The sequence below is a fragment of the Sideroxyarcus emersonii genome (assembly GCF_021654335.1).
GTDB lineage: Bacteria > Pseudomonadota > Gammaproteobacteria > Burkholderiales > Gallionellaceae > Sideroxyarcus > Sideroxyarcus emersonii.
This window is the reverse complement of the sequence record NZ_AP023423.1, coordinates 228,396-275,000: the sequence shown is the minus strand read 5'-3', so window position 1 is coordinate 275,000 and position 46,605 is coordinate 228,396. Positions and strand designations below refer to the sequence as shown.

Sequence of the window (46,605 nt, the reverse complement as noted above, 5' to 3'; positions counted from 1 at the left end):
CGCCTGCAGCAGCAAGCCGCGCAACGCGACTACCGCTTCAACGTGAAACCGCGCTGGGACTTGCGCGATCTGAATTACGCCGACTGAGAATCGGCCTTCTTGCTGCCGATCCTGCTTTCCTTGCCCGTCATCAGATTCTGGATGTTGCCTTTATGGCGCCAGATCAGCAGCATCGACATGATCGCCGTCGTCATCACCAGTTCGGGACGCAACTGGATCAGCATGGCAAACACCGGCGCGGCGATCGCCGCCACCAGGGCTGCCAGCGAGGAATAACGGAACACCACCGCAACCAGCAGCCAGGTACCCAGCACAGCCAATCCCAGCCAGCCGTTCAACGCCAGCAACACCCCCAGCGCCGTCGCCACCCCCTTGCCGCCCTTGAACTTCAGGAAGATCGGGAACACGTGGCCGAGAAACACCGCCAGGGCGACCAGCGCCACCAGCATCAGGCCATCCGCATCATGCGGCGCGAACCGGATCGCCAGGAATACCGCCAGCCAGCCCTTTGCGGCGTCGCCGATCAGGGTCAGCGCCGCCGCCGCCTTCTTGCCGCTGCGCAGCACATTGGTCGCACCGGGATTGCCGGAACCGTAAGTGCGCGGGTCGGCGAGGCCGAACGCCCTGCTCATCAGGACGGCAAAGGAAACCGAACCGATCAGGTAAGCGCCTGCAACAAAGATTAGGGTGGTCATCTGGGAATACCTTAAAATGCGAGGCGGCGGATTTTACTCGAATGCGCCATTGCCACCAAACGAACAACCCCACACCTTATGGACATCATCTTTCTGCGCGAACTCAAAGTCGTCACCCTCATCGGCATCTACGAATGGGAGAAGCGCGTCCCGCAGACACTGCAGCTGGATCTGGAGATCGCCCTGCCCAACAGCCGCGCCTGCCAAAGCGACGACATCGGCGACGCGCTGGACTACGCCCAGGTCGCGCAACATATCCAGACCGTCTTGAGCGACGGCCATTTTTCCCTGCTCGAAACCCTGGCCGAGCACATCGCCCAGATCATCCTCAAGGACTTCAACGCCCCCTGGGTCCGGGTCAGCGTCGCCAAACTGCAGGCCATCCGCAACTGCAAGCAGGTCGGCATCAGCATCGAACGCGGCCAGGTCCGCTAGCGCCCGCGCAAGAAGGATTTGCCCAACCCCCTCTTTTTATGGATAATGCGCCCCCCTTAAACGGAATCCGTGCGCGTACACCTGCCGCGCCCAACTTTAGCAAGGAAGACAAAATGAAAGCCGCCATTCACCCTGAATACAACGAGATCGCCGTGACCTGCAGCTGCGGCAACAAGTTCAAGACCCGCTCCACCATCGGCAAGCCGGAGTTGCATGTCGAAGTGTGTTCCGAGTGCCACCCGTTCTATACCGGCACCCAGAAGATCGTGGACACCGCCGGCCGCATCGAGAAGTTCCGCAACAAATACGGTGCCGGCGCCAAGACTGCCGCATAAGGAACTGCGTCGTCAGCACGAATCAAAAAGGCAGCTTTCGCTGCCTTTTTTGTTTCCCGTCGCCCCCTGCGCAAACCCGCAGCCAACGCCCCATCCGCAAAGGCGGCGCCATGCCTGGCTGGCGCAAAGCCGGCCATTAGGTAAGAATGCGCACAGTTTCCTGCGCCCCTTTGGCGCGCGACAGCCGCACGGACCGACACTCAAGCTCATCGCATAGAACCAGATGTACGCCTACTACACCAAGCTGAAAGAGCCCGAGATCACCCCGCTCAAGGCAAGTTTCCTGTTCCTGCTGTGCGCAGCCTGGTTGCTCACCGGCCTGTTCGGGCACGATCCGTGGAAACCGGACGAAGCCTACAGCTTCGGCCTCATCTACCACATCATCCAGAACCACGACTGGATCGTCCCCACGCTGGCGGGCGAACCTTACCTGGACAAGCCGCCGCTGTATTACTGGACGGCCGCGCTGTTCGCCAAGACGCTCGCCCCGCTGCTGCCGCTGCATGACGGCGCACGCCTGGCGACCGGTTTCTATACCGCGCTCACCTTGCTGTTCGTCGGCCTGGGCGGACGCGAACTGTTCGGCAACAACCGCGGCTGGCCAGCCGCCATCATCCTCATCGGCTGCCTTGGCATGCTGGTGCGCGCGCACGAGATCCTCACCGACAACGCCCTGCTCACCGGCTGCGCCATGATGTTGTACGGCTATGCGCTCAGCCTGCGCCGCGCCAAATTGGGAGGAGTGCTCATCGGCATCGGCCTGGGCATCGGCTTCATGAGCAAGGGCTTCATCGCACCGATGCTGTTCCTGCTGATCAGCCTCGGCCTGCTGCTGTTCCGCAACTGGCGCACGCGCGGATACTTCACCACGCTGGCCATCGCACTGCTCTGTGCACTGCCGTGGTTCGTCGTCTGGCCCTGGCTGCTGTTCCAGCATTCGCCGCAACTGTTCACCGAGTGGATCTGGACGCGCAACATCGGCCGCTGGTTCGGCTATGCCCGCAGCGGCGATTTCCGCGAGTCGCTGTACTACCTGAAATCCCTGCCCTGGCTGGCTTGGCCGGCCGCACCGCTGGCGACCTGGACGGTATGGGAGGCGCGCAAACGCATACGCCAGCAGCCGGAGTTCCAGCTGCTGCTGACCAGCTTCATCGTCATGCTGCTGCTGTTGAGTTTCGTGCCCGACATCAACGACCAGAACGGCCTGCCCATGCTGCTGCCGATCGCACTGCTGGCCACCGCCGCGCTGGCCACCGTACGGCGCGGCGCCGCGAATGCGCTGGACTGGTTCGGCATCATGACCTTCGCGCTGCTCGCCATCGCACTGTGGTGGGGCTGGGCCGGCCTGCTGCTCGACAACAACGCCAAGATCACCCATTGGCTGAAGAACTATCAACCGGGCTTCGAGCCCGATTTCCAGGCACTCCCGTTCTGGATCGCCGTCACCGTCACCGTCATGTGGATCGTGCTGGTATGGCGGGTCGGCCGCTCGGTGCGCCGTTCCCTCATCAACTGGGCGGCCGGCATCACCCTGCTATGGATACTCGCCATGACCTTGTGGCTGCCCTGGCTGGATAGCGGCAAGAGTTACCGCCATATGGTCGAAGACCTCAAGGCGACCCTGCCGCAGAAATACAATTGCATCGCCGGGGTGCGCCTCGGCGACAGCCAGCGCGCAATGCTGCAATATTTCGGCGCCATCAGTACTCGCCGCAATGCCTCGCATGTGTGCGACCTCCTGCTGGTGCAGGGCGATCGCCTCTCGAAACCAATCGAAGACGAGATCGGCTGGGACAAGATCTGGGAAGGCGAACGCAAGGGCGACCAGAACGAACGCTTCCGGCTGTATCGGCGCATCAGGCAATAACGCCGGGCGCACCCGTCCTCACTGGGCGCCGACAACCAGCACGATGCGGATATCCTCCAGCAGCTCGGCGCCTTTGGCCAGCCGCAGGAAGCGCGGGAAGGTGCCGGTCTTGTGCACCACCCAGCGGCCCTGCCCCACCTGTGCGATGTTGCCCAGCCGCCCTGCCAGCTGCGCCATATCGCCGGCGCCAACCAGCAGGTAATATCGTCCCGATTGCGGCAACTGTGCCGCATCGTCCACCGCATGGCAGGGCAGGCGGCTATACAACCCCAGTTCGCGCGCCACGATGTCCATGCGGTACACATAGACCGGCGCTTCCGGTTTGCCCGCCAGCTGCATGCTGGCATTGTGCGCGACGCCGACGGCAACGAAGGTCAGCGCATTCGTCAGCACCAGGAACGCATACAGCATCGCGATGCCGAACACCGGATACGCCAGCACCGCACCGGCACGCAGCTGCCTGCGCGTGGCATAGGCATAGCCCAGCAAGACAGCCAGCATCGCCAGCACCACGGCCAGTATCACTGGCCTGTTCACATACGCGCCCAACCCCAGCGCCAGACCAACCAGCAGGATCGTCAGCGCCAGCTGCACGGCAACAAGCGCGCGACCACCCTGCATCGCCAGCCAGTCTTGCAGGAACTTGCCGCACAGGATGGCGGCGAACGGAAACAGGATCACCGTGTAGTGATCGAGCTGGAAGCTGGTGGCACTGAACAACCCGAAGGTGATGAAGAACGAGCCGCACAGGAACACGAAGCTGGCACGCTCGTCGGCGCTGCGCACCGCGAACTTGCGCACGCCGGAAACCATGGACGCCACGAACACCGCCACCCACGGCAGGAACGCCCACAGGAACACCAGCACGAAATAGAACGGATTGCCGTTGGTGTTCTTGATCGGTCCGGTATTGAAGAAGCGCCCGAACTGGCTGTCCCACAGGAAGAACTTGATGCCGGAGACATTCGTCTGTCCGAACACCACCTTTTCCGGGTGCATATCGAACTGCCGGTACAGCGCAATCACCTCCGGCGCGGTGAACAGCAGCGTCAGCGCAAGCGCCAGCAGCCACTTGCCGCGCCACAATTTGCTCCACTGCTGCCGGTACATCCACATGCACACCAGCCCGCTGGTGATGGTGATCAGCGTGAACACGCCCTTGGTCATCACCGCACAGGCGCTGAACAGCGCGCCAAGCAGCAGGTATTTCAATTTGGCCTGGGCGTCGTAACGCAGCCAGTAATAGCAAGCGCCCATGATGAACCCGGTCAGGTAGGTCTCCGCCTTCACCTCGATGGAAGAATCCATCAGGTGATACACCGACACATAGACCAGCACCGACAGCCATGCCGTTTCACGTCCGTAGAACAGGCGCGCGATGCGGTAAGTGTAGTAGCCGCCGATCAGGTGGAACAGGAAGCCCGGCAGGATGTAAGTGAACGCGCTGACGCCGCCAAGCTTGAACGACAGCGCCGTGATCCAGAACGGCATGTGCGGCTTGTCCAGCCAGTCCTTGCCGTCCAGCACCAGGTTGGCCCAGTCGTTATTCAGCGCGATGTGCTGGGACAGGGCGGCATAGGTGATGGAATCGCCGCCGTTGATGATGGGGGAAAGCATGGCGGCGGCGTTGATGAGCAACGTGAAGAGGGTGAGGCTTTTGATGTGAGTGAGGTTCATGGGTGCAATGCTACCTTTATATTTGTTTTCGCCAAACTCCCCATTCGCGGTGAGCATGCCGAGTTCCCGCTCCCTCTGAGAGATAACCAGCGACTTGGCTGACGTCGTTTGGCAGCTTAGTCGAATGGCTAGTAGTTCCATCAGGGCCAGGGGGAGGGAAGAGTCGTTGTATTTCCTCTTCCTTTCAAACCCAAAACCGTCGGGGGTAGCCCGACAGCTAGTCACTTTCTTTTGCTTCGCCAAAAGAAAGTAACCCAAGAAAAGGCGACCCCAATCCGCCATCCCTTCGGGATTCCCTGCGTTGCTCGGCAGGTCAGGCGGCTGCGCAACTCGCACGATCCGCTGCGCGGCCACGTGCTCAAACAGTGCTCGCCGACATCCCCTGACCAGCCTGTGCTACTCGGTGGCGAATGAGGGGAAGGTAAAGCGAAAACCCAAAATCAAAACCAACCCCATAGATGGGCGCAAAGCGCCCATCTACTCACAAACAAAAGCGTGGGCTATGCCCACACAAAACCGCTTTTGACTTTCTTTCCCCTGTGCGCCGCCGAGTAGCGCAGGACGGCCGGGGGCAGTCCGACGAATATGTTTGAGCACGTGACCGCGAGCGGGTCGTGCGAGTTTATGAGGAGGCCCGGACGTTCGAGCAACGCAGGGAACCCACGAAGTGGGCGGCGCACCGGGGGCGACTTCTTTTGGTTACTTTTCTTGGCAAGACAAGAAAAGTGACTAGCTGTCGGGCTACCCCCGACGGTTTTCGATGGGTATCGCTTTACTCTCCATCCTATGCTTGCTACCTTTTTTGAGTATCGGCAAGTTCACGAATGAGTTTCATTGTTGCCTCAATTAGGCGCTCGTCACGAGGTATCCCAATTTGCCCAACATCAGGTGTCATTTGCGTCGGATTAAGTTCTTCAACAAATCGACAGGTGTCGTAGATGATTTCGCGTATCTCGTTCCAAGTTATGCTCAACGGTGCGAACACATCCTTTTCTGTCAGTTTCGCATCAATATGCGCTACCGTTTTATGACGCACTTCAACCAGAGGCCTAGCCCTTTTCGCAAGCACCTCAAAACGAGCTTCTAGTGCTTGCAGAGTAGTGGGGGCAATTGTAGGGCGCACAGCGGTAAAGAATGTGGGGATAGATGACGAATCGGTGCGTCTGTCAAACAGATGTGCAAGACATACAAAAAAAGATGTGTAATGGGCATGATATGAGGCACGAAAAAAATCGCTATGCCTATTCATCACGCCCACATACTCGGGCCGGGCTCTGCTGGCTTGAGCCCACCAGACTTCGTAATGGGTTTTTGCTCCACTTGCCGAGTTTATGAGGTCGCCGTAAACCTTGTTTGGGTTCATCGTTAAATTAACGCAACTTCGGCGTCTCACAAACCACATCCCCATTCTGCCCCCGATGCCTCAACGCATGGTCGATCAGCACCAGCGCCAGCATCGCCTCCGCGATCGGCGTGGCGCGAATGCCGACGCAGGGATCATGCCGCCCCTCGGTGGAAACTTTCACCGCATTGCCATCCTTGTCGATGGAATTACGTTCGAGCCGGATGCTGGAGGTCGGCTTGATGGCGTAGTGCGCCACCACGTCCTGCCCGGTGGAAATGCCGCCGAGGATGCCGCCCGCGTTGTTGGACAGGAAACCGTCCGGGGTGAATTCGTCGCCGTGTTCGCTGCCGCGCTGCGTGACGCACGCGAATCCCGCGCCGATCTCCACGCCCTTCACCGCGTTGATGCTCATCAGCGCATGCGCGATGTCGGCATCCAGGCGGTCGAACACCGGCTCGCCCCAGCCCACCGGCACGTTATGCGCCACCACCGCGAGCCTCGCGCCGATGGAGTCGCCCGATTTGCGCAGCGCATCCATGTATTCTTCCAGGCGCGGGACATAGCTGGCATCGGCGACGAAGAAGCTGTTGCCGGATGCGTTCACGTCGCTCCAGTCCTTGAACGGAACCTTGATCTCGCCGAGTTGCGCCAGGTAGCCGCGCACCACGACGCCGTAGCGCTGGTTCAGCCATTTCCTGGCAATGGCGCCGGCAGCCACCCGCGCCGCCGTCTCGCGCGCCGAAGCGCGGCCGCCACCGCGGTGGTCGCGGATGCCGAATTTCTGCCAGTAGGTGTAATCGGCGTGGCCGGGGCGGAAGGTGTCGGCGATGTTGCCGTAATCCTTGCTGCGCTGGTCTTCGTTGCGGATGATCATTGCAATGGGGGTACCGGTGGTCTTGCCTTCGAACACGCCGGAGAGGATCTCCACCGTGTCGGTCTCGCGGCGCTGCGTGACATGGCGCGAGGTGCCGGGGCGGCGGCGGTCCAGGTCGGGCTGAACGTCGGCTTCGCTCAGTTCCAGTCCGGGCGGGCATCCGTCCACGATGCAGCCGATCGCCTTGCCGTGCGATTCGCCGAAAGTGGTGACGCTGAAGAGGGTACCGAAAGTGTTTCCAGACATGGCGTCGTCTCGCTTAATTGATGGGGCAAGTTTAACATAGCGCCCCCGACAGAACGGAGAGGCGATTCATGCGTTTCGACCAGCCCAACTCAAACGGCGCCGCATCTTCATCATGGCCGAGCCGGTAAAGTGTACATAGACACCCACTGCCACCTGGACGCCGCCGAATTCGGCGGCGCGCAAGACGCACTGGTGCAAGCCGCATACGCGGCGGGCGTACAGCGCATCGTCGTGCCGTCGGTGGCGCGCGGCAATTTCGATACGGTGCGTGCACTGTGCGAACGATACCCTGGCTGCGCGCCGGCCTACGGCATCCACCCGATGTACACGGACGATGCCGGCCCCGGCGACCTGGCAACCTTGCGCGCCTGCCTGCAGCGCCATGCGGCCGTCGCCGTCGGCGAGATCGGCCTGGACTTCTTCATCGACCACTACGACCGCGAACGGCAGGAATATTTTTTCGTCGAACAACTGAGGCTGGCGAAAGAATTCGACCTGCCCGTGCTGCTGCACATCCGCCGTGCACAGGACAGCATCCTCAAGCACCTGCGCCAGATCAGGGTGCGCGGCGGCATCGCCCACGCCTTCAACGGCAGCCGCCAGCAGGCGGACGAATTCATCAAGCTCGGCTTCAAGCTCGGCTTCGGCGGCGCGATGACCTATTCGCGCGCCACCCGGCTGCGCGAACTCGCCGCCACCCTGCCGCTGGACAGCATCGTGCTGGAGACCGATGCGCCGGACATCCCGCCGGATTTCCTCGAACGCGGACAGCCGAACAAGCCGGAATACCTGCCGCGCATCGCCGCGACGCTGGCGCAATTGCGCGGGATGCAGGCGGAGGAGATTGCGCGCATCACCACGGAGAATGTATCGTCCGTACTTCCGCAACTCGCCCCGCCCACATCCGCAACATGAACCAGCATCCGCTCGACGACAGCCATGACCGCCGCTTCGGCGGCCTCGACCGCCTCTACGGCGAAGGTGCGCGCATGGCGCTGCACCGCAGCCGCGTGGCGGTGGTGGGCGTCGGCGGAGTGGGTTCGTGGGCGGTCGAAGCGCTGGCGCGCAGCGGCATCGGCAACATCACGCTGATCGATTTCGACCAGATCGCGGTGTCGAACGTGAACCGCCAGATCCAGGCGCTGGACAGCACGCTGGGCGAAGCGAAGGTGCTGGCGCTGCAATCGCGCATCCGCGACATCAATCCCGATTGCCGGGTGACGGCCATCGAGGAATTCCTGAGCGGGGAGAATCTGTCGCAGCTGATCCCGGCCGGGGGATTCGATGCGGTGATCGATGCCTGCGACGAGGCCAGGGTCAAGGCGGCACTGATCGCCCATGCGCGCTTCAACAAGATCAGGCTGGTGGTGTGCGGCGCCGCCGGCGGCAAGTGCGACCCGCTCAAGCTGCGGCGGGATGACCTGGCACATGCCACCCACGATGCCCTGCTGGCGCGCATCCGCAACCTGCTGAAGAAATCGCTCGACATCCAGCCGCGCAAGAACGGCAAGTTCGGCGTGACCTGCATCTACCTGGAAGAGCCGTCCCGGCGCAATGCGTCCTGTTCGACCAGCGACCTGAGCTGCTCCGGCTACGGCTCGGCGGTCACCGTCACCGCGGCCATGGGCCTTGCGGCGGCGGCATGGTGCCTGGACAGGTTGCTGGCGCAGCACGCCGCATCGCCGGGTTGATCACACCACCTCCCACGCCTCGATCCCGCCGGGAACCACCCTGAACGACGGGTGGACCAGTGCGGCTTCAGGCTGCGGCAACCTTGCGCAGGCTGCCGGGTCGCGCACATCGAGCTTGGCTTTCAGGTGCGCCAGCTCATAGGCGAGCTGCCCCGTCGTCACCTTGATTTGTTTCGCCGCACCGTGCGGCGCGATCTTGCCGGCATCGAAGCGGTAACCGCGCCGCGCCGCTTCGCGCTGCACCTCGGCCAGATACGCGGCGATCGCCGCCGCAGGATCGCCGCAAGCCTTGAAGCGGTGCAGCTGCGGATGGTTGCGGTACCCCCGGGTGTTGCCTGCCAGCACCTTTTGCGCCAGCAGGCCCTCGCGCCACAGGGCGACCAGCCCCTTGGCATCGAGATACTGCGGATGCAGCGACCACAGACGCATGTTTATTCTCCTGTCGATCTTCGGCCGAACCTGGCCAGCACCTCGTAATGCGCGCCCTGCGCACCGGACAGCGACTGCACCAGCACGAAATCGTGCACCGGCCAGCGCACGGCGGGCATGGGCGGCAGATCGGCGTCGCTCCGTTTCGCATTGCGCAACAGGGTGACGTGCGGCTTGTATGGCCGTTGCTCGAAATGGAAGCCATGCCTGCGCAGGCCATGCTCCAGCCCTCCCGCCAATGCGGCCAGCGCTGCAGGGACTGCCGCCGGCGTCGCATAGACGATATGGTTATGCCCCCAGTAATGCGCCGTCGCCAGCTGCAGGTCGAACCTGCGGAAGTCCGCTTCCTGCGCCGCGAGGCACGCTGCCTGCAGGCGGTGTTCCGCCACTTCGCCGAGGAATACCAGGGTGAGGTGCAGGGTATCCGGGCGCATGATCCGGCCGCCGCACAATTCGCGCAGCGGCGGCTGCCACGCAGCGAGCGCGGCACGCTCCGCGGCGCCCGGCCAGAGCGCAAAGAACAGCCGCCGTTTTTGTTGCTGGATCGCAGACATGCGGGAATGCTAACTCCATACCCCGTTCGGGGTCGAGCAATGCCGCATGATGCGGTAGAATGCATCCCTTGCTGAACTGCGAAACATCATGACCGCACGCTTGCGCGAAATCCCTTACAACTACACCTCTTTCTCCGACCGCGAGATCGTGCTGCGCCTCTTGGGCAGCGAGGCATGGGACATCATCAACACCTTGCGCAAGGAGCGCCGCACCGGGCGCTCGGCACAGATGCTGTACGAAGTGCTCGGCGACATCTGGGTGATCATCCGCAACCCGTATCTGGAAGACGACCTGCTCGCCAACCGCAAGCGGCGCGAAGCCCTGATCGGCGCATTGCGCCATCGCCTGGGCGCCATCGAGGCCCGGCGCCAGGACATCGACCACGCCGCCGCTGAAACGGAAAGCGGGCGCACCCGGAAAGTGAAGCGCCTGCTCGATCTCGCCCATGCCGCTGTCGACCAGTTCGCAGCCGGGTTCGAACACACGCTGCAGCTGCGCAAGCGCGTACTGCGCAGCCTGAGCCGCATCACCCGCAAGGACAACATCCAGTTCGACGGGCTGGCGCGCGTCTCGCATGTGACCGACGCCACCGACTGGCGCGTGGAATATCCGTTCGTGGTGCTGAACCCGGACAGCGAAGAAGAGATCGCTCCGCTGGTACGCTCCTGCATCGAGCTCGGCCTGACGCTGATCCCGCGCGGCGGCGGCACCGGCTATACCGGCGGCGCGATCCCGCTCACCAAACTGTCCGCCGTCATCAACACCGAGAAGCTGGATGCGCTGTCGCCGGTCGAATACCTGACGCTGCCGGGCCTGAGCGCCCCCTACGCCACCATCCACTGCGGCGCCGGCGTGGTGACCCGCCGCGTGATGGAAGCGGCGGAAACCGCCAAGCTGGTGTTCGCGGTCGACCCGACTTCGGCCGACGCCTCCTGCATCGGCGGCAATGTGGCGATGAACGCGGGCGGCAAAAAGGCCGTGCTGTGGGGCACGGCGCTGGACAACCTGGTCTCGTGGAAGATGGTCACGCCGGACGGGCTGTGGATGCTGGTTGAGCGGCTCGACCACAACCTCGGCAAGATCCACGATGCCGCGGAAGCGCGTTTCCGCATCTCGCGCTTCGAAGCCGACGGCAAGACCCCCCACGGCGAGCCGGAGATCCTGACCATCCCCGGCGGCAGTTTCCGCAAGACAGGCTTGGGCAAGGACGTCACCGACAAATTCCTCTCCGGCCTGCCCGGCATCCAGAAGGAAGGCTGCGACGGCATCATCACCTCGGCACGCTTCATCCTGCACCGCGAGCACCAGTTCACGCGCACCGTGTGCCTGGAATTCTTCGGCCAGGTGCACGAGGCGGTCCCGGCCATCGTGGAGATCACCTCGATGTTCAACGGCCGCAGCGTCACCGCTGCGCCGGTGTTGCTGGCGGGACTGGAGCACCTGGACGAGCGCTACCTGAAGGCGGTGGGCTACGCCACCAAATCCAAGCGCGGCACGCGCCCGAAGATGGTGCTGGTCGCCGACGTGGTGAGCGACGACGAACGTGCGGCGGGCGAAGCGGCATCCGAGATCGTGCGCCTGGCCAACCTGCGCCACGGCGAAGGCTTCATCGCCGTGTCGGCCGAAGCGCGCAAGAAATTCTGGCTGGACCGCGCCCGCACCGCCGCCATCGCGAAACACACCAACGCGTTCAAGATCAATGAGGACGTGGTGATCCCGCTGCCGCGCATGGGCGATTACTGCGACGGCGTGGAGCGCATCAACATCGAGCTGTCGCTCGACAACAAGATCAGGCTGCTGGACGCACTGGATGAATTCTTCGCGGGCGAACTGCCGCTGCGCTATCAGGATGATGCGCAGCTAGGCGATGCGGAACTGCTAGGCAACCGCCCGCAACTAGCGCGCGAACTGCTGGCCACAGTGCGCAAACGCTGGCACTGGCTACTGAACAATCTGGACGAATATGCTGCAGCCGCGACGCTTCACGGCCTCAGCTCTGCTCAACCCTTGAGTAAAGACGCCACCGTTTTCCAGGAAGTGCAAAGCCACAATCTGCGTGCTTCGTGGAAGCGCGAACTGCGCGAACCGCTGCGCCATATCTTCAGCGGCAGCACCTACCTGCCCATCCTCGAACAATGCGATGCCACCCACCAGCGCGTGCTGAAAAGCCGCGTGTTCGTGGCGCTGCACATGCACGCCGGCGACGGCAACGTGCACACCAACATCCCGGTCAACTCCGACGACTATGCCATGCTGCAGCAGGCCTACGGCGCGGTGGATCGCATCATGAAGCTGGCCAAGGACCTGGGCGGCGTGATCTCCGGCGAGCACGGCATCGGCATCACCAAATTCGACTTCCTCGAACAGCAGGAAGTCGCGCCCTTCGTCGCCTACAAGCAGAAGGTCGATCCGCACGGGCATTTCAACAAGGGCAAGCTGTTGCCCGGCAGCAACCTGGAGCACGCCTACACGCCCAGCTTCAACCTGATGGAGCTGGAAAGCCTGATCCTGGAAAAGAGCGAGCTGGGCGACATCTCCGATTCGATCAAGGACTGCCTGCGCTGCGGCAAGTGCAAGCCGGTGTGCACCACGCATGTGCCGCGCGCCAACCTGCTCTACTCGCCGCGCAACAAGATCCTGGCCACCTCGCTGCTGATCGAGGCCTTCCTGTACGAGGAACAGACGCGGCGCGGCATCTCCATCGCCCACTTCGACGAGTTCAACGATGTGGCCGATCACTGCACCGTTTGCCACAAATGCCTCAAGCCCTGTCCGGTGGACATCGATTTCGGCGACGTGTCGGTGGCGATGCGCAACTTCCTGCGCAAGCAGGGGCAAAGGAATTTCAGCCCGGTCACCGCCGCCTCCATGCTGTACCTGAACAGCACCGACCCGGTCACCATCAAGCTTCTGCGCAAGGTGATGATCGAGTGGGCCTACAAGGCACAGCGCTTCGGCTACCGTATCGCCAGGCACCTCGGGCTGTTCCGCCAGCAGGTGGCGCATCCGCCGGCCACCGTGGGCAAGCCGCCGATCCAGGCCAAGGTGATCCACTTCGTCAACAAGCCGATGCCGGGCGGACTGCCGAAGAAGACCTCGCGCGCGCTGCTCGACATCGAGGACAACACCATCGTGCCGGTGATCCGCAACCCGCGCAAGGTGAGCGAGGAATCCGAGGCGGTGTTCTATTTCCCCGGCTGCGGCTCGGAGCGCCTGTTCGGCCAGGTGGGCCTGGCAACGCAGGCGATGCTGTACGAGATCGGCACGATCACCGTGCTGCCGCCCGGCTACCTGTGCTGCGGCTATCCGCAGACCTCAGCCGGCTTCGAGGACAAGGGCAACCAGATCACCACCGACAACCGCGTGCTGTTCCACCGCGTGGCCAATACGCTGAACTACCTGGACATCAAGACGGTGATCGTATCCTGCGGCACCTGCATGGACCAGCTGCTGAAATACCAGTTCGAGAAGATCTTCCCCGGCTGCCGCCTGCTCGACATCCACGAATACCTGCTGGAAAAAGGTGTCAGGCTGCAGGGCGTGCAGGGCACCCGCTACATGTATCACGACCCCTGCCACTCGCCGATGAAGACCTATGCCCCGCTCAAGGTGGCGAGCGAATTGATGGCAGCGCCGGTGGCGCTGAACGACCGCTGCTGCGGCGAGGCCGGCACTTTCGGCACGAGCGTGCCGCATATCGCCACCCAGGTGCGCTTCCGCAAGGAAGAAGAGATGCGCAAGGGTGCGGATGCCCTGCGCGCCGACGGCTTCGGGGGCGAGGTGAAGATCCTCACCTCCTGCCCGGCCTGCCAGCAAGGCCTGAGCCGTTACGCCGACGATGCCGGCACCACCACCGATTACATCGTGGTGGAGATGGCCAAACATCTGCTCGGCCCGGCCTGGCTGGAAGACTATGTGGCGAACGCCAACAATGGCGGTATCGAACGCGTGCTGCTATAGGAGTGAACATGCTGCCCCTGGAACCGACCGACGACCTTGCCAAACCCGCCTTCAAGGATGCGTCCTCGTGCACCGGATGGCTGAGCCAGTTTCAGCTGACCAATCTGACGCTGGCGCACGGCACGCTGCGCACCCAGCTGGACGAGTTCAACCGCTTCCCCCTGCGCGGCAAGGACCGCCTGCAGACGCTGGAAGTGCTGCGCGAGACCGTCAGCACGGTGCAAGGCGATTTCGCCAAGAAGCTGGCCAGCAAGAAACTCCCGCTCACCGACGATGAATTCACCACGCTCATCGCCCTGCGCAGCCTGTGGCAGAGCATGCTGAACGGCTATCTGCGCTGCCAGCAATCGCTGGAGCACGGCGATTCGTCGCTCGCCGCCGAGGCCGCACTGCTGTCGCACCGCTGCCTGCTGTACGGCAGCCTGCAGATCGGCGATTTCCTGCGCGCCGGCTACGAACCGGACGGAGAAACCTGGCTGGATTTCCACACCCTGTATGCGCATGCCGAGGAACAGGAATTGCAGCTGACCGAGGTTGCCGACAAATTCAATCGCTCCGGTCATGCCACTTCCTGCCGCACGCTTTACGTCAAGACGCTGCTGCTGCACCGCGCGAGGCTGCTCGGCCTGTCGCGCAGCCAGTGGCATATCGTCGACCGCTGGCTGGATATCTGGGGAGATACGCTCTCCATCGATTCGCGTTGCAGCATGAGCCGGGAGGACGCGCCACCGCTGGCGGTCGACCTGGCCGGAACGCGCGGGCTGGTTCCCATACAGCACGCGACGTCGGCCGACAGCATGCGCTTCCTGGCGATGGTCCCGCTGTCCAAGCTGATCCGCGTCAAGACCATCCTGCTGCAGCAGGGCCAGTCTCCGCAGCAGAACGAGCTGGGCGACGAGCTGAACAGCAAGGATTGCATCGACCTGCTGAAACGATTGCATGCCTGCTGGTGCGAGCATCGTGCCGAATCGCTGGCCGATGAGCCGCGCGCAGCCCCCGCTGCACAGCTGTGCAACGGCCTCGAAAGCATCTATTCGCATATCGCGCGCAAACCGTTCAAACAGGCGCTCAACCTCGACATCGCCAACAAGGAGGCACAGCGGCAGATCGAGACCTTCGGCCGCGTGCTCGACCAGACCGACCGCCACAACCTGGAAGAGCTGGGTTTCCTGGTGGACGAATGGATGGTGGAGGAAGACAGCCTGCTGCACGGCCGCCTGCTGCGCAAAACGAGCTCGAACGTGCGTCTCGGCGTGAACCAGATCGTCTGCGTGCACAGGCCGGAAGAGGCGACCTACAAGGTGGGCATCACCACCCTGGTCAGCGTCACGCGCGGCGGCCAGCTGTATATTGGCGTGCGCTACCTGCCCGGCAACCCGCAGGCGGTGATCGTGCGCGGCGGCAGCAGCGGCAACCTGCTTTCCGGTGCGGCGGCGGCGCTGGTGCTGCCGGAGATGGCAAACCTGCGCATCCCTTCCAGCATGATTATCCCGCGCGACTGGTTCCATGCCGGCCGCCCGCTCGAGATCGCCATCCGCGACAACCTGCGGCAGAACGTGACGCTGGGCATCAGCGTGGACAAGGGTGTCGATTTCGAGCGCGTGAGCTTCCTGCTCAAGAACTAGCGGCGGCGGCTCCGGCCAGGCGGCGCCTGGCCGGGAACACGATGCTGAACGTGCTGCCCTTGCCTTCCTCGCTGATGATATTCAGTTGCGCCTGGTGGCGGATGACGATGTGCTTGACGATGGCCAGCCCCAGCCCGGTGCCGCCGGTCTCGCGCGAGCGGCTGCGGTCCACCCGATAAAAACGTTCGGTGAGCCGCGAGATGTGTTGCGGGGCGATGCCGATGCCGCTGTCCCGGACGCTGAACACCGTGTGTCCGTCGGGCTGTTCCGACCAGCACACCACGATCTCCCCGCCCGGCGGGGTATAGCGGATGGCATTGGTGACCAGGTTGCCGAAGGCACTGTGCAATTCGTCGGCGCTGCCGCTGAGCCGGGCCTCGCTGTCCACCTTCAGCTGGATCCTGTGCTGCCCGTTGCTCAACGAACGCCCTTCCTCATACAGCGTACGCAGCAGTTTCGGTATGTCCACTTCTTCTTCGTGCAGGGTGTTCTGCTCGTTCTCCAGCCGCGACAGGGTCAGCAGGTCGTTCACCAGGCTTTCCATGCGCGAGGTCTGGTTGCCCATCAGCTGCAGGGCGCGGCGCGCCATGTCGTTCTCCAGGTTGGGCATGTCCTGCATGGTCTCGACGAAACCGTTGACCACGGTCAGCGGGGTGCGCAATTCGTGCGAGACGTTGGCGACGAAATCGCGGCGCATGGTCTCGATGCGCTCCAGGTGGGTGATGTCGCGGCTGATCAGCAGCCGCTTGCTGCTGCCATAGGCAATCATCTTGATGGAGAGCACGAGGTCGTCGTGCCGTGCGCCGCGTAGCACCAGCGGTTCGGTGAAGTTGTTCTTCTCCAGATAGCCCACGAACTCGGGCTGGCGCGCCAGGTAGGTGATCTGCTGGCCGATGTCGCGTTCGCTGTCGAGGCCGAAATGGTGTTCGGCCAACGGGTTGCACCATTCGATGCGGTCGGCTTCATCCAGGATCACCACCCCTTCGGGCAGCGCCGAGGTGGCCTGCTCCATCTGGTGCAGCGCATCGGCATGCTGCTCGCGTTCCTTGCGGCGCTGCTTGGTCAGCTTGTTGAGTTTCGAGAAGACATCCTCCCACAAGGCGGTGCCGTCCGGCACTTCCTGCCCGTCGGGGTCGGACACCCAGCGGTCGAAAGCGGCGAGGTTGCGCAGGTGCGTATACAGCCGCAGGGCCAGGCCGGCAGCCAGGAAGAGCGCGGCGGGGAACGCGCCAGCCGTCACCCAGACGAACAGGGTGACCAGGACCAGGAAGAATGGATAGACCAGCGCGCGCCGCCAGAAATCGCTCACAGCGAGACCTCAACAATTGACTGGCAGCATTATACGGGGGACGCTCTCCGGGTGGTTCGACGCAGTGTCATTCCCTGGAGAACCGGTAGCCGCTGCCGCGCACCGTCTGCACCAGGCAGTCCAGACCGGAAGGTTCCAGCGCCTGGCGCAGGCGGCGGATATGGACATCCACGGTACGCTCCTCGACGAACACATGATCGCCCCAGACCTGGTCGAGCAGCTGCGCGCGGCTGTAGACGCGCTCGACGTGGGTCATGAAGAAATGCAGCAGGCGGAATTCGGTGGGCCCCAGATCGACGTTCTGGCCGTTGGCGCTGACGCGATGGGTGGTCGGCGACAGCTCCACCCCTTCCACCCGCACCGTCTCGTCGCTCATCTGCGGCGCGCGACGGCGCAATACGGCACGGATGCGCGCCATCAGTTCGCGCGGCGAAAAGGGTTTGGTGATGTAATCGTCGGCACCGGATTCCAGGCCCAGTATCTTGTCGCGCTCGTCGGTGCGCGCGGTGAGCATGATGATGGGGATGTCGCGCGTGCGCGAATCGGCGCGCAGACGGCGCGCCATCTCGACGCCGGAAGTGCCGGGCAGCATCCAGTCGAGCAGGATGAGGTCGGGCAAGGCGCGGTTGATCTCGGCCAGCGCGGTGGGCACGTCGTACGCCTGGATGGCGCGAAAGCCGCATTGCGCCACGTTGAATGCCAGCAGTTCCTGGATCGCCGGCTCGTCTTCCACCAGCAGAATGTTCGCGGTCGTCATCTTCTCTCCATCGGTCTCATTTCATCTGGCTGCGATGGTATGAAAGAATTATGACAGTAACATGACAGTTCGTCTTAATGTTCCTGCTGGCGTTGCGGGTGGTGATGCGGGTGTTCCGCCACATGCTCGGTATGGCTGGCCGCCAGGTGATGCAGGCCGGCATGGTCGGGTTCCTGCGGCAGCGGGCGGGCAACGATGCTGGGCACCAGGGAGCCGATGACCATGCCGACGGCACTGGCAATGACCCCGGCGAACTGCGCCGGGAAGAACGGGTCTTCCGGCCCGAAGACCAGGATGGACAGCCATACCGACAGCCCGCAGAAGATGGCTGTCAGCGCTCCCTGGGTGGTGGAGCGCTTCCAGAACAGGCCGGCCACCAGCGGCACGAACGCCATGACCAGCGTTATCTGGTAGGCGCTCTCCACCATCTTGAAGATGCTGGCCTTGGAGTTCATCGCGTACAGCGTGACGATCACGGTGAATGCCAGCGTCACGCCGCGCATGGTATGCAGCATGCTGCGATCCGACAGCCGGTGGCCGATCATCGGCTTCAGGATGTTCTCGCTGAAGGTGACGGAAGGGGCCAGCAAAGTCGCCGACGCGCAACTCTTGATGGCGGAAAGCAGCGCACCGAAGAACATCACCTGGGCGAACAGGTGCACCTCGGGCCGCAGGATCAGTTGCGGCAGGATCATCTGCGGGTCGGTATCGATCAGGCCGTTCACCATTTTGGGATCGATCAGCGTGGCCGAATAGGCCAGGAACATCGGCACGAAGGCGAACAGGAAATACAGGCCACCGCCCATCACCGAGCCCCAGATGGCGATCTTCTCGGTCTTGGCCGACTGCACCCGCTGGAACACGTCCTGCTGCGGGATCGAACCGAACATCATGGTGATCCACGCGGCGAAGAAGCCGATCACTTCTTTTGCGTCCAGCGCCGGCCAGAACTCGAACTTGCCCGCCTGCACCGCATGACTGACCACCGTGCCGACGCCGCCGACCTCGCCGCTGATCTCGTAACCGATGAACAGCATGCCGATGACGATGATGATCATCTGGATGAAATCGGTGATCGCCACCGCCCACATGCCGCCGAAAAAAGTGTAGACGAGGATGGTGCCGGAACCGATCCACATACCCATGACCTTGCTGATGTCGCCGCCGGACACCACGTTGAACACCAGGCCAAGCGCGGTGATCTGCGCACCCACCCAGCCCAGGTAGGAGATCACGATGGCAATGGTGGTCAATATCTCGACGCTGCGGCCAAACTTCTTCTTGTAGAAATCGCCTATGGTCAGCAGGTTCATGCGGTACAGCGGCGCGGCGAAGAACAGCCCGACCAGGATCAGGCACATGGATGCGCCGAACGGATCGGCGACCACGCCATGCAGTCCTTCCTTCAGGAAAGTCGCCGGGATGCCCAGCACCGTCTCCGAGCCGAACCAGGTGGCGAACACCGTGGCGGTGACCATGTAGAACGGCAGATGGCGTCCGGCGATGGCGAAATCGCGGGTGTTATGCACGCGCGTGGCGGCATACAGGCCGATGCCGACCGAAATGACCCAATAGGCGATGACAAACCACAACAGCATGAGAGTTTCCTGCGACTGAACGATGCTGCCTATTTTAGCAGCGTTCCCCGGCGACCGGCGGGGCGCCTACTTGAACGTCTCGAACGAAGCGGCGAGTCCGGCAGACCATGCATTGCGGTAATACTGGGCGACATTGTTGTTGTAGCCGCTCTGCCCCCACAGCACGATGGGGACGCCGAGGAAGTCGCTCAGCGGCGTGAAGCCGAATTCGGCGCGGACGGTGTTCCATCGGGCCACATTGAGGTAACCAGTGGTATAGGACAGGGATGCGCCCTTGAACCAGTCGCGGCGGAACTCGAAATTCATCTTGAGGCGCAATCCGTCGACCTGGCCGATACGGGTGATCGCACGCGGCCCCTCCCATGTGTAGTATTCCTCGCTCGTCCGCTGGAACAGGCCGTGGTGCAGGAAATACTTCACCTCGGCATCCAGCGAATCGAGGCCGTGGCTATGCATCTGCAGATGGCGCTTGTATCCCAGGTAGTCCCAGCCGCGGCTGACATAATCCTGTGCGATCTCGGGCGTGCCGTAGCTCGCCACCGCGCTGTTGAACAATGCCTGCGAGTCGACGGATTGCCCGTTCGATTCGTGCGCATAGCCGACGTCGTAATAGTCCAGGCCGTTATCGTCCGACCACAGGCTCTTCCCCGCCGTACCCGACTCGTAAAAGCGCAGGAACAGCTTGGGGTTGAGCCGCTTGGTGACGACCGGCGCGGAATGACGGTCGAAGTACTGTCCCATCCTGCCGGTGAAGGCAATGAAAGGCAGCATGTTGAACTTGTAGCCTTGCTCCAGGGTATCGAACAGCAGCGGGTAGCGCATGGACAGCGTGAAGTCCATGTACGCATTGCGCTCGTAACTGTCCCGCGTCATGCCCAGCAGGGTGGGTTCGTCGGATGCCAGCAGCGGCATCGAACGCAGCGGCCGCTCGGGCACTTCGGAATTGGTCTCTGCGCCCTGGCCGGCCAGCGGCAGCAGCAATGTACCCAGCAACGCCAGTTCAGCAATACGACGCATGGATGACCCAGTCCTTTCCCTCATGCACTTACCCGGGTTGCCAGCCCCAAAGCGCGGATGCGCGCTGCGAACGCTTCCAGGCGTTCTGCAGGCAACGCGCTCAGGCGCGGCGCTTCCGGCTGCAACGAAGGCCGCGCCAGACCGTAGAGCAGCACGCCTTGCGGCCTGATGCCGTCGCGCAGGCAGGCGCCGAGAAAATCCAGGTAGTCGTCTTCGTCCTGCCGCTCCGGTGCGCTGCCGTCCAGCGCGAACCAGCAAGTCTGCAGCCAGGTATCCGGGCAACAGGCGACAGCCGTGGCGAGGTTCTGCCGCAGCTTGTCCACGGTCATCCGGGTGTCGTTGACCAGCGCCATGCCCGCCTCGCTGGCGCGGTCCAGTTTGAACCACACTTCGCCGTTGAGCTGCGCCATGCGGCGCAATCCCTGCTGCACGTTGTCGCGCTGCATCAGGCTGCCGTTGGTGATCAGCACCAGCTTCAAAGCGGCCGGCTTGTGCCTGGCGATCAGCTCGATGACCTCGGCGAATTCCTGAGCGCTGGTCGGTTCGCCGTTGCCGGACAGCGCGATGTCGTTGATGCGCCGCGCTTCCGGCGGCACGCGCAGCATGAAGTCGCCGTGCTGCAATTCGTGCAGGAATCCGCCCAGCTCTTTCTCCAGCAAGCCCAGATCGACCGGCGGGGCCGTACCGCGGGTGAGGTCGGGCACCTGGCAGTAGATGCAGCGCCAGTTGCAGGCATTGTTCGGATTGAGGTTGATGCCGATGGAGACGCCGCCGGCGCGGCGCGAAACGACCGGATAGACATAACGCAATCCGGCGCTGTCGCGACTGTGGTCGGTGATGCTCAGGATATCTTCGGTCAAGATTTTACCAATGGCAGGTATTGGGCCGGATCCACCGGCTTGCCGAATTTGCGGATCTCGAAATGCAGCTCGACCTGGCTGGCATCGGTGTTGCCCATCTCGGCGATCTTCTGCCCCTTGCTCACGTTCTGGCCCTCTTTCACCAGGATCTGGTCGTTGTGCGCATAGGCGCTGAGATAGGTCTTGTTGTGCTTGATGATGATCAGCTTGCCGTAACCGCGCAGCCCGCTGCCGCTGTAGACCACCTTGCCGGCCGCACTGGCCACCACCGCCTGGCCGCGCACGCCGACGATGTCGACCCCTTTGCGGTTGTCGCTCTCGGAGAATCCGGCAACCAGCTTGCCCTTGGTCGGCATGCCCCACTCCAGCGGCTCTTCGTCATCCACCGCACGGGCCGGCACTGCCGCCGGCCTCGCCGGTGCCGCTTCGGCGACCGCCGGGGCAGTCGCCGCCGAGGCCGGTTCGTACTGCAGGCGCTCCGCTTGCGCCAGGGCGCTCTCGGTATAGGCCAGCTTGCCCACCTTGGGATAGCTCTTGGTCGCGCCCGGTTCCGGCGGCACCTGCGAAGCCATCACCGGCCTGGGTTCTTCCCTGCGCGCGGAGTCGGCGGTCTGGATATGCAGCTGCAACACCTGCCCGATCTTGATCGCTGCGGGGTTGTCGAGATGGTTCCAGTCCGCCACATCGCGGTAGTCCACGCCGTGCAGGAAAGCGATGCTGTAGAGCGTGTCGCCCTTCTGCACCACATAGATCCGGGTGACGGTCTGGTTGTCCGAATCCATCACCGGCACAGGTTTTTTCGCGGCCGATGGCGGCGCGGTCCTGGCCGGTTTCTTGTCCGCGCCGTATTCCATGACGGGCGCACGGCGGCCGTTCGGCGCCGGCGATCCGCAACCCGTCGCCACCAGGGCAGCCAACGCCAATGCCCCACACAGCAGAATCTGTCTGTTCATGCTTTCCCCATCACCAGCGGTACGAACTTCACGGCTTCCAGGCGGCTTTCGCGGAAGCCGTTCTCATCGCGCTCGATCAGGTACAGATATTGTTCCTGCGTCCCCATCGGCAGCACCATTCTACCACCGACCGCCAGCTGCTCCCGCAGCGCGGCGGACAGCGCGGGCGCGGCGCACGCCATGATGATGCCGTCGAACGGGCCGGCATCCGGCAAGCCGGCGGTGCCATCCGCATAACGCAGACTGACGTTGAACATCTTCAGTTCGCGCAGCGTCTTCCTGGCGCGCTCGTACAGCGGCTGGATACGCTCGACCGAATAGACCTCCTTCGCCACCTTCGCCAGCACTGCGGCCTGGTAGCCGCAGCCGGTGCCGATCTCCAGCACGCGATTGAGCTGCCTGCCGTTGCGCAGCACTTCGGTCATGCGCGCCACGATATAGGGTTGCGAGATGGTCTGCCCGTGCCCGATGGGCAGCGACACATCGTCGTATGCGCGCGATGCCAGCGCTTCGTCGATGAAGATGTGGCGCGGAATCTCGCTCATCGCCGCCAGCACCGTTTCGTCCTGGATGCCCTCGGCGCGCAACCGCTCGATCAGGCGGCCGCGCGTGCGCGCCGAAGTCATGCCGATGCCGGCGTGGCGCAGGTTCACTGCCGCCCCCCGCCCGCAGCCAGCCACGAACGCACCGCATCCAGCTGGCTGTATTGCGTAAGATCGATCTGCAGCGGCGTGATCGAGACGCGATCCTGCGAGGTCGCATGGAAATCCGTCCCTGCGCCGGCGTCCTGCGCTTTGCCCGCCGCGCCCACCCAGTACACCGGCTGGCCGTGCGGGTTGCTGCTCTTGATCACCGGTTCGGCCTTGTGCCGCTTGCCCAGGCGCGTGACTTCCATGCCCTGCAGGCGTTCATGGGGCACATCGGGAACGTTCACGTTGAGCAGCCAGGGATGCGAGTTGGCCTGCGTCATGAAACGCTGCACCAGCTCCACCGCCACTTTTCCCGCCGTATCGTAGTGCTCCGGGTTGTGTCTGTCCATGGAGATGGCGATGGCCGGGATGCCGAGCAGGAAACCCTCGGTTGCGGCGGCCACCGTGCCGGAATAGATGGTGTCGTCGCCCATGTTGGCGCCCGAGTTGATGCCGGACACCACGATGTCCGGCTGCGTATCCAGCATGCCGGTCACCGCCAGGTGCACGCAATCGGTCGGCGTACCGTCGACGTAGTAGAAACCGCTCGCCGCCTGGCGCAGGTTGAGCGGACGGCTCAGGGTGAGGGAGTTGCTCGCGCCGCTGCGGTCGCGCTCCGGGGCCACCACGACCACCTCGGCGATCGCGGAAAGATGCCGGGCAAGGCAGGCGAGTCCCGGCGCAAAATAGCCGTCGTCGTTACTGAGCAGGATACGCATAAGGCAGATCGGGATCGAAGATGGAAGCGGGCAAAGTCGGTGTCATGGTCGTTGGCGATCGGTCCGGCGCATCTGGCGCGAACCGCGGAAGCGGATGTTAGCTGCCTTTTCCGTTTGCATCCAGCCCGTTGTGGCGTTCATGCCAGCCACTCGAAGCCGATCTGCTCGAAATCCTCGCCCTCCGCCAGCAGATTCAGCAGCTTCAGTTCGCGGCTGTTTTCGCCCATCAGCGCCTGATAATAGTTGCCCGGCACAAACGCCCCGGGTTCCAGCAGCAGGGTGGCGTTGCGGTAGCTGTTTTGCGCGTCGGGCAGGACGATGGCCGGCAGGTAGGTGTACTGGAACGAGCCGGAACTGGTCTCCCAGTTGGAGGCTTTCTCCGCCCCTTTGCCGAGCGCGCGCAGCCAGATCGAGAGCGGCTTCTTGGCGACGATGGCGATGACCAGGTGCACGACGCCCTGCGCATCGGTGTGGATACGGCGGATCGTGCCGACCCACCAGAGCGGGTTGTTCTGTGTCCTGATGCCGCACAGGTCGCCGATTTTGACCCAGGTTCCCTCGCTCTTCGCCAGCCTGATGCCGATCTCGTCGACGCTGATGTCGGTGACCGTCCAGGCCTCGGCGCTGTAATCCACCGCGCCGTCCGCAGCCAGGCCGATCCGTCCGGCCTGCTCGCCGGCCCCGGCGGAGGCGGCCAGTTCGATGCGGGTCACCATCTGGCTGACCAGGCGGAAACCGTGGATCACATCGACCTTGCTATCGATGCCGCGATGGTCCTGATGGCGCAACGGCGGTTGCCGCGCCCACCAGGTCAGCAGGTGCTTGAGTACGGTCAGCTTGCCCGAGGGGGTGAATTCGCTGCCGAAGCGGCGCTCCTGCCAGACCGGATCGTCTTCGTTCTGTTTTTCGATCTTCTCCACCGCCGGCACGGCGCGCACCGCACCGAAATAGCGGCTGTCCGGTGTGGCCGCTCCGTCGGTCCGGCACGGCGCGACAGCGGCGGCAAGATCGAAACGGTAGGGACAGTCGGCATCCGCCTCGCGCCTGAGATCGAAGAAGCTCGCCAGGCGGCCGGCAATGCGGTAGCTCACCTCGATCTGGTCGGGAGCAAGTTCGTCGGGAGCGGAAACGTACAGCAGCAATGCATGCAGCAGCTCGCGTTGCGGGCTGACATGGATGACATGGCCCGCGTACGGCAACACCATGCTCTCGGCGATCTGTTCGGATTCGACGAAGCGCTGGCACGCCGCCAGCTGCTGCCACACGGCAGGCTCGGCATCGAGATAGCGCATCAGTTCCAGTTTCAGCTGTTCGCCGATGGCGCGCGCCCACCTGACGCAGATCAGCGGCAGTTGCTGCCTGAGCTCGGAAGCTTTGCTCTTTGCCGCCCGATATTCGTCGATGCTTGCGGCATACGCCCCGGCCAGCGCCTTGGCATAAGCGTGCACGCCCTGCCACAGGTGCACGCCCTTGAAGTCCTGCAGGTGCGGCGCGCCGAGATACTGGTGCAGCAACTCCGTATGCAGCGGCAACGCGGTCTCGTCCAGCAGCAGGATGATGGCGATGCGCACCTCGGGATGGAAACCGCTGGTGGTCTTGATCGAGTCCAGCCAGAAGGTGATGTCTTCCAGCGCCTTGTAACGATCGTCTTCCGGCAACTCCGCGATCAGGCGCCTGGCTTCGTCCAGGTCGAACAGGGGGTGGTCCGGTTTCGCTTCAAACAGACTGAACATGGTTCGACCTTCTGCCGGTTAAACAGTGGGCCACATTATATTCAGGATAGCGCCTGCGTTGTCGCCGCTTTGCGCGGGCAAGGAATTACAGGTGCGCCTCGAACTCCGCCGCTGGGACCGGCCTGCCGAACAGGTAGCCCTGGAACACCACGCAACCGTACTGCTCCAGCAGCTCCAGCTGGGCCGCCGTCTCGACGCCCTCAGCGATCACCTCCAGGTCGAAGTTGTGCGCCATGTCGATGATCGTCTTCACCATCACGGCATCGCTGCTGTCCACCGTCATGTCGCGCACGAAACCCTGGTCGATCTTGATCTGGTCGAGTGGCAGGCGCTTCAGGTAGGACAGGGAAGAATAGCCCGTGCCGAAGTCGTCCAGCGACAGCGAGATGCCGAGTTCGCTGCGCAGCGCATGCATCTTCGCGGTGATGACACCTATCTCCTCCAGCGCGATGCTTTCGGTCAATTCCAGCTTGAGGCGCGCCGGCTGGATGCCGTGTTTCCGGATCACAGCCGCGACCTGCTCGACGAAACCGGGCTGCTTGAATTGGCGTGCACTGATGTTGACCGCCAGTACCAGTTGGCGCGTCCGTTCGTGATGGCTCCAGGCAGCGATCTGCCGACAGGCCTCGTCCAGCACCCAATGCCCGATGTCGAGGATCAGCGAGCTCTCCTCGGCAAAGGGGATGAATTGCGCCGGCGGCACCATTCCGCGCAGCGGGTGCATCCAGCGCACCAGCGCCTCGGCACCGACCGGGCGGCGGTCGCGGTCGACCTGGACCTGGTAGTACAGCTGCAATTGCCCTTCGTGGATGGCTTGGCGCAGATCCGATTCCAGCGTGGCGATCGCCTCCACCGAGCGCTGCATCCGCGGATCGAAGAAGCGCACGGCATTGCGCCCCGCCTCCTTGGCCTGATACATCGCCATGTCGGCCTGCTTGATCAACTCTTCCGCCGACTCGCCGTTGCCGTGTATCAGGCTGACGCCGATGCTGGGCGAGCTGTGATGCACCTTGTCGTGCAGCTGGTAGGGGCTGGACAGGCTGGCGCGTATCTTCTCGGCGATTTGCGCTGCCGCCTGCGTGGCATCCTTGATGTCTGCACCCAGATTCTCCAGCAGCACCACGAACTCGTCGCCGCCGATGCGCGCCACCGTGTCCACTTCGCGCACGCAGGATTTGATGCGCCAGGCCACCTCGACCAGCAGCATGTCGCCATAGGCGTGGCCGAGGGTGTCGTTCAGCGTCTTGAACCTGTCCAGGTCGAGGAACATCAGCGCGCCGCAATCCCGGTTGCGCTTGTTGGCGGCAAGCGCATGCGCGAGCCGGTCGTTCAGCAGGCGGCGGTTGGGCAGGCAGGTCAGCGCGTCGTAATTGGCCTGCCAGAAGATCAGCTCGTCCTTCTGTTTCTTCTCGGTGATGTCGGAAAATTGCGCCACATGGCGGTATACGCTGCCATCGGAGCGGCGCAGGATGCTGATATGCGCCATCTTGACGTAGATCTCGCCGGTCTTGCGCTTGTCCCAGATCTCTCCCTGCCAGTGTCCCTCGTTCAGGATGGCCTGCCACATGTGGCGGTAGAATTCCTGGTCATGCTTGCCGGACTGCATGATCCGGGGATTCTTGCCCCTCACCTCCTCCAGCGTATAACCGGTGATGCGGGTGAACGCCGGGTTCACGTCCACGATCAGGTTGTTCTCGTCGGTGACCATGATCGCATCGGCATTCGATTGATAGATCGACGCCGCCAGTTTCATCGACCGCTCCGAACTGGAAAGCGCTTCGGACATCTGGTTGAACGCCAGACCGAGCTTGCCGATCTCGTCCTGCTCGCCCGGCTCCAGCCTGATCGGCACGAACTGCTCCATGCTGCCGCTGAGCTGCATCGATTCCATGGTCGACTGCAGCTTGACGAGCGGCCGCATGAACTTCTGGATCAGCCAGTTGATGGCGAAGAACAGCAGGATCTGCAGCAGGATGTGCCCCAATATCAGCATGTTCTTGGCATGCCTGATGTTGTTCAGTTCGCCGGTCAGGTCGATGGTGATGCTGGCGGCACCGTTCACCGATCCGGCTTGCACATGGTGGCAGTTCAGGCAGTTGGTGCCGCGGAAATAGGTGCTGGCGATGAATGGCACCACGGCCCGCAGCTTCAGCATGCCGCGCTCTTCGCTCAGTTCGAACTGCGGCTTCTTCGATTCGATGGCGCGACGATCCATGTCGTCCCTGATCTGCTCTTCCGGCAGGCCGGGGCCGAACTGATCCTGCACCTGTTTGGCGCGGATGATGCGCAGTTCGCTCACGTTCTCCGATGCGCCCATCTTCTTGATGAACAGCCGGCGGTTCTCCGGATCGGTGATCATGCCCGTGACCATCAGCATGTTCATGCCGTTGATCACCCCGTCGGCCGAGATCTCGGCACGCCGTTCGGCTTCATCCAGGATGCCCTCATTGAACAGGTTGATGACCCAGAAGTGGGCGACGAACAGGACAACGACCAGCATCCCCTGGATGAGGATGCTGAGCTTGGTGCCGATCCCGAGAGATCTCCACCAGTTTTTCATGGCGTGTCCGCCATCGAATTGCCCTTTGTCAGTCTGGCCATTTTCCCGACCTGGATCGTGATGTTTTTTACCGGATTGCCATCGCGGATCGCGCCTTTTTTCCGCATATCATGAAAAGAGAATACACCACCTTCTGCAATTCGCGCACAAGGCCCCCCGGACTCCCGGCCCGCTCGATTGCGCCGAACGACCGCGTGCCATTGTCTGGCGTTCGCCAGCCAGGGCGCAGATATGGACGATCATGTGGATGGAAGACCAATTTGGATTGGTCGGGGTGAGAGGATTCGAACCTCCGACTCCTGCGTCCCGAACGCAGTACTCTACCAGGCTGAGCTACACCCCGCTCATGCAGGCCAGCCGGCCTGCGGTGAAACTAAAATTGCCGCGTCGCGGCAAAGTTTGCCAATTCTAACAGACACTGCTTGTATTTAGAATCGGCAAACGCAGCGATGGACGCACAAGCAGCCTCGGCCTCGCGCAGCGCCTGCTGCCGGGTGAAGTCGAGCGCCCCGGTATCGCGGATGATCGCCAGCACTTCGGCGAACTTGCTCACGTCGCCCTGTTCGATCGCGGCACGCACCACGGCCGCCTGTGCGCTGGTGCCGTGCCGCATCGCATGGATCAATGGCAGCGTCGGCTTGCCTTCGGCCAGGTCGTCGCCAAGATGTTTGCCGGTCTGCGCCTCGTCGGCCGAATAATCCAGCACATCGTCGATCAGCTGGAACGCGGTGCCGAGATGCATGCCGTAACGCGAAGCCGCCTCTTCCTCGGCGGCGGATGCGCGGCCGAGGATGGCGCCCAGCCGCATCGCCGCCTCGAACAGCTTGGCGGTCTTGCAATGGATGACGCGCATGTAGTTGGCCACATCCACGTCCGCATCGTGGCAGTTGAGCAGCTGCAACACCTCGCCCTCGGCGATGACATTGGTGGCATCGGCCAGCGTCTGCATCACGCGCATCTCGCCCACCTCGACCATCATCTGGAACGAACGCGAGTACAGGAAATCCCCCACCAGCACGCTGGCCGCGTTGCCGAACAGCGCATTGGCCGTTTCGCGCCCGCGCCGCAGCTCGGACTCGTCCACCACATCGTCGTGCAGCAGGGTCGCGGTGTGGATGAACTCCACCACCGCCGCCAGTTCGTGCTGATGCCTGCCGCTATAGCCGAAAGCCTGCGCGGAAAGCAGCACCAGCGCCGGGCGCAGGCGCTTGCCGCCGCTGTTGATGATGTATTCGCCGACCTGGTTGACCAATGCCACTTCGGAATGTAGCCGGGTGCGGATCACCGCATCCACCGCCGCCATATCCGAAGCAAGTAATTGCTTGAGGTTTTCCAAAGATGCTTCCTATTCTGAATACGGAGTGTAAACCGGCGCTGTTACGCGCTCTTTTCGCAGAGCGCGCATTGTCGCATAAAGCCGTCCTATCCGATAACCCGCTCCCGCCGGCGCAGGTACAGGCCCATCCCCACGCCGGCCGCACTGAGGGCGACCACATAATGCACCGGGATCTGCGGATCGAGCGGCAACAGCCGGCTCACCAGCACCGGCGTCAGGCCGCCGAACACGGCATATGCCACGTTATAGCCGAAGGAAAGGCCGGAGAAACGGACCGCGGGCGGGAATAGCCGGACTGCGGTGCTGGGAACCACGCCGATCACCCCGACAAAGAAACCGCACAGGCCGTACAGCAGATAGATCTGTTCCGGCGACACGCTCAATTGCCGGTACAACAGCCAGGAGGATGCCCCCAGCGCCACGCATCCCGCGGCCAGCACGCGGCCCGCACCGAAACGGTCGGCCAGCGCGCCGAACGTGATGCAGCCGATGCTCAGGAACAGGGTTGCCACGCTGTTGGCCTGCAGCGCCGTCACGGCGGAAATGGCAAACAGTTTCTGTATCAGGGTCGGCGTCATCAGGATCATCACCACGATGGCGGCGGACAGCAGCCAGGTCAGCAACATGGTCAGCACGACCGAGGGGAGATGTTCCCGCACCACGGTTTTCAAGGGCAATTCCTCGGCCAGCTGCTGCCGCGCCTGCATCTCCCTGAACACCGGCGTTTCGTGCAGGTACTGGCGCAACCATACCGCCACCAGCCCGAATGCGCCGCCGAGGATGAACGGTACGCGCCAGCCGTCCGCCAGCAACTCGACCGGCGAATAAGCGCGATTCACCGCGGTCGCCACCAGCGAACCGAGCAGGATGCCGCCGGTCAGCCCCGCCGTGAGCGTGCCGCAGGCGAAACCGACATGGCGCTGCGGCACGTGCTCGGAGACGAACACCCAGGCGCCGGGCACTTCGCCGCCGATGGCCGCGCCCTGGAACACGCGCAAGGCCAGCAACAACAGCGGCGCCCAGATGCCGATCGCCGCATACGTCGGCAACAGGCCGATGGCCAGCGTCGGCACCGCCATCAGCAGGATGCTCAGCATGAACATGCGCTTGCGCCCGAACAGGTCGCCGAAATGCGCCATCACGATCCCGCCCAGGGGACGCGCCAGATAGCCGGCAGCGAAGATGCCGAAGGTCTGCGTCTGGCTCAGCCAGTCCGGCATATCGGCGGGGAAGAACAGCTTGGAGATCGCCCCGGCGAAGAACACGTAGATGATGAAGTCGTAGAATTCCAGCGTCCCGCCCAGCGCGGCCAACCCCAACGTGCGATAGTCCTTGCGGTTCAAACTAGGCATGCTTGTTCCCTCTCCAGCGCAAATATCCCGTTTTCAACTGCACCGCCAGCGCGTAGAGCGCCAGCCACGGGTCGAACAGATAGTCCCACAGGTTGGGCGATTCGTACCAGCCGGCGCTCCACGCCGCCACCGCCAGGGCGAGGCATGACGCGAGCAGCACGGAGTAGCGCAAGGCGGCCCAGACCGCCACGCCCAGCAGCGCCGCCATGAACCACAGGTTGCCGTAGCCCAGACGATAGGGGTCGAACATGCCCAGCCCCAGCGCGAAAGGATAGAACAGGACGGCGGCGATCAGCACCGCTCGCAACATCGCCAGGCGGTCCTGCTCCTCGACCGGCGCATGGCCGGAGAAAGAACGCACCGCAGCCAGCGCCAGCAACACCAGGGTGGCGATGCTCAGGTCGCCGGTGATGCCGCGCACGAAGCCGGCCAGCGAGAGGCCCCACAGCGGGATCGAAACGACGATGGCCGCCGCAGCCAGCACCCCGGCCCGCCTGGGCAGCGGCAAAGCCTGCACACGCGGCAGGCGCAGCAGCAACGCGAGGATGGCCAGCGTGATGCCGCCCAGGCCGGTCAGGTCAGTGTCCAGTTGCATCGTTGCCCTTCTTCAAATGACGATTCAGCCAGAGCTGATCGAACGTGACGTGCTTGATCAACACCCGGTTCCAGGTATAGGAGAGATGGAAATCGCCGTTATGCGCCTGGATCAGGTAGGGATAGGAGAATTCGAAGCTGCAGCCGCCGTCCGCACGCACCCTCGCCTTGGCCGAATCCAGGTATTCGTCCAGCGTGGCGGCAGGCGCCTGCGCCAGACTCGCTTCGGAGTTCAGCAGCAGCCCCTGCACGATGTGCATGCACTGCTTCTCGTCCAGCTTCTTGTCGCGGATCACGCGCATCTCTTCCAGCCGGTGCAGTTCCTTCCAGTTGCGGCCGCCGTCTGCCGACAGCATCAGCGACAGGCTGTCGCGTCCCTGCTCCTGGTGGTTCAGCACCGCCAGCAGCCGCCCGTCCGGCAATGCCGTGGCCGACAGCGCCGCATCGGGATTGGGGAAGGCGGATTTTTCCACCCCGCTCCAGTGCTGCCCGCCGTCTTCGGTGGTCAGGCTGCGGGCAAGATGGGGATTGTCCTTGCCGGCGTAACGCGTCAGCACCAGCGCGTCGTCCCGGCTCCTGGCCAGCACCACCGGCTGCAGCGTGCCTTGCCCGGCACTGGCCAGGCGCTGCTTGTCGACAACATTGCCTGCCGCATCGAGATGCAGCATCTCGGCGAATTTGCTGAACGACTCGTGGTACACCGGCACGCCCATCGATCCGTCGGCATACAGGAACGGCGTGCCCTTCACCAGCGTGCTGATGTTGATGAACGGAGAGGTGATCAGGCGGCGCGGCGCATCCCATGTCTCGCCGTCGTCGTGCGAGGTCATCATTGTGATGGAGCTGCCGGCCCAGCCGCCCAGCGACACCGTCACATAGAACAGGCGCAAGCTGCCGTCCGCCGCACGGGCCGCTACCGGGTTGCCCAGTTTCGAAACATAACGATGCAGGGCGCGCTGCGTGCTGGAACGGCTGGCCACCACCTGCTCGGCACCCCATTCGTCCTTGAGCGGATCGAACACCGCGCTGTTGACGGTCACATCGGATGCACCTTCCCGGCTGCCGGAGAACCAGAAGGCGCGAATCCGTCCGTCCTTGAGCTCGACAAGCGAGGACGCGTGGGTCTGCACATGCAGGCGGGAAGAAGCGAAATGACTCTCGTAGCGCCCCACGACCACATTCGGCTCATCCTCCCCGCGACGGGATCGCCGCCGGCCTTTTTTCCGCACCGGCGGCTTCTTCACCACCGCCACAGGCTGGGCGGCAGGAGTATCGATCACCGGCAGGCGGAAGCCGAACGACAGGGCCGGCTGCTGCCATGCCTTGTGCAAGCCGAAACCGAATGCCACCAACACGATGCCGAGCGAGAGCGCACGCTTAATATCCAGCATCAACGGCATCCTTCCTTGTTCTTATCGGGTACATTGGGATCCACGAGGGACGATTCGACCAGCAATTCTTTCACGAAAAGATGCCGGAACACATCCCCCCCGAGCATCGCATGCAACTCGTCCGGACTCTGTCGCCCGCGTATCTCCATCCTTTGCCCGATCACCTTGCAGCCGGCACAGGCTTCCGCCCCGAACGGCAACTGCACTGCGAACAGGCGGTAGCGCGCGGCCAATTCGGCCGGCTGCAGGTTCCAGTTCTCGTCGTAGCCATGCACGTGCGCGGCCGGCAGCATGAAGCGGTCGCCCTCGTCGTGTGCCCGGAAATTGCACGGCACCCACACATCCTTGTCCTGCACATAGTGGCGGGCCGCATCGTCATAGGTCCCCAGCGCACCGTCGAACGGCCGCAAGAAAGCGGCAAGCGCCAGGAAGGTGAGCAATACCACGACATTGACCAGGCGACGCGTGAATTGCGGGCCGGACAGCGCAAGAGCGGCCAGCGCCAGCGCCACTCCCAGCAACATCCAGAAGCTCCAGCCGTACATGCCGGCTGCCTCGCCCTGCAGGCTGGCGGCCAGCCTGGCCAGCAGCGCCAGCAGCACGCCTGCTGCCAGCAGCGTGAGTACGAACACCCAGCGCGGGATGCGCTGCCAGTTGAGCGCGCACAGCACGGCAACCCCGGGCATCGCTTCCAGCAGATAGCGCGCCGAGCGCTGGCTGGGCACGGCGAACACGAGGAACAAAACGGCCATCCAGATCCACAGCATCTGCTCTGCGTCGCCGAGCTGGTAGCGCCGGCGCCAGGCGACGCAGAACAGGGCCGCCACCGGGAAGGCCAGCAGTCCCGCGTTCATCGGATAGCCCAGCACCAGCGCCCAGATGCTGCTGCCGCCCCACAGCAGGCCGGTCCAGTATCCGCCGCCATGCGCCTCGAACTTGCCGGCGTTCTCGCCGACCACGAATTCGCGCCACACCGATTGCGGGTCCGGATCGAACACGAACCACAGGGAAAACAGCGCCAGCGCCACGATACCGGCGAGCACCGGCTTGTAGGCATCCTGCAGCAGGAACTCGCGCCATCGGTAGCGGCGCTGGTGCAGGTACCACCAGGCCAGTGCCAGCCCCACCGGCGCCAGCAAGGCAAACGATTTGTACAGCAGGCCAATGCCGATCTCCCCGCCGAGCAGCAGCGGTACCAGGAAGCCGGAAGCGAAGGCCTGCTGCCGCCAATACAACAGCGTGAAGAACGGCAGGAAGAACCAGAACACTTCGGGCGGGTTGACCAGGAACGGCCGGCCGTATCGATAGGTGCTGAAGAAGGCGAGGAAGGTGAGCGCCGCGACGAAACCGGTCTCCGACTGCCCCGACAGCCTGCGTGCCAACAGGAATACCAGCAGCGCGGTGAGCAGCGTGTAGATCACGCTGGGATAGCGCAGATGCCACAGGTCCCAGTCCTGGCCCCAGTGCGTCGAGGCGATGCCCTGCCAGAACAGCAGCGGCGGCTTGGTGTTGCGCATGCCGTCGAGTTCCGACTGCAGCGGCAGCAGGTGGCCGCTCGCCGCGGTCAGGCGCGTGATGTGTTCGTACGGATATTCGTCGCCGTTCTTGGGGATGTGCTGGCTATCGAGGCCGTAGCAATAAGTGAAGACAGCGAGCGCGAGCGCCAGGACATTCCACAGCAGATGTAGCCTCCCCAGCCGCCCGTTCATGGTCAATCGCGATGCGGTGGCTCGACATGCCGGATCAGCTTCAGCCGTCCGAACGTCCAGATGTCATTGAGCACGAAATTCAGCACGCTGGTCAGCCCGATGGCGATGAGGTTGGCGATCTGGTAGAAGAAATGCGGTGCCAGCAGGTTGGTGAACACGATCTGCAAGGCGATGCTCAGCCAGCACGCCAGCGTGTATTGCCAGAACTGGGCGAGCCAGGATTTGTGGTGATGTTCCTTGCGGTCCGCCCAGGTCCACAGGCGGTTCCAGAAGAAGTTGTTCACGGTGGCCAGGAAGATCGCCAGCGCCAGCGACAGGTTGAGCTTGAGCTGGGTCGGCTGCACGCCGCTGAACAGATGTTCCTGCCCCAGATACAGGATGCCGAGATTCACCACCGTGCCCGATGCACCCACCGTGCCGAACTTGAGGAAGCGCCGGGAAAAGACGCGACGGAACAGCGAAGCCAGCGAAAGATGAAGATTCAGCAGGGTGCTCATGCCCGCCCTGCCTCTTGCAGCAGCTTGCGCGCCTGCTGCAGCACCTGTGCGACGCCGATCTGCTTCAGGCACTGGTTGTCCCCGTCGCAAGGCGAATTACGATGGTTGTAGGCGGTGAGGCAGGGCGAGCACGACAATCCGGAATACAGGCAATGGATGTTGGGGGCCAGCGGGCTGTATAGCGCCGGCGTCTCCGGACCGAAGAACACCAGTGTCTGCAACGGCGTCAGCGCGGCGAACTGGCCTGGCCCGCCATCGTTGGTCACCAGCAGCGACGCACGGTGGAAGATGGCCAGCAGATGGCGCACCGACCTGGTGTAGCCGGTCAGGTCGATGCAACTGGGGTCGTTGCAATGCGCCACCACCTCCTGCGCCAGCGGCTTGTCTTCCTTGAGGCCGATCACCGCCACCGCATAACCTTCATCCAGCAGTTCGATGCACAGCTGCTTGTAGTTCACCGCCGGCCACGCGCGTATCGGCAGGATGCCGCCGCCGGGATAGACCAGCACCAATCTCCTGTCCTGCAGCACCGGGAAATCCCTGAGCAGGACCGACTCGACCTGCTCCAGCTCGCCTGCGGCGAACTGCAGCAGCGGCGGCGCCGACAATTCGGCCGCCATTGCCTTGGCGGCGGGATGCGTCTCCGATTCGATGGCGGCGACCATGGTCAGGAACTGCTGCGACAGGTGGCGATAGGGGTTGTACAGCACCGGACGGTTGATGAACGAGCCGCGGTACAGTCCCTCCTGGGTGTGCGGCTGGAAACCGACATGCAACTTCGCGCCGGACAGGTAGGAGAAGATGCTGCTGACGCGCGAGAACAGTTCGCAATCGATCACCACGTCGAAGCCGATGCGGCGCATGGCCAGCAGCGCCCTGATGCTGTCGGCCGCAAAACCGCCCAGCGACTTGTCGCGGATGGTGATCACGTTTTCCGGCGGCATCACGCCGAGCAGGTCGAGCACCTCGCGGTTCTTGGCGAACATCAGGATGTGCAGGGAGGCATCGGGATAGCGGCGACGCAGGTCGGCGAACATCGGCTGCGCCAGCACCAGGCTGCCCATCTCCGACAGCAGCACGATCAGGATGCGCCTGGGCTGGACCGTTGCCGGCCGGCCGGAGAACAGGCGGCGAACACGCTCGAACAGCGAAAACATCCCGCAGATCGGCATCCCGGCCCAATGGTCGACTGCGCGTTGGAATTTAATGTTCAAAGGAGCGTATCCGGTAGTGGGGTTGCGACTCTGGCAAGGCGGCGCATTATCGGTGAAAGCCGCACTTTGAACAAGCCAGCCGCCGCGCCGCGATGCGGCAGTTGTGGAACAGGTGCCTGTTCGTGTAGATTCCGCGAACTCACTCATCGGGCGACCCGCCAACATGCAACAACCAGCAACACTGGGCAAATACACCCTCACCAGGAAACTCGGCCAAGGCGCCACCAGTTCGGTCTATCTCGGGTTCGACCCTTTCGCCAAACGCGAAGTGGCGATCAAGGTGCTGAAACAGGAGATCCTGAATGATCCCAAGATGGGCAAGCTGTACCAGCGGCAGCTGGACAACGAAGCTTCGCTGGCAGGCAAGCTGTCGCACCCGCACATCGTGGCGATCTACGATGCGATGATCGGCGACGATGCCAGCCACATCGTGATGGAATACGTCAGCGGCGGTACGCTGGAAAAACACTCGGCCCCGGACAACCTGCTGCCCATCGACCGGGTGGTGGAATACATGTTCAAATGCTGCCGCGCGCTCAACTATGCGCAGTTCAACGGCGTCATCCACCGCGACATCAAGCCCGCCAACATGCTGCTCACCGAGGACGGCGACATCAAGATCTCCGACATGGGTGCGGCCCTGCTGCTGGACATCGAACAGACGCAGATCAGCAACATCGGCTCCCCCGGCTACATGTCGCCGGAGCAGCTGCGCGGCGAGGTGCTGACCCACCAGACCGACATCTATTCCCTCGGCGTGGTGATGTATCGCCTGCTCAGCGGGCATGCGCCGTTCCACGCGCAGAACCTGGCCAGCCTGTGCCAGCAGGTGCTGCATGCCACGCCGCCGCCGTTGCGCCAGCTGCGGCCGGACATCCCGCCGCAGCTGGAACGCGTGGTGATGCGGGCCATGCACAAGGACCGGCAGGAACGCTACCAGAACTGGAAAGATTTCGGCAGCGATCTCGCCGCGCTGGGCCGGTTCGAGCAAAAGCCGCTCGATATCAACCAGACCGAGAAATTCACCACGCTGCGCGAGATGTCGCTGTTCCGGGATTTCACCGATATCGAGCTGTGGGAGATCCTGCGCATCGGCGAATGGCAGCAACAGCCGGCGCAAACCGTGCTGATGCGCGAAGACGAGCTGGGCGACACCTTCTATATCATCATCGAGGGCAGCGTCAGCGTGACCAAGAACGGACGCCTGCTCAACCTGATCCGCAGCGACGACTGTTTCGGCGAAATGGCCTACATCAGCGGCCGCGTGGTGCCGCGTTCCGCCACCGTCACCGCCGGCACCGAGGTCACCGTGCTGAAGATATCCCCGGCACAGCTGGCCAAGCTCTCCGACCACTGCCAGTTGCATTTCAACCAGGCCTTCTTGCGCGTGATGGCAGACCGTCTCAGAATGGCGGACGACCGATTCGCCAAGCTGGCCAATTAGAACAAACAGAGGAGAACAACATGTCGAACAAATTCGTGATCCAGACCCCCGACGCCCCCGCCGCCATCGGCACCTATTCGCAAGCCGTGCGCGTCGACAACACCGTCTACCTGTCCGGCCAGATCGGCCTCGACCCCAACACCATGAACATGGTCGACGGCATCGAAGCCCAGATCCATCGCGTATTTCAGAACCTGCGTGCGGTCGCCGATGCCGCTGGCGGCAGCCTGGACGACATGGTGAAGCTCAACATCTACCTCACCGACCTCGCGCATTTCGCCAAGGTGAACGAGATCATGGCCACCTATTTCCACCAGCCCTATCCGGCGCGCGCCGCCGTGGGCGTGGCTTCGCTGCCACGCGCCGCGCTGGTCGAGGCGGACGGCGTGCTGTGCCTGCAGGAATAAGCCTTGCCAGCGAGAAGCAATAGCATGAGCCACGAATCCCATCTCGGCAGATTCCGCCTGATCAGGAAACTGGGGGACGGCGGCACCAGCGTGGTCTATCTCGGACACGATCCGCTCTACGACCGCGAAGTGGTGGTCAAGGTGTTCAAGCAGTCGTTCCTCAACGACCCCAAGAACGGCAAGCAGAACCGCCGCCAGCTGGAGATCGAGGCCGCGCTGGTCGGCAAGCTGGCGCACCCGAACATCGTCACGACTTACGAAGCGGTGATCAGCGACAGCAAGAGCTACATCGTGATGGAGTACGTGCCCGGCGGCACCCTGGAAAAGCACATCCACCCGGACAATCTGCTGCCGCTGGACCGCGTGGTCGAATACATGTTCAAGTGCTGCCGCGCTCTCAACTATGCGCAGTTCAACGGCGTGATCCATCGCGATATCAAGCCGGGCAACCTGCTGCTGAGCAATCCCGACGAGATCAAGATTGCCGATCTGGGCGCCGCCGTCCGCGTCGACCTCGAAGAGACCCAGAACAGCGTCGGCTCGCCCAACTACATGTCGCCGGAGCAGGTGCGCGGCGACGAGATCACCCATTCGACCGACATCTATTCGCTGGGCGTCGTCATGTACCGCCTGCTCACCGGCCGCTCGCCATATTCCCCCAAGAACCTGGCAAATCTTTACCAGCAGATACTGCATGTGAAACCGCCGCCTCCGACCAGGCTGCGCGCCGACCTGCCTCCACAACTGGAACGCATCGTGATGATCGCACTGCAGAAGGATCCGGCGGATCGCTTTGCCACCTGGCGCGACTTCGGCAACGAGCTGGCCGCGCTCGGCCACTTCGAGAAGAGCGACCTGGAGATCAACGAGAACGAGAAATTCACCGCCTTGCGCAAACTGAAGATGTTCCAGGATTTCTCCGACATCGAGCTGTGGGAGCTGTTGCGCGTGGGCGAATGGCAGAAGCAGCCGGCCAAGACCATGCTGCTGCGCGAGGGCGAGCTGGGCGATGCGTTCTACGTACTGACCGAGGGCGGCGTCACCGTCTCGCGCAACAACCGGCTGCTCAACACGCTTAGCAGCGGCTCCATCTTCGGCGAGATGTCCTATACCAGCCGCAAGCAGATGCCGCGTTCCGCCAGCATCACCGCCACCACTGAGGTCACCGTGATGAAGATCACGCCCAGCCAGCTCGATCAGCTCTCCGATCGCTGCCAATTGCATTTCAACCAGGTATTCCTGGCGACACTTGCCGACCGCCTGCGCATGTCCGACGAGCGAGTCGCCAAGATGGCGTGCTGACGCACTGCGGAACACCGGATAAGTGCCGCTGAAGATCCCCCCCGCCACGCAGAGCAAGTTCGCCAGACTGGGCATCCATGCGCCGTTCGACCTGGTGCTGCACCTGCCGCTGCGCTACGAGGACGAAACGAAAATCACCCGCATCGCCGACCTCGTGCCGGGCGAGACCGCGCAGGTGGAAGGCGAGATCATCCACAGCGAAGTGATGTACCGCCCGCGCCGCAGCCTGGTGTGCCAGCTGCAGGACGACAGCGGCATCCTGTACCTGCGCTTCCTGAACTTCTACCCCAGCCAGCAGAAACAGCTCGCCGTCGGCAAAAAGATCCGCGCGCTGGGCGAGCCGCGCGCAGGATTCTTCGGCGACGAGATGGTGCATCCGAAATGCCGCGTCGCCGGCGAATCGGTGCCATTGAAACAGGCGCTCACGCCGGTCTACCCCACCACCGCCGGACTGCCGCAAGCGACGCTGACCAAGTACATCCATGCCGCACTGAACGAACTGGCGCTCGACGACACGCTGCCGGAACCGATCAGGCAACGCCTGCACCTGCCGGAATTCGCCGCCAGCGTGAAGCTGCTGCACCAGCCGCCGCCCGGCATCGACGAGGATGCGCTGCTGGAACGGGCGCATCCCGCCTGGATGCGCATCAAGTTCGACGAGCTGCTGGCGCAGCAACTGTCGATGCGCGTGCATTACCGCGAGCGCAGCCGGCGCGTCGCCCCCAAACTCGCTGCGCACAGCAAGCTCACGACCGCACTGCTGGAAAACCTGCCGTTCGCCCTCACCGGCGCGCAGAAAAAAGTGTGGCACGAGATCAGCGCCGACCTGGCGCGTCCCCATCCGATGCAGCGTTTGCTGCAGGGCGACGTCGGCAGCGGCAAGACCGTGGTCGCCGCACTCGCCGCGTTGCAGGCGATCGAGAACGGCTACCAGGTCGCGTTCATGGCACCGACCGAGATCCTCGCCGAACAGCATTACCTGAAGCTGCGCGACTGGCTGGTCCCGCTCGGTATCGAACCGGTATGGCTCTCCGGCAGCCTGAAGAAGAAGGACAAGACCGCCGCCGCCGAGCGCATCGCGCAGGGCGACACCCTGCTTGCCATCGGCACGCATGCGCTGTTCCAGAGCTCGGTCGATTTCAACAAACTGGGGCTGGTCATCGTGGACGAGCAGCACAAGTTCGGCGTGCAGCAGCGCCTCGCCTTGCGCGGCAAGGGCAGCGAGCCGCACCAGCTGATGATGAGCGCCACCCCCATCCCGCGCACGCTGGCGATGAGCTACTACGCCGACCTCGACGTGTCGGTGATCGACGAACTGCCGCCGGGCCGCACGCCCATCGTCACCAAGCTGGTCAGCGATGCGCGGCGCGAGGAAGTGTTCGAGCGCGTGCGCGCCGCCTGCCTCGAAGGCCGCCAGGCCTACTGGGTATGCCCGCTGATCGACGAATCCGAGGCGCTGCAATTGCAGACCGCGCTGGAGACCTACGCCACGCTCACGCAGATCTTCCCCGACCTGCGCATCGGCCTCGCCCACGGCAAGCTCAGCAGCACCGAGAAGGCCGAGACCATGGCCGCGTTCAAGGCGGGCGAGCTGCAGTTGCTGGTCGCCACCACCGTCATCGAGGTCGGCGTGGACGTGCCCAACGCCAGCCTGATGGTGATCGACCACGCCGAACGCATGGGACTGGCGCAGCTGCACCAACTGCGCGGCCGCGTCGGCCGCGGTGCGGCCGAGAGCCTGTGCGTGCTGCTGTTCCAGCAACCGCTGTCCGAACTCGCGCGTGCCCGACTGAAGATCATCTACGAGAACACCGACGGCTTCGAGATCGCGCAGCAGGACCTGCGCCTGCGCGGCCCCGGCGAACTGCTCGGCGCACGCCAGAGCGGCGTGCCGATGCTGCGCTTCGCCGACCTGGGCGAGGACGACAAGCTGCTGGACCGTGCGCGCGACATCGCCGACGAGATGCTGCGCGACTTTCCCGAGGCGGCACAGGCACATCTGCAACGATGGATGGCGAACGAGCCGGATTACCTGCGCACCTAAGATGCCGTCATTCCGGCGCAGGCCGGAATCCAGTTGATAAAACCATTTCTTTGCACAGCAAAGACAAAACCAACTGCATGTTGAAAAAAGCTCTGGATTCCGGCCTGCGCCGGATACCCAGCGACTTGCTCGCTTGCGAGCTTAGTCGAATGGCTAGATGTTCCATCAATGACGTAGCGGGTTAAAATCCACCCCATGAACTTCACCGAACGCCTGCACCTCTACATCCAGCTCACCCGCCTGCACCGCCCCATCGGCATCCTGCTGCTGCTGTGGCCGACGCTGTGGGGCGTGTGGATCGCCGGCAACGGGCATCCATCGTGGCTCATCGTCTTCATCTTCACGCTCGGCACCGTGCTGATGCGCTCCTCCGGCTGTGCGGTGAACGACTACGCCGACCGCCACATCGACAGGCATGTCGAGCGCACCCGGGACCGCCCGCTCACCAGCGGCAAGGTCAGCGAACGCGAGACATTGTGGCTGGCTGTCGTGCTTGCGCTGGTTTCGTTTGCGCTGATCCTGCCGCTGAATCCGCTCACCTGGCTGATGTCTTTCCCGGCCGTCTTCCTCGCCGCCAGCTACCCGTTCACCAAGCGCTTCTTCGCCATCCCGCAAGCCTATCTCGGCATCGCCTTCGGTTTCGGCATCCCGATGGCGTTCGCCGCGCAGCTGGGCACGGTGCCTGCCGTCGCCTGGATACTGCTGCTCGCCAATATCTTCTGGTCCATCGCCTACGACACCGAGTACGCCATGGTGGACCGCGACGACGACATCCATCTCGGCATCCATTCCTCGGCATTGTTCTTCGGCAAGTACGATGTGCTTGCGGTGATGGCTTGTTATGGCATCACCCTGCTGCTGCTGGCAGCAGCGGGAATGATGGCCGGACTGGGCTGGATCTATTTTGCCGGCCTGCTGGTTGCGGCCGGCATCGCGCTGCATCACTACACGCTCATCAAGGACAGAAATCGCGAGAAATGCTTCGCCGCATTCCTGCATAACAACTGGTTTGGGGCGGCGGTGTTTTCCGGGATCGCCGCCACCTATCTGGCAAGGTGAAACTGCCCCGCTCTCATTTCACCGTGCGACATCGACGCGCACCCCGACGCTAATGCTGCAGGGGATGTGCACCGGAATCCTCCACCGGCGTGAGTCCCTGCACTGTGATCGCAGTCTCCGTCGGCAGCGCCAGCATATTGAACGAAGCGACGTTACCGTAGATGTTCTCGCTCTTTCCGGCGAAGTTCCCGGGATTGAACAGGGGCGGAATGTGCCACCACAGCTTGTATCCCGCCGCCCACAACCATTCGATCAGCGCCTTTGACTGCTCGACACGGTCGTTCTCCAGATATATCGCGGGCCGGCAGCGTGCGATGGTTTTTGTCGCCCCTTCCAGCACTTTCTGCTCGAAGCCCTCGACATCGATCTTGATCAGTCCGACATCGAAATTGCCCGGAACCAGGTCATCCAGAGGCACCGAACGGACCCGCTGGCTGCCGCTGCCGTCTTCGCGCATGGACACGCCACCGGAGTTGTTCTCGCGCGAATAATCCGGCGCTTCGAACGTGAGCCAGCCGGGCGCATCGCCGCACGCGGCATTCTCTGACACCACGTTGAACAGCCCGTTGAGCGCGAGGTTGGCACACATGTTCTGGAACACCACCGGCTGCGGCTCCACTGCCAGCAAGCGCCTGCCCATGCCGGCCAGCTTGCGTGCCATCGACACGGTATGCGTGCCGATGTTGGCGCCCACCTCGACCGCATCCTTGCCGTCCTGCATCAGCTGCTCCAGGAATTTCCACTCGATCTCGCCGTATTCCCCATACAGGATCACCGCCCGCCCGAGGTACACATCATGCGGGCTGACCAGGAAGCGGCCATGCCTGGCGTCGACCAGTTGGTAGGGATTGGCGCTCGCCGCAGGCGGGACCTGTTGCATTGCGGCGGATGCGGTGCGCTGCGCCATTTCGTGCTGCAGTGCATCCAGATTGGCCTGTGCGCCAGTGCAAACCGGGTCGATCTGCAATGCCCGGCGAAAGCTGGCCGCAGCTTCTTCCAGTCGGCCCAACCCATGCAGTACGGCCCCCAGGTTGTTGTGTGCATCCGCATAAGCCGGATCGATTTTCAGCGCCTGCCGGTAGCTGGCTTCGGCTTCTTCCAGCCGCCCCATGTCCTGCATGCCGACGCCCAGGTTGTAGTGCACCTCGACGTCGCCCGGCGTCAGCAGGGCTGCCTTTTGCATCGGCGCCAGCGCGTCCTCGCTGCGTCCCATCTGCTTGTACACGGCGCCCAGCGCCTTCCAGCCAAATCCGTATTGCGGGTATCCTGCCGTCATCGCGCGCGCGCGGTCGGCCGCCTCCACAAGGCGCCCCTGACCGAACAGCGCGACCAGCGCATCGATCTCCTGAGGCGCCGGTTTCTCCTGGTGCTGCTGGCGTTTCTCCATCGTCATGTTGTGGCCTCCTGTCTCTTGCAGCGCATATCTGGATCGCAGTTCCCTCCCGACATTGGTGATCACCGCAGGCCAGTCGCCAGCGGCAGGTTGCCTGAACAAAGTCGCCGACGGATACCATGGACTATCGTTCCGATCCAGCATCCAGCGGTAATCGGGAGCGAACGGCAGCAGTATCCAGACCGGCTTGCCCATCGCACCGGCAAGATGTGCCACCGCGGTGTCCACCGTGATGACCAGATCCATCTGCTGCAGCAGCGCAGCAGTTTCGGAGAAGTCGCCCAGTTCATCCTGGTGCAGATGGATCTGCCCGAAGGCGGCCAGTGCAGTTTCATCGTGCCGCCGGACTTCGCTTTGCAGCGCATGGAATTCCAGCGGCAAGCCCAGCAAAGGTTCCAGTTGTTGCAGCGGGATGCTGCGGTTGCGATCGTTCTTGTGCGTGGCACTGCCCGACCATACCAGCCCGACCCGGGGTTGTGCGGCATCGCCCAGCCGCCGTCGCCACGCCAGCTGCTTGCCCGCATCGGCATGCAGGTAAGGCACGGTGGCAGGAATGTTCGCGAGCGTGGTTTTGAATGCCAGCGGCAGGCTCATGACAGGACAGTGCAGATCGAAAGGCGGCAGCGGCTGCCCTTTTTCGACGATGGTGCAGCCTCCTTCCAGCGTCGCCAGCAGCGCAACCAGCGGAGCATGCACCTCCAGCACAACGCGCGCTCCCAGCGCCGCCGCCATCGGCGCATAGCGGCAGAACTGGACGACATCCCCCAGCCCTTGTTCTGCATGGATCAGCAGGGTCTTGCCGGAAACCGGCTGTTCGCCCAGCCAGAGCGGCTGCGCAAAATCCCTTGCCTGATCCTTCTGGCAATCCTTCCAGCGCCATTCATACAAGCGCCAACCTGCGGCGAAGTCGCCGGTCAGAATCTTGAGCAGCGCCTTGTTCCAATACGCAGCCGCATGATCCGGTTTCAGCGCGATGGCACGGTCAAGACTTTCCAGCGCCTCATCCAGCCGCCACAAGTCTTGCAAGACGACGCCGCGATTGCTGTATGCCTCGGCGTAGTCGGGTTTCAGCGCAACGGCACGATCATAGCTGTCCAGTGCAGCCAGGTTCTCGTCGAGGCACAGCAGCGTGGCGCCGCGATTGTAATAGGCGACCGCATCGTCCGGCCTCAGGGCGACAGCCTTGTCGTAGCTCTCCAGTGCGGTTCGATACTGCTTGAGTTGATGCAATACGATGCCGCGGTTGAAATGCGCCAGGGCATGACCGGGATTGCACCTGGTCGCCTGCTCGAAGCTTTCCGCCGCCTCCTGCCACAGGCCCTGCTCCTTGAGCGCAGTCCCCAGGTTGTTGTATGCCTCGGCGTAGCCCGGTTTCAGCGCGATCGCCTTTCGATAGCTGGCAACCGCCTCATCCAGCTTTCCCTGCTCATACAGCGCTGTGCCCAGGCTGTATTGCGTGTCTGCCAGCCCCGGATCGATCCGGAGTGCGGCACGATAACTGGCCGCCGCTTCGGCCAGTTTTCCCTGCGTCTGCAAAACGTCCGCCAGATTGTGGTACGCCTTGGCATAGTCAGGCTTGCGCGAAATGGCCTTGCGATAGCTGGTGATCGCCTCATCCAGCTTGCCCATTTCTTTCAAGGCATTGGCCATGTTGTAGTGCGCTTGGGCAAAGTCCGGCGCCATCTTGAGCACGTCGCCGAACAATTCGACAGCCGTATCGTACTTCCCGGCCTGCGAGGCGATCACTCCCAGCATATGCAGCACATCCGGCTGCCCGGGCTCAACCCTGAGTATCTGCCGGCAGACCATTTCTGCTTCGCCCAGCCTGCCCGCCTGAAAATGTTCCATTGCGGCCTGGAAAGATTCGGCGACCGCAGCCGCTGCGGCCGGCTGGCCGGACACAGCGGACTTGTCTCGTTCCAGGCAGCATTGCTTGTATTTCTTGCCGCTGCCGCAGGGGCATGGGTCGTTACGGCTGATTTTTGCAGTAGTCATCAGGGATTTATGGCAACAAAAGAGCGTTCCATTCAACTATACGATCCAGCCGTATCGCTGCTTCTGCCGAACAGACGGGCAATTTCATGCCAATTGACCGGAATGAAAGCCGCATCGTGCAGCAACGTCGCCGCATGAGTCTCCGTCAAAAAAATGCCAAGGCAGTTGTTCCCTCGGATGCGGCTACTCCTCCAGCAGGCTGCGCAGCATCCACGCGTTTTTTTCATGTACCTCCATGCGCGCTGAAAGCAGGTCCACCGTCGGCTGGTCGCCCGCTTTCTCGGCGATGGGCAGCACTTCGCGCGCAGTGCGCACCACCGCTTCCTGCCCGGCGACGAGTTGCCTGATCATCTCTTTGGCATTGGGCACTCCGCTGCCTTCCTTGATGCTGGTCAGCGCGGCAAATTCCTTGTAGCTGCCCGGGGCAGGATAGCCCAGCGAGCGGATGCGCTCGGCCACCAGATCCACCGCATTCCAGGTCTCGGTGTACTGGGTCATGAACATCAGGTGCAGGGTCTGGAACATCGGGCCGGTGACGTTCCAGTGGTAGTTGTGCGTCTTCAGGTACAGCGTGTAGGTATCGGCCAGCATGCGCGCCAGGCCGTCGGCGACTTTCTTGCGGTCCTTCTCGGCGATACCGATGTTGATGGATGGGGTCTTGCTCATGATCGCTCTCCTTGTCTGGTTAACTTAAAGAATGATGCCGTGATGCAACCTGTTCTCCGCAACGGAAATGTTATCACCCTTGTCCCGGAACAATGGCCAGTTTCGCCATCTCGTTGCGTTCCGCGGCATATTCGCCGGTCAGCGCGAATCCGCCGATGCGCCCCGCGGCATCCATGAAGGCCATCTTCACCCCGTTGCCGTTTGCCAGCGTGCACCATTCGCCTGCGGCGTCGCGCGCGACGGGCAGCACGGCAACGGGGTGGGCCGGGGTCT

The 46,605-nt window shown here is 63.1% G+C and carries 40 protein-coding genes and 1 tRNA gene (2 of these 41 running past the window's edge); 13 read left to right on the top strand and 28 right to left on the bottom strand.

All coding sequences use genetic code 11. The annotated features are described in order from the left end of the window. Positions 1–87: the 3' portion of a tRNA (adenosine(37)-N6)-threonylcarbamoyltransferase complex transferase subunit TsaD gene (tsaD, locus tag L6418_RS01245; protein ID WP_237248751.1), read on the top strand. The gene continues 939 nt to the left of window position 1, outside the view; 87 of the gene's 1,026 nt are visible here — the last part of the coding sequence; the start codon falls outside the window, past its left edge; it ends in the stop codon at positions 85–87. On the opposite strand, the gene plsY is transcribed toward tsaD, so the two are convergent. Further along, positions 75–695 (bottom strand): glycerol-3-phosphate 1-O-acyltransferase PlsY, encoded by a 621-nt coding sequence (gene plsY / locus L6418_RS01240; protein WP_237247672.1) that lies wholly within the window; start codon positions 693–695, stop codon positions 75–77. The genes tsaD and plsY overlap by 13 nt on opposite strands. Before the next feature lie 78 nt (positions 696–773). On the opposite strand from plsY, the gene folB reads away from it, so the two are divergent. The 3 genes from folB to L6418_RS01225 all read left to right on the top strand — a co-directional run bounded on the left by folB (position 774) and on the right by L6418_RS01225 (position 3,332). Next, positions 774–1,130, top strand: a complete 357-nt coding sequence (gene folB / locus L6418_RS01235; RefSeq protein ID WP_237247671.1) for a dihydroneopterin aldolase — start codon at positions 774–776, stop codon at positions 1,128–1,130. 113 nt (positions 1,131–1,243) lie between these two features. After that, a complete protein-coding gene (gene rpmE, locus L6418_RS01230; RefSeq protein ID WP_237247670.1) occupies positions 1,244–1,465 on the top strand; it encodes a 50S ribosomal protein L31 in 222 nt (73 codons plus the stop codon). Positions 1,466–1,688: 223 nt separating this feature from the next. Continuing rightward, entirely contained in the window at positions 1,689–3,332 is a 1,644-nt protein-coding gene (locus L6418_RS01225) for a glycosyltransferase family 39 protein (protein ID WP_237247669.1), read from the top strand. A gap of 18 nt (positions 3,333–3,350) precedes the next feature. On the opposite strand, the gene L6418_RS01220 is transcribed toward L6418_RS01225, so the two are convergent. The 3 genes from L6418_RS01220 to aroC form a co-directional block, all read right to left on the bottom strand. Then, entirely contained in the window at positions 3,351–5,009 is a 1,659-nt protein-coding gene (locus L6418_RS01220; protein ID WP_237247668.1) for a glycosyltransferase family 39 protein, read from the bottom strand. Between the two features lie 793 nt (positions 5,010–5,802). Continuing rightward, the gene (locus L6418_RS01215) at positions 5,803–6,372 is read right to left on the bottom strand and encodes a hypothetical protein (RefSeq protein ID WP_237247667.1); all 570 of its coding nucleotides are present in this window, start codon (positions 6,370–6,372) and stop codon (positions 5,803–5,805) included. Between the two features lie 7 nt (positions 6,373–6,379). After that, on the bottom strand, positions 6,380–7,474 hold the full coding sequence (gene aroC, locus L6418_RS01210; RefSeq protein WP_237247666.1) for a chorismate synthase: 1,095 nt from the start codon (positions 7,472–7,474) through the stop codon (positions 6,380–6,382). A 129-nt stretch (positions 7,475–7,603) separates the two neighbouring features. Here aroC and L6418_RS01205 point away from each other — a divergent pair, with 129 nt between their 5' ends. Next, positions 7,604–8,389: a TatD family hydrolase gene (locus L6418_RS01205; protein ID WP_237247665.1), complete on the top strand. Its 786-nt coding sequence runs from the start codon at positions 7,604–7,606 to the stop codon at positions 8,387–8,389. Then, positions 8,386–9,165: a ThiF family adenylyltransferase gene (locus L6418_RS01200; protein WP_237247664.1), complete on the top strand. Its 780-nt coding sequence runs from the start codon at positions 8,386–8,388 to the stop codon at positions 9,163–9,165. Before L6418_RS01205 ends, L6418_RS01200 begins: the two co-directional genes overlap by 4 nt. On the opposite strand, the gene L6418_RS01195 is transcribed toward L6418_RS01200, so the two are convergent. Next, a complete protein-coding gene (locus L6418_RS01195) occupies positions 9,166–9,594 on the bottom strand; it encodes a pyrimidine dimer DNA glycosylase/endonuclease V (RefSeq protein ID WP_237247663.1) in 429 nt (142 codons plus the stop codon). It abuts the gene before it with no gap. Positions 9,595–9,596: 2 nt separating this feature from the next. Further along, entirely contained in the window at positions 9,597–10,148 is a 552-nt protein-coding gene (thpR, locus tag L6418_RS01190; RefSeq protein ID WP_237247662.1) for an RNA 2',3'-cyclic phosphodiesterase, read from the bottom strand. 88 nt (positions 10,149–10,236) lie between these two features. On the opposite strand from thpR, the gene L6418_RS01185 reads away from it, so the two are divergent. Continuing rightward, a complete protein-coding gene (locus L6418_RS01185) occupies positions 10,237–14,109 on the top strand; it encodes a DUF3683 domain-containing protein (RefSeq protein ID WP_237247661.1) in 3,873 nt (1,290 codons plus the stop codon). An 8-nt stretch (positions 14,110–14,117) separates the two neighbouring features. After that, entirely contained in the window at positions 14,118–15,734 is a 1,617-nt protein-coding gene (locus L6418_RS01180; RefSeq protein WP_237247660.1) for a hypothetical protein, read from the top strand. Here the strand turns inward: L6418_RS01180 and phoR are convergent. From phoR to L6418_RS01090, 18 genes are all read right to left on the bottom strand, one after another. After that, positions 15,724–17,043: a phosphate regulon sensor histidine kinase PhoR gene (phoR, locus tag L6418_RS01175; RefSeq protein WP_237247659.1), complete on the bottom strand. Its 1,320-nt coding sequence runs from the start codon at positions 17,041–17,043 to the stop codon at positions 15,724–15,726. The genes L6418_RS01180 and phoR overlap by 11 nt on opposite strands. Positions 17,044–17,110: 67 nt before the next feature. Beyond that, positions 17,111–17,800, bottom strand: coding sequence for a phosphate regulon transcriptional regulator PhoB (phoB, locus tag L6418_RS01170; RefSeq protein ID WP_237247658.1), 690 nt, complete (start codon positions 17,798–17,800; stop codon positions 17,111–17,113). Between the two features lie 74 nt (positions 17,801–17,874). Then, positions 17,875–19,398 (bottom strand): sodium:solute symporter family protein, encoded by a 1,524-nt coding sequence (locus L6418_RS01165; protein WP_237247657.1) that lies wholly within the window; start codon positions 19,396–19,398, stop codon positions 17,875–17,877. Positions 19,399–19,464: 66 nt separating this feature from the next. After that, positions 19,465–20,415: a hypothetical protein gene (locus L6418_RS01160; RefSeq protein ID WP_237247656.1), complete on the bottom strand. Its 951-nt coding sequence runs from the start codon at positions 20,413–20,415 to the stop codon at positions 19,465–19,467. A gap of 20 nt (positions 20,416–20,435) precedes the next feature. Further along, a complete protein-coding gene (locus tag L6418_RS01155; protein WP_237247655.1) occupies positions 20,436–21,275 on the bottom strand; it encodes a radical SAM protein in 840 nt (279 codons plus the stop codon). Then, positions 21,272–22,228 (bottom strand): peptidoglycan DD-metalloendopeptidase family protein, encoded by a 957-nt coding sequence (locus L6418_RS01150; protein WP_237247654.1) that lies wholly within the window; start codon positions 22,226–22,228, stop codon positions 21,272–21,274. The genes L6418_RS01155 and L6418_RS01150 overlap by 4 nt, the downstream gene beginning before the upstream one ends. After that, entirely contained in the window at positions 22,225–22,854 is a 630-nt protein-coding gene (locus L6418_RS01145) for a protein-L-isoaspartate(D-aspartate) O-methyltransferase (RefSeq protein ID WP_237248750.1), read from the bottom strand. Before L6418_RS01145 ends, L6418_RS01150 begins: the two co-directional genes overlap by 4 nt. 23 nt (positions 22,855–22,877) lie before the next feature. Continuing rightward, the gene (gene surE, locus L6418_RS01140; protein ID WP_237247653.1) at positions 22,878–23,636 is read right to left on the bottom strand and encodes a 5'/3'-nucleotidase SurE; all 759 of its coding nucleotides are present in this window, start codon (positions 23,634–23,636) and stop codon (positions 22,878–22,880) included. Between the two features lie 137 nt (positions 23,637–23,773). Beyond that, positions 23,774–25,369: a hypothetical protein gene (locus L6418_RS01135; RefSeq protein WP_237247652.1), complete on the bottom strand. Its 1,596-nt coding sequence runs from the start codon at positions 25,367–25,369 to the stop codon at positions 23,774–23,776. 85 nt (positions 25,370–25,454) lie between these two features. Then, positions 25,455–27,929, bottom strand: a complete 2,475-nt coding sequence (locus tag L6418_RS01130) for an EAL domain-containing protein (RefSeq protein WP_237247651.1) — start codon at positions 27,927–27,929, stop codon at positions 25,455–25,457. A gap of 266 nt (positions 27,930–28,195) precedes the next feature. After that, positions 28,196–28,272: transfer RNA gene (locus tag L6418_RS01125), tRNA-Pro, on the bottom strand. 30 nt (positions 28,273–28,302) lie between these two features. Then, positions 28,303–29,265, bottom strand: a complete 963-nt coding sequence (gene ispB / locus L6418_RS01120) for an octaprenyl diphosphate synthase (RefSeq protein WP_237247650.1) — start codon at positions 29,263–29,265, stop codon at positions 28,303–28,305. 86 nt (positions 29,266–29,351) lie between these two features. After that, entirely contained in the window at positions 29,352–30,617 is a 1,266-nt protein-coding gene (locus L6418_RS01115) for an MFS transporter (RefSeq protein WP_237247649.1), read from the bottom strand. Continuing rightward, positions 30,610–31,212: a hypothetical protein gene (locus L6418_RS01110; RefSeq protein ID WP_237247648.1), complete on the bottom strand. Its 603-nt coding sequence runs from the start codon at positions 31,210–31,212 to the stop codon at positions 30,610–30,612. The genes L6418_RS01115 and L6418_RS01110 overlap by 8 nt, the downstream gene beginning before the upstream one ends. Continuing rightward, positions 31,196–32,602 carry an exo-alpha-sialidase gene (locus L6418_RS01105; RefSeq protein ID WP_237247647.1) on the bottom strand — a complete coding sequence of 469 codons (1,407 nt, stop codon included), beginning with the start codon at positions 32,600–32,602 and terminating at the stop codon, positions 31,196–31,198. Before L6418_RS01105 ends, L6418_RS01110 begins: the two co-directional genes overlap by 17 nt. After that, positions 32,602–34,311 (bottom strand): glycosyltransferase family 39 protein, encoded by a 1,710-nt coding sequence (locus L6418_RS01100; protein WP_237247646.1) that lies wholly within the window; start codon positions 34,309–34,311, stop codon positions 32,602–32,604. The genes L6418_RS01105 and L6418_RS01100 overlap by 1 nt, the downstream gene beginning before the upstream one ends. A gap of 2 nt (positions 34,312–34,313) precedes the next feature. After that, positions 34,314–34,808 carry a GtrA family protein gene (locus L6418_RS01095; protein ID WP_237247645.1) on the bottom strand — a complete coding sequence of 165 codons (495 nt, stop codon included), beginning with the start codon at positions 34,806–34,808 and terminating at the stop codon, positions 34,314–34,316. Next, entirely contained in the window at positions 34,805–36,022 is a 1,218-nt protein-coding gene (locus tag L6418_RS01090) for a glycosyltransferase family 9 protein (protein WP_237247644.1), read from the bottom strand. Before L6418_RS01090 ends, L6418_RS01095 begins: the two co-directional genes overlap by 4 nt. Before the next feature lie 163 nt (positions 36,023–36,185). On the opposite strand from L6418_RS01090, the gene L6418_RS01085 reads away from it, so the two are divergent. Genes L6418_RS01085 through recG form a run of 4 tightly spaced genes read left to right on the top strand, consistent with a single transcriptional unit; the run spans position 36,186 to position 41,219 of the window. After that, on the top strand, positions 36,186–37,466 hold the full coding sequence (locus tag L6418_RS01085) for a protein kinase domain-containing protein (protein WP_237247643.1): 1,281 nt from the start codon (positions 36,186–36,188) through the stop codon (positions 37,464–37,466). Positions 37,467–37,486: 20 nt separating this feature from the next. Next, positions 37,487–37,873: a RidA family protein gene (locus L6418_RS01080; RefSeq protein WP_237247642.1), complete on the top strand. Its 387-nt coding sequence runs from the start codon at positions 37,487–37,489 to the stop codon at positions 37,871–37,873. A gap of 24 nt (positions 37,874–37,897) precedes the next feature. Continuing rightward, complete coding sequence (locus L6418_RS01075) at positions 37,898–39,175, top strand: serine/threonine-protein kinase (RefSeq protein WP_237247641.1); 1,278 nt, start codon at positions 37,898–37,900, stop codon at positions 39,173–39,175. A gap of 22 nt (positions 39,176–39,197) precedes the next feature. Further along, positions 39,198–41,219 carry an ATP-dependent DNA helicase RecG gene (recG, locus tag L6418_RS01070; RefSeq protein WP_237247640.1) on the top strand — a complete coding sequence of 674 codons (2,022 nt, stop codon included), beginning with the start codon at positions 39,198–39,200 and terminating at the stop codon, positions 41,217–41,219. On the opposite strand, the gene L6418_RS01065 is transcribed toward recG, so the two are convergent. Then, on the bottom strand, positions 41,216–41,416 hold the full coding sequence (locus L6418_RS01065; protein WP_237247639.1) for a hypothetical protein: 201 nt from the start codon (positions 41,414–41,416) through the stop codon (positions 41,216–41,218). The two genes, recG and L6418_RS01065, sit on opposite strands and share 4 nt — an antisense overlap. Here L6418_RS01065 and ubiA point away from each other — a divergent pair. Beyond that, positions 41,415–42,278, top strand: coding sequence for a 4-hydroxybenzoate octaprenyltransferase (gene ubiA / locus L6418_RS01060; protein ID WP_237247638.1), 864 nt, complete (start codon positions 41,415–41,417; stop codon positions 42,276–42,278). The genes L6418_RS01065 and ubiA overlap by 2 nt on opposite strands. Positions 42,279–42,327: 49 nt before the next feature. Here ubiA and L6418_RS01055 read toward each other — a convergent pair whose 3' ends face one another. From L6418_RS01055 to L6418_RS01045, 3 genes are all read right to left on the bottom strand, one after another. Beyond that, entirely contained in the window at positions 42,328–45,666 is a 3,339-nt protein-coding gene (locus L6418_RS01055) for an FkbM family methyltransferase (RefSeq protein WP_237247637.1), read from the bottom strand. Between the two features lie 183 nt (positions 45,667–45,849). Beyond that, positions 45,850–46,332 (bottom strand): Dps family protein, encoded by a 483-nt coding sequence (locus tag L6418_RS01050; RefSeq protein ID WP_237247636.1) that lies wholly within the window; start codon positions 46,330–46,332, stop codon positions 45,850–45,852. A gap of 73 nt (positions 46,333–46,405) precedes the next feature. After that, positions 46,406–46,605, bottom strand: partial view of an NAD(P)/FAD-dependent oxidoreductase gene (locus L6418_RS01045; protein WP_237247635.1) — the final stretch only. Its footprint extends 949 nt past the window's final position; the window shows 200 of its 1,149 coding nt (coding positions 950–1,149); its start codon lies off the right edge, out of view; its stop codon occupies positions 46,406–46,408.

Excerpts from the sequence above, each read along its gene's own strand:
- plsY (WP_237247672.1), bottom strand. The coding sequence starts at position 695 with ATGACCACCCTAATCTTTGTTGCAGGCGCTTACCTGATCGGTTCGGTT.
- folB (WP_237247671.1), top strand. The coding sequence starts at position 774 with ATGGACATCATCTTTCTGCGCGAACTCAAAGTCGTCACCCTCATCGGC.
- rpmE (WP_237247670.1), top strand. The coding sequence starts at position 1,244 with ATGAAAGCCGCCATTCACCCTGAATACAACGAGATCGCCGTGACCTGC.
- L6418_RS01225 (WP_237247669.1), top strand. The coding sequence starts at position 1,689 with ATGTACGCCTACTACACCAAGCTGAAAGAGCCCGAGATCACCCCGCTC.
- L6418_RS01220 (WP_237247668.1), bottom strand. The coding sequence starts at position 5,009 with ATGAACCTCACTCACATCAAAAGCCTCACCCTCTTCACGTTGCTCATC.
- L6418_RS01215 (WP_237247667.1), bottom strand. The coding sequence starts at position 6,372 with ATGAACCCAAACAAGGTTTACGGCGACCTCATAAACTCGGCAAGTGGA.
- aroC (WP_237247666.1), bottom strand. The coding sequence starts at position 7,474 with ATGTCTGGAAACACTTTCGGTACCCTCTTCAGCGTCACCACTTTCGGC.
- L6418_RS01200 (WP_237247664.1), top strand. The coding sequence starts at position 8,386 with ATGAACCAGCATCCGCTCGACGACAGCCATGACCGCCGCTTCGGCGGC.
- L6418_RS01195 (WP_237247663.1), bottom strand. The coding sequence starts at position 9,594 with ATGCGTCTGTGGTCGCTGCATCCGCAGTATCTCGATGCCAAGGGGCTG.
- thpR (WP_237247662.1), bottom strand. The coding sequence starts at position 10,148 with ATGTCTGCGATCCAGCAACAAAAACGGCGGCTGTTCTTTGCGCTCTGG.
- L6418_RS01185 (WP_237247661.1), top strand. The coding sequence starts at position 10,237 with ATGACCGCACGCTTGCGCGAAATCCCTTACAACTACACCTCTTTCTCC.
- L6418_RS01180 (WP_237247660.1), top strand. The coding sequence starts at position 14,118 with ATGCTGCCCCTGGAACCGACCGACGACCTTGCCAAACCCGCCTTCAAG.
- phoB (WP_237247658.1), bottom strand. The coding sequence starts at position 17,800 with ATGACGACCGCGAACATTCTGCTGGTGGAAGACGAGCCGGCGATCCAG.
- L6418_RS01165 (WP_237247657.1), bottom strand. The coding sequence starts at position 19,398 with ATGCTGTTGTGGTTTGTCATCGCCTATTGGGTCATTTCGGTCGGCATC.
- L6418_RS01160 (WP_237247656.1), bottom strand. The coding sequence starts at position 20,415 with ATGCGTCGTATTGCTGAACTGGCGTTGCTGGGTACATTGCTGCTGCCG.
- L6418_RS01150 (WP_237247654.1), bottom strand. The coding sequence starts at position 22,228 with ATGAACAGACAGATTCTGCTGTGTGGGGCATTGGCGTTGGCTGCCCTG.
- L6418_RS01145 (WP_237248750.1), bottom strand. The coding sequence starts at position 22,854 with ATGACTTCGGCGCGCACGCGCGGCCGCCTGATCGAGCGGTTGCGCGCC.
- surE (WP_237247653.1), bottom strand. The coding sequence starts at position 23,636 with ATGCGTATCCTGCTCAGTAACGACGACGGCTATTTTGCGCCGGGACTC.
- L6418_RS01135 (WP_237247652.1), bottom strand. The coding sequence starts at position 25,369 with ATGTTCAGTCTGTTTGAAGCGAAACCGGACCACCCCCTGTTCGACCTG.
- L6418_RS01130 (WP_237247651.1), bottom strand. The coding sequence starts at position 27,929 with ATGAAAAACTGGTGGAGATCTCTCGGGATCGGCACCAAGCTCAGCATC.
- L6418_RS01115 (WP_237247649.1), bottom strand. The coding sequence starts at position 30,617 with ATGCCTAGTTTGAACCGCAAGGACTATCGCACGTTGGGGTTGGCCGCG.
- L6418_RS01110 (WP_237247648.1), bottom strand. The coding sequence starts at position 31,212 with ATGCAACTGGACACTGACCTGACCGGCCTGGGCGGCATCACGCTGGCC.
- L6418_RS01105 (WP_237247647.1), bottom strand. The coding sequence starts at position 32,602 with ATGCTGGATATTAAGCGTGCGCTCTCGCTCGGCATCGTGTTGGTGGCA.
- L6418_RS01100 (WP_237247646.1), bottom strand. The coding sequence starts at position 34,311 with ATGAACGGGCGGCTGGGGAGGCTACATCTGCTGTGGAATGTCCTGGCG.
- L6418_RS01095 (WP_237247645.1), bottom strand. The coding sequence starts at position 34,808 with ATGAGCACCCTGCTGAATCTTCATCTTTCGCTGGCTTCGCTGTTCCGT.
- L6418_RS01085 (WP_237247643.1), top strand. The coding sequence starts at position 36,186 with ATGCAACAACCAGCAACACTGGGCAAATACACCCTCACCAGGAAACTC.
- L6418_RS01080 (WP_237247642.1), top strand. The coding sequence starts at position 37,487 with ATGTCGAACAAATTCGTGATCCAGACCCCCGACGCCCCCGCCGCCATC.
- L6418_RS01075 (WP_237247641.1), top strand. The coding sequence starts at position 37,898 with ATGAGCCACGAATCCCATCTCGGCAGATTCCGCCTGATCAGGAAACTG.
- ubiA (WP_237247638.1), top strand. The coding sequence starts at position 41,415 with ATGAACTTCACCGAACGCCTGCACCTCTACATCCAGCTCACCCGCCTG.
- L6418_RS01065 (WP_237247639.1), bottom strand. The coding sequence starts at position 41,416 with ATGGGGTGGATTTTAACCCGCTACGTCATTGATGGAACATCTAGCCAT.
- L6418_RS01055 (WP_237247637.1), bottom strand. The coding sequence starts at position 45,666 with ATGACTACTGCAAAAATCAGCCGTAACGACCCATGCCCCTGCGGCAGC.
- L6418_RS01050 (WP_237247636.1), bottom strand. The coding sequence starts at position 46,332 with ATGAGCAAGACCCCATCCATCAACATCGGTATCGCCGAGAAGGACCGC.